The organism is Undibacterium pigrum (assembly GCF_003201815.1).
GTDB lineage: Bacteria > Pseudomonadota > Gammaproteobacteria > Burkholderiales > Burkholderiaceae_D > Undibacterium > Undibacterium pigrum.
The window spans coordinates 1-45,881 of sequence record NZ_QJKB01000016.1; the positions used below are offsets into that span (position 1 = coordinate 1).

The following is a 45,881-nucleotide window of genomic DNA, read 5'->3' on the forward strand; positions in this document are numbered from 1 at the left end:
GGGTTACAGAAAAATGCGCACCGCTTGTTCGTCACCTGTGCACTGGCAAATCTGTTCATGGTTCGCAGGCGCTTGATGCGCCTGCAAGGGGCATAATGTGCCCAAAGTGCGAGAAATCGCACGAGAACTGAAGCAACTGGGGAGGCAACTCCCCCAATTTTAATGAAAATCATGTTCTGTCAGCGCATTTTACGCTTTGGCTGGAACACGATTTTGAAAATGATCAAAATTAGAACTTAATCAGATATTCCTTAAATAATTTCTTAAAGAGAGGTTCACCTCTCAAGCAATTTTTACAAGGATGTACAGGAACTTGCTCCCCCCTTATCAACGCCTAATTTCCCGGAACGTCATGCTAATTCGTGGGCCTGCAGTGGTTTCTTTGGGAATGGCATGCAGCCAATCTTGTTGTATGGCTGCTGACATATAAAGGAGGCTGCCGGGTGGTAAAGGATATAGAAATTCCTGACTTTTATCTCGCTTGAGGCGATAAGCAATATGGCGCAAACTGCCCAGCGAGATGATGGCAACGCCACTACCCTCAGCCAGTTCATCAGTGGAATCTGAATGAAAACCCATGGACGAATTACCGTCGACGTAAAAATTCAACAGGCAGTTATTGGGAAGAAACCCCAGTTCATTTTCCAGAGCCCGGCAGATCATTTGTAAAAAATCTGGCATGGGCGTAGCTGCATACGATATTTGAGAATAATCATAGGCCACACCAAAGCTCGCTGTCTTGCGGGCGCGCATTCTTTCGTCCCAGATGACTTCATTTTCCAGTTTGGAAAATAAGTCTGCTGATGCTGGGAGAAAATCTGGTTTTAAATAAATTGCTGGTGCTTGCATTTTGATACCTGGAATAGTGCGTAAGGTCGTAAAAACGAACTTAAAGATTGATTCAATCTTACACTAGGATAATTGACTTCCTATCTTCAAACCATAATCTTCTGCCGTAGACGGCTCGATTAACTGGAATTTTTGGCCAGCACGCTCAAGAAAAATTACCTGGACATCACTTTTTCCCGCATGGAGTTGTATCATGAGGCTGGCGATTTCGTCCCGGACCAGGTATATCTTCCTTATAAACTCCAGAGTTATTTTGCCATCGCTGCGTCTGACTATTTCTGCTATCAATGCATCAGTTTCATCCATCATAAATTCATCTTGTTGATTGGTGAGCGGCCGCAAGCCAACTCTGGTCGAGGCCTTATTTACACCCGGCAGCACAGTACGTGTATAACCAGTCATGAATAATAAAGCGCACGAACCTATGCACAAGCCGCGGGCTGTGGTCGAGAGATGATACTGCTTAATTCTTTGATGAAAACCCATGATGGCTTCGATGTCGATTTCACGGCTATCCATCACGCCATCAAATTCAAGCTCTGAAATTGTTGGGTGGATTCTGATAGCTGCATCAAATTTTTCAAGCATGACTTTGTCGATTTTTCCTGCTATACGGAAATGCTGATCAGTTGATGCATCTGCACTAGTTGAAGTCTGTTGTGCCAAAGCCCCGCAGCTTGCCGTGAGCAAAGAAAATATCATGCACATGCTCGCGAAGCATTTCACCAGAGCTTTCATACTTAAGCAATCTCGGGTGTATTTATTCATCGATATTAATTCCTAAATCTGCGGGCGTAGCATCACTGATCTTGAGACGTTTGGCACCATATTGGGCTTGAAAGAAAATATGACCGCCAGTGCTACCTGGCTTTCGGTATATGTAGATACCGCCACTTCTGTCTGTGGTATCGTACATTTTATTCAAAAGATCCAAAGGCAGTCTGCCCTCGCTGCGTTGATGCACGATAGAAATCAAATCATCGTTATAGACACGCTGAAAGGTACCATCAATGCCAGAATGGATGGAATGCAGGAGTAGCAAGGTGTCTTGCCCTGTACTGGAAGGCAAAAGAGTGCGCTCATGCCCCATCAGAAAAATGTAGGCACATGTGGAGGCGCAAAAACTCCTGGCATATGTGCGTATCTGATTCCGGTTTATTCGCAACTGAAATTGATAAGCGACATCAGGCGCGATCTTGCGGGCACCAGGCACATCTACCAATTCTATTTCATTCAAGTCAGGATTCGCTTTCAAAGCCGCATCCAGGGCGGCGACATGCTCCATCGTCAGAGAACCCGTCACCAGATGTCGTTTTGCAGATGCCATATCAGCGGCATTCACTGTATTTGTGCTGCAATTCAAAATAAGGACGACTGCGGTAGTGCGAGAAAGGTAATGCCAATATTTATTCATTGTCGGACTTTTTATTTTAAGCAAATTCCCGAACTACGCTTGCCCATTAAATGCCTGGCAATTCTGAAAACAACAATAAACTCAGGCATTAACAACAATGCCTGAGCTTTTTTCATCACTGCTGATTATCTACCGAATTGGCTTCTGAATTCACGCTCATTTCAGGTTCAGGCTCACCAACATCCAGCACATGCGGTTTTTGTTTCCATAAACTGTCAGTAGCAAATGCTGCCCAGCCCCATTTCAACCAACTCAGTAATGACCATGCCAGCCATAATGCCCAGAGCAACATAAGGCCGCGGTAAGCCAGGATAGGCAAAGACAATATCCATACTGTTTGCAGGTCCGCTGTAGCCCTGTCCAGATACCAGATCAGATTATTTGCGCTGGAGCCATTGCCGCTGACCTGCATATCTGGCTGGCCCAGCAAACCGCTTTCCACCGCGGCCAGCAAAATACCCAGCAATATCATGGTCAGTACGGCCAGGCTCAGTTGACGCAGATTGAAGAGCCATCCTGGGGTCGCGCTGTCTGTCACTTTGGCGCGCCGGTCAAATGCAAAGAACCAGGCTACCACCAGTGCAGCACTCCACCAGGCAACCTGTGTCAAGCCCAGTGTCAGCAGCAACCATTGGCGGGTAGTCACAGGCAGGCCCGCAAAGCGCCCCAGGGCCACTGCAACCAGCAGCAAGACGATGAGTTTGCCCCAGAACAAAATGGCTGGCCCCATGCCAGGACCACTCGCCAGCAATAGCCAGCGATCATGTGGCAGCTTCAAGTGTGAAGTATTATTGACGCTGGCCTGCTGCAAATTGACAGTAGCACTTGTATAACTGCTGCCCATGCCCTTATCCAGCCGCCAATGCACCTCTATATCTTGCGAACCTGGCATTACCGGCAACACCAGTTGCCTGCCGTTGGCGCGCAATGGCCTGACCTGGCGATTGATGCTGACACGCTGCAGCACCGCGCCTTCTGGCAGTGTCAGTGTATAGTCGCCACCACGGCTGCTACGCAAATGCAAGCTCAGTTGATAGTCAGTCGCCCTGCTGCCCGGACTGATAAACAGCATGCTTTTATCTATCGTCAGGGTCTGGCCTGCAATGGCTTGCGGGCGCTCTATATTGAGCTGCAGCACTTCTCCTGGCCAGGGACGAAATACCAGTTCACCGCCGTTTTCAGCATTATTTCCATCACTGGCCAGCGGTGGCAAACCAGTAGCATTCAAGTGCCAGAGGCCAGATGCCGCGATTATCCAGGTCTCGGCCCAATTGCTTTGTTGGCCGATGCTGAGTTTGATTTGTGCAGATTGCGGCAAGTTTGAACGCCATTCCATGCTTGCTGTCTGCGGCCCGAGATTAACCGCGACCATACCATCCTTGATGCTTAAGCCAGCAGTAGTCACAGCCTCACCAGGCAACAAGGGGATTTGCGCCAGTGCGGGCTGCCCCATAGGGGTGTCACGCGATACCGTGGTTTCTACCTGCCATTCCTTATCCAGTATCAGGCGTCGGGTGACGTGCAGGAAACTGGGCAAAGCCGAGGCTTCTGACTTGTCGCTGGCCTTGATGCGACGATTGAACTGCAAGGTGTCAGCAACACCAGTGTCATCAGACAAACCAGCGACGTCCCAGGCGTCAGCCTGAATGTCAACGCGTCTTGGTTTTTGTGGCAACGGCAATTGCAAGGTATCACTTTGTATTAAATCACCTGCCAGCTCCAGCCTGTGTCGCCCTGCTTGCACCAGTAACCAGATAGTGCCACCATCGCCACGACGCACATAAGCAGGTTTGCCATCCAGGCGCACATCACCTGGTAACCAATGTCTGCTGCCACCAGGCAAAGGGATGCTGGTTTCTATTGCAGCATCAATATCCAGACCCAGCCTGACATAATTGCCATTGATTTGCACCAGCATGCGCGTAATTTCTGCACAGTCTGGCAGGCAATCTGCTGGCCGCGTGAGTTTCTCTTTAAGTTCTTCCAGTTGTTCCTTATTGGGTATCTGAGCCTGCGCAGGATCGCTGTACATGCCCGTCAGCGCAGTCATGCTACTCATGATGACAATGGATGCCAGCTTGCCCCAGGCAGGCCAGTGCCATCTGCCGCTTGCAGGTGCATTGCCATTACCATTACCTGGCCCCTGATCACGCCTTTTCCAGAATTCACTGACACAAACCAGCAATGCTGCCAGCAATATCAGGCGCAACAAGACCAGTATTTTATTTGCCCACGGCGGTAACAACCATAAATCCAGCTGCTGATCCTTTGTGACAGGCCCATCAAAAATCAGACGGTGTGAGCGCCAGTTCCAGGTCGGCAGACCTGGCCCGGTCTGCACTTTGGCATCCGGGTCCAGCATCTGGTAATTGGTGATCTGATAGTTAGTGGCGCGGGAACCAGCAATCGATTTGGATTTGCTCAAGCTATATGGATTAGCTATCTCCGCTTTAACAAGCCTGTCAGCAGCTATCTGGCTGGGCATGGGCTCTTCCCGCATTACCGGAGACGCCGGAGGTGGCGGAGGCGCGTCAGCGACATTACTGCCACCACTCATTTCTGCAGGTGCTGCTGCCGCTGCAACTGGTTCGTCAAACTGCGTGCGCTGGAACCCATAGTCAACGTTGCCATCTATTTCCAGCACTGGATATAAAGCTGAGCGCACCTGCTGAGTTGCAAATGACAAGCTCAGCAAAACCAGTACCAGCAAACTGACCAGTTGCAAGCGCTTGATCCAGACATGAAAGCGCCCGGCTGGCAAGACACGGACGATGGCTATCAGCGCCAGCAGGACTATCCAGGAATAGCGCGGCGCATCCATTTCCTGATAAGACAAGGCCAAAGCAAACAAGGCCAGCACACCCCATAGCCTGCCCCATAGTTTACCCGTGGCCAGCGCAATCACCAGTACCAGGAAAAAATCGAGCAGGTTCCAGCGCGACAACCATGCGCCTTCTGCCTTGTCGGCACCGCCCGCATGTAATAAACGCCAGCCAGCAGGCAAGATCAATTCTATGGCCAGTTTGTCGAAGTCCTGTTGCCAGGTGACTGCTGATAACTTGCGGGTGGCATCGCCGACCACGCTGTCGGCACTGACATCAATGCTGCCACGCTTGATTTCTATCCCTGCCAGCTTGTCATTACCACGGGTGATCAATTGATCCTGCCCTGACATGCTGACACGCCCCAATTGAGCGACATTGCCCATGACGAGACGGCTAGAACGATTAATATCACCCTTGATCTTGTCACTCATGGTCAGGGTAGAGCCATCAAAGCTCAGCCATACACGGCGCTGCATGGCTAGTTTGTCAGGTGAAGGATCGCTATCACCTCGCCTGATCTCCTTGAAAGTAAATACACTGCCAGCATGCATGAGATAGGCAGGCAAATTACGCCACTCTTGCGGCAAGGTAGTCTGCTGCGGATCTACCGTTGATGGCCCTTCTATTGCAGCAGTACGTATCATGGGCGTGGCTTGATAAGACCAGACCTCTTCTTCCGCCACTAATCCTTTGCCTTCAGGCAGAATCAGATTCTTGATAACTCCCGGGTGGCGAGCCAGCAGACGTATATCCCATTTGCCTGCCCTGACCTGTACTTTCATGCTGCCGTCAGGCTGCAATGCAGCAGGCAGAGTCGACTTGAGTTCCAGCGGTATCAAGTCTGGCAAAAGCGCACGCCCAAGGTTTACCTCCCTGCCCTTGCCAGAGACTTCGAGACGGATAAAAGTTTCAGCTGTGACAGGTACACCGTCAATGATCTTGCGAAAAGTCCTTAACTGTATCTGTTCACCAGCATCGGCTTCAGCCTTGCGCTGCAACCACAGTTGATTGCTTTCATCGCGTACGGGAAAGCTCACTGGCTTGCCATTCAATTCAAGTTTCAGCAAGGCTGCGCTGGCTGGCAGAGGCAAGAATTCTGGCACGGCAGACCAGAAAAAGCGGCCTGTCAATTTATGCGTGCCACGCGTCAGTTTAATGACAGGCACTTCTTCACGTGCAATGACTGGCTGGGCCTTGCCATCCACGCTGACCTCCTGGGGCCAGTGCAGGGCACTTCCCGGCAAATAAACCCAGGTATCACGCATGACTTGCCACTCTTGAGCAAAACTCGCCCCTTGTGCATGGACCTTGATTTCCAGGGCACTCGGCCATGCGCATTGCTTTTCACTTGCCTCTCCTAGCTGTGGGCAACCCAGATTTTCAACACCGTCCAGTGCCCATGGCACCCAGGTCTTCAAGGGGTCTGGCACTGCATTCACAGGAAATTCTGCCGCACTACTGGCAATACTGCTGCATGCGAAGAGCAAGAAGATCATCCATTTTGTCAGCATATTATTTCCTGTGAATTTACAAATAGTCATGCCAATTATAGTGGTATATTTTACAATCGCTACAAGCTATACAAATTATTACTCGCCACCATGAAGCAGGTAAAATCCAGACTACAGAATGCGGTGTCTTTGATGTCTGGCAGTATTTTCTGCATGGGGCTGATCGCTGGTGCATCTTTTACTGGCAAGGTGTTGGCAGCAGATTTGCAGATCACTGCCAAGTACACAAATCCAGCGTATGGATTCACTATTCATTTTCCGCAGCCACTCAAGTTATGCACCACGCCAGCACCCGGCCCCAATCATGGCTTTGTTGCCTTACTGCGTACAGACTCATGTCGCAACGGCGTTTTTGAGAAAACCCCACATCTGGAATTATTCGTCATGCATGACGTCATCAGCATGACAAACTCAGCCCTGGAATTGGCGGACGACTTATGTGAAAATAAAATCGCGTATGACAGTCAATTGCTTGTTGCAGGTATCCCGGTTTATCAATGTCCAGTTGTCACTATCGGAACTAGAACTGGATCCAAAAACCGCTGGCGCTATTTCTTCCTGCGCCCTCAAGTCAACTCTGTTGGACAAATCTATACGCTGGACCTCTACAGCAAGAAAAAATATGCCAGGCAAGACCAGTATTTGCAAAAACAAATTTTGCAAGGCTTGCACTTTTCTGCTCAAAACTGAGTCATCTCCCCCGCCTGCCAAACCATAACAGTTACATGCAATTTTGCAAATCATAGTTGCAAGTTCTATCACACGGTACTCATCGTTTTAAAAAACTATACCTTGCACCAAAGCATAGTCTATTGACAAATAAATGGTGATACTGCGCCCGCTGCATTACCTCAGATGCTCCATGTTTGAGGCCCGGTGATTAACCATGACGCCGCTGACATCATTTGTCTTTGATAAGACTGACGGCCGACCTTACAGGATAGAAGACAGGACTATGAATACACCTTTGAATTCCAGACTGCTTGCTCTCTGCATCTGCGGCATCCTTACCGCCTGCGGGGGCAGCTCTACCACTCCCGTACCAGCGACTACTGCATCTGTAGATGTGCAAAAGCCCGCGGCACTATTAAGCGGCGAAGCCTTGCGTGCCGAGGTAGAACGCTTCCGCAGCAGCAATAATTTTCCTGCTGTTACTGTGACCATCATCAATCAGGACAAAGTGGAAAACGTCGTGACAGGCAATAGAGAGGCCAATACCAACAAGAGCGTGCAAAGCACAGACTTGTTCCAGTTGGGCTCGCTGACAAAAGCCGCAACTGCCACCATGATAGGCCGCCTGGTGGAACAAAAGAAAATACGATGGGATAGTACGATAGCAGAGATATTTCCAGCCTGGCGCACGCAAATCCGCCCGGAATATATGAACGTCACTGTAGAGCAGCTATTGCGCCACCGCTCTGGCTTGCCGCGCGAAGCCGATGACAACACCATACTCAAAGCCCTGCCCTTACTGACGGGTGATCTGGTGTCAGACCGCCGTTCTCTTGCAGTCCTGTTACTCCAGGATGCTCCTGAGTACACGCCAAATAGCAAGATGGTGTATTCCAACATAGGATATGCCCTGGCGGGTCTGATGGCAGAAGTTGCAGGTGCTGACACCTATGAAAACCTGATGCAGAAAGAAGTGTTCGCTGCGCTCAATATCAAAGGACGCTTTGGTTTCCCTGAAGATCTTGGTGTCAATAATAATATCGGGCATACCCTGGTGACGGGCAACTGGAAAGCCACTTCATCTGTCGTTGATCCACGCTATGCATTTTTTATCAATGCAGCCGGTGGCATGAATTTGAACCTGAGTGACTATGGCGCCTTTTTGCGGGAGCATCTGCGCGGCTTGCAAGGTCAGAGCAATTACCTCAGTCCAGCCAGTTTTCAACTGATGCATACGTCTGTCGATGGTTACGGACTTGGCTGGGGTATCTCCAGCTTTCCTGGCCTGGGCAATATCAGTGCGCACAATGGCACTGAATTGACTTACTACGCCACTAACAGGGTAGTACCAAGCAAGAACGTTGCAGTAGCCGTCGCCTGCAACTGCTATGACGCCGCAGTTATCGGCAAGCTTGATGAGTTCGCCGATTCATTACTACGACCTCTTCTGCCTCAATAGTTGCAATCACCGAATGCTCAAGTAGTACATTCACATTTTTCGTGCGGAGTACTTTGATCCGCAAAAAATTTTAGACAAGGAACAAAACATGAAATTAACCGCACTTATAGCAAGCAGCTTGCTGATGATCTCTTTGACTGCTGCAGCAGCTGAAGACAAGGATGAGCAAGGTTTTTATGCAGGTATCGACCTGGGCAAATCATCGGTATCATCCAAAGTAGTCAAGGAAGGCAAAGATTTTATCGGTGGCTTGAATGCTGGATACCAGTTCAATCAAAATTTTGCGGCAGAAGTGTTTTATCGCAGCATGAGTTTTCGCTTGATCGATGGTCTGCTTGGCGATAAAAATTATTATCCCGAAGGCCATTTAGGCATCGCTGTCATAGGGCGCACACCTATCTATGACAAGTTTGGTGTATATGGCCGCATGGGCATAGGCCAGACAAACATGAAATCAGGCTCAAACTCACTCGGTGACAAACGTGAAACAGATGTCAGTTTTGGCCTGGGTGCTGATTACCAGTTAACATCCAGCTTCAGCCTGAAGCTGGAGGCTAATCGCTTCTCCAAGAGCGAAGTCACGACTGCGACACTGGGTGCGAAGTATCGCTTTTAATATTCATCTGGATACAGGCTGAAGCTTGCCTGGTTTACAAATCGGGAAGCAGGTTTTTTCCGCTGATGCGTTGATACAAACCTGTAGCAACATCATAACGAAACACCTGCTTGCCTTTGCTGGCCGTGGCGGTGAATTCATAGCTGGTATATGTCTCACCGTCCTGATCCGCATCATGGGCAACTTCTTTATTGGCAAATATCCTGGCTACCGATTCAAGCGTTAAATCACCTGTTGCAGTTTGGCCTTTTTCGATGGTCCATGTGCTTTTCTGGTCATAACACTGCGCGAATGGAGCTTCACGATCATTCAAACGCTTACGTATTTTTTTACCTGGCAATTGTTGCATCCGCTCTTCGCATCCTTGCGTGCCTGCCGTGCTGATGTCGAGTAGCAGACTGTCATCCTTGATCATGGTCGTCACGACCTGCTCATCGAGTTTGAATAGTGATAGATACCTTGATTCCTGGCCGCCACCGGCATCCTGCCAGTAAACAGCAAGTGCAAAATGTCCTGTTTGTAATTCATGAATATCGGTTTCACGAAAATGACCAAAGACACCCATTCGGGAACTGACGATTTGGGCGCATTGCTGCGCGTAGTGAGCCACCCCGCCCTCGCTAAGGCACCAGCCTTAGCAGCGGGTCGCGCCTTGCACTGCATCCCAAATCGCCTTGTTCGCACTCATCCTATTTATGAAATGAGTTCTTACATCCATCTATCGCCTGTGCGCTTGAACCAGTATGCACTAAGCACACCAGGCGTACCATGTCCTGCGATCACAGGCTCTGCTGCCAGCAATAAAACAGCCCTGTCATCACCCAACTGCTGCACTTGCAAAGGACGCAGCGTCATTTGCTCCTTGTCCTTGCTCTCCTGGTTCATCCTGATGACAGGATGCCAGACAGGCTTATCTTTTTCTGCTGGTTTCCAGTCCTTGAAAACCAGGGCTGTCAAAGCATCCTTGTCCAAACTTGTTACGGAATCAGGTTTGGAACAAGCAGTCAAAGCCAGGCAAATCATGCACAAGAACAAACGCAAAAAATCAGGCATGATTTGCTGCAAAAAAACGGAACAGGGCTAAAGACAAGGCGAAGGCGTAAGCACTGGCAAAGCGATAGAGAAAAACTCCTTTCTGACCACTTGCGCGCCATGCAGCAAACATACCTGCGAGTACTCCCATCAATAAGGGTGTCACAACCAGATTGGCAATACGGGCAATATTTCCATGCAAGAAAGCCTGAGGAAAAATCAACACACTGATAAAACCGGCAAGAGCACCAAACCCGGCGTACACGATGATGCTTAACCAAAGTGGCATTTGCACCCGTTTACTCTTTCCCACTCCTGATGAAAATACCAGTTCAAGGACTTCAAAAACCAGTTGCAATAAAACTTCAAAGACAAATTCAATCATGGAGTTCCTGTTTGGTTAGTCTGACAAAAAATTTTAGAAACTTTCTGTACAAGGCATGGGAGTAAAAAAATTCCTTTTCTTAACGCATCTGTTTCATTCGTGCTTATGCCAATTTGCTTAAGGTACCAGTTTTATCCAGACGGAAACGTGCAAAATCTTCTGCCAGAAATAAATTACCTTGATAATGCGCTTCTGCTTCAGTCTGTATCTCGCTAATGCATGGCGACTTCTCACTATCTGCCTGATAACGCGCACTGAAATGCGTCAGGACCAGATTGGGCAAGCCGGCGGATGCAGCAAAACCTGCGACAGCAGCAGCTGAACTGTGCTGAACATGGCCTCCGACTCGCGCAGCAACATCCATCGTATAAGTCGCTTCATGCACCAGCACTTGTGCTTTCTTGCTGGCTTCACGCAACAAATCCGGCTGGTCATTGTCACCACCAACGATAATGCCGCGCAAGGGGTAGGGATAATGCAGGTAGTCAGCACTGGCAAAGGTCTTGCCGGCATGGACGATGTCCTCGCCTTTTTTCAACTTCCCCCACAAGGGGCCTGGTGGCACGCCTTCCGCATGCAATCTGGCCGTATCTAGTGCAGCTTCTGTATGCTTCTCAAGGAAGCGGTAAGCAAAAGTAGGCACACGGTGCGACAACTTCGTTGCCTCAACGGTCACGGCATGATCTTGCCAGCCATCCATCTCTTCCACGGCGGTGAATTGCAATTCAAATGGCAAGAACGATTCAGACATGGCATGAGTTGCTTCCAGCCAGGCCTGTATGCCTTTGGGCGCGATAATCTGTAACGGCGTTTTACGGCCATTCATGGCAGCGCTGGCCAGCAAACCTGGCAAGCCATAACAATGGTCGCCATGCACATGGGTAATAAAAATCGCTTGCAAGCCATGCACAGACAATGGGGTATTGAGTAACTGATGCTGGGTGGCTTCGCCACAATCGATCAAATACCATGCACTGCCCTGATCTGGCAGCAGAGCCAGGCCAGTCACATTACGCTGACGGGTAGGCGCACCTGCTGAAGTGCCTAAAAATAATATGTCCACAAATTCTTTCAACTTGATTAAAGCTTTCGCCATGAATTGTATGAGAATTCAACACCGTTGCAAATTCTAACAATACTATCCTGGCTAAACTGTTCCACAGACTGTTTTGCGTTTATGATGCCAATTCACCATTCATAGCAAGACTGACACATGAAAATTCCTGCCGCGCTGCAATCCATTACCAGTGCTTTGAGAGAGCGACAAAAAGAACGCAAGCGTCTGCGTGGCCCGGCAGACTTGCATTATGCCATTGCCGACTCCATCGGCATGCTGGATGCCGGCTCATGGCAAGAACTGGCAGAACAGTCGGGTTTCTTCATGTCACTGGAATACCTGGCTGCCCTGGAGCAGGTCTTGCCACTGAATCTGTCCGCCCGCTATGCCCTGATTTTTGATGGCACTGGTGCAGACCGTCAAGCGGTCGCTGCCGTGTATATGCAAATTGCCGATATCAGCCTCGCGCAGGCCAGGTCAGAAAAATCGGCAGAGACAGATAAAAAATGGGGGCTGCCACTCGATCAACTGGCGCAACATGCCAGGCAACGCATACTCACTTGCGGCAACTTCCTGACTTTTGGTCAGCATGGAATCGCCTTTGCCAAAGATGTTGATCCCAAACTGGCCTGGCATGGTGTCGTCGAAGTTTTATATCGTGTACGGCAGGCAGAAAAACTTGCAGGCAAAACCCATTTCGTCATGATCAAGGATCTGCATGATCCTTACATAGAACAGGCTGCACATCTGGAAAACCTCAGTTATCGTTATATAGAAACTGAGCCTAACATGGTGCTTGAATTGTCAGCGTCATGGAAAAACTATGATGACTACCTCGCCAGCCTGGCATCCAAATACCGCAGCAGCATTCGCAATGCCATCTTCAAGCCTATGGAGGAAGCAGGCTGCACTCTGGAAAAATTGACTGACCTGACACCGGTCCTCGATGACATCTTTGCCTTGTATAAAGCAGTGCAAGTGAATGCCAGTTTCCGTCCTTTTGAATTACTGCCAGAATATTTTCCTGTCTTGCAGGCTGCCGCTGGCGACAAGTTCAGGTGCAGCGTCATCAAACGCGATGGCCGCTTGCTGGGCTTTTTGATTTCTGTCGCAGATGGAGAAACCGCAATTGCCTACCACATAGGTTTTGAACGTGCGGCGGCTGAAGAATTACCCATCTACCTGCGCCTGCTGCATGCAGGCATTGCCGATGCAATAGACCTGGGTTGCAAACGCATTTCTTATGGCCGCACTGCCCTCGAACCTAAAGCTGCCCTGGGTGCCAAGCCGCAAACTTTTGGCGTATTTGTGCGCCATCGCCAGCCAGTGCTGAACAAGCTCATGAAACGCCTGCTGCTGGGCATAGAACATGACGATGCTCCTGACCGCAATCCCTTCAAAAAAGAAAAAGCAGCCAAAAGCGAATCACCGTCCTGACAAACTCATCAAGACTGTCGCCATCTCAAAGTGACGACAGTCTTGCTGTAATCTCAGAATCAGGAAGCACCGCACACCAAGCGAGCACCGCCGCCGCCAAGCATCGCCGGATGGTCTGAATGGTTGTCACCGCCTACATGTATCATCAATGAACGGCCTTTAAGGTCAGCCATTTTCAAACGTGGTGCCAGTACAGGCTGATTGGCATTACCACTTGCATCGACATACAGAGGCGGCAAATCACCTGCATGGCCATCACCCCAAGGTGTGCCATGGCGATTGCTGTTTTCTGGATCATAGTGGCCACCTGCACCAAGAGCTGCAACCAGCTTGCCATCTTTTTCCTTGGCGCTGCAATCTGCATTCTGGTGTACATGGAAGCCATGCAAACCAGGTGTCAGTCCTGTCAAGGCAGGCGTAAACACAAGGCCATATTTGCTTTCAGAGACAAGGACCTGTCCCAGTTTGGTGCCAACACCAGCTTCACTGACCTGGTTCATGTTCACAGTGACATCCGCCGCTGCGATCAGTGGCAAGGCGCTTAACAAGGAAAAAATAATTTTGGTTTTCATGATGGTATTACCTCAAAGAAATTCAATCAACGCCAGCATAGTGGCGTAAGGACTGAAAATATACGCGACTGGCATGCAATTGGCAATTTCGAGAAGGCGCCAGAAGCCAGGCCTTACATGGTGTTACAAAAATAAGCGAATGCTATTGGCTGACAACAGCATGGTAGCGAAATACACTCAGCTCTCAATATGCAGATAGCAGGAATATTAAATCGACATATTCATTTTTTGAAACCAGAAGGATTGCACAAAATCGCCCTGGCATTAAACATCAAAGATTTTTCGAATAGCGTCCTGGCCTTTGGGTGTAAGACTCACAATTCGAGAACGTGGTGTACGCAGTATCCAGGCCTCCCTGACAAACATGTTTAACAACTCGGCACCCAGTACGCCCGCCAGATGCGGGCGGCGTTGCGTCAGGTCTATGCAGCAGCGGGCATATATGCGGCGACTCTTTGTGTGCTCAGTCCTTGCAATTCCCAGGGCGGCGAGCTTTTCACTACCCAGCGCGCTTGGCTTGAAATCCTTGCCATCTGCTTCCAGCCATTTCGCTGTGAGCATGGCATCCAGCAATTGCACAGCCAATTCACCTGCAAGGTGGTCATAACAAGTCCTTGCATGTAAAAACGGCTTTGGCATGCTGCGTACCAAGGCAGGCTGAGGTGGCTGGCGTGATGCTTTAGTGTGAGTTGCTGCACCAAGAACAGCCATGGATTCTATGAGACTGGCAGCCTCAGCACTGGCGATACGAAAATAGCGATGCCGTCCGTGTGCCTGCGACGTTAACAAACCACCTTCCACCAGCCTTGCCAGATGGGCGCTGGCTGACTGTGCTGATACATTGGCGGCAAAAGCCAGCTCACCGGCTGGACGTGTCGTGCCATCAATCAGTGACCAGAGCATGGCCGCACGTGCCGGGTCTGCCATCAGGGCCGCAATGCGCGGAATGATGTGAGGTATAGCGTCGGAAATATTTTGTGCGTCGTCCATATTTCATCCTGGGCTGAAATGTCGAAATAACATCCTGAGCATAATGTACCTCACTATCCACAACGAAAGATGAACATGCACATCCCACACAATATCGGCATCGCCAGCCAGATCGGTAAATATACAGATGCGATGGAAGTGTCTGGCTATACCAGATGGTTATTCACATCTGGCACACCGGGTCTGGATCAGGACGGCAATTTGCCTGGAGATATCTGCGCTCAGGCCGACCTTGCCTGGCGCAATATCCTCCGCATGCTGGAAAGCAGCAGCATGACCATCGCTGATATCGTCAAAGTGACACATTACCTGACCAGGGAATCCGACATTGCCGAGTACGTAAAAATACGCAGCAATTACCTTGGCGATGCGAGACCAGCGTCCATGCTGATGATCATCCCTGCCTTGGTCAAGCCAGATTTTCTGGTGGAAATAGAAGTCATCGCTGCTCAGCGCTATAGCCAGATATAAAATAAATAAGACAGCGCGACATGCAAGCTGAGGGGGCAATTCATGCCATAAATACTATTGAAATTGCAAAAGATGTTTATGCGAGATTAACATCCATGTTATTTCTGCCAGGAAATCGCTTGATTTGCCCTCTAATTCCGTTCATACACTCGCAATTTCACCCTATTTAGCTGACAATGCGTCTGATACTTTTTGCTGGCGGAGATTCGGGTGGAACTTGGGATGGACCTGTTGTGGGGTGTGGGCGCAACTGTTATTGCTGTCATTTTGTTGTTGCAAGTGCTGGCTTTGCTCATCAGCACAAACCGTCTGTTGAAATTGCAGCTATGGGTGCCACGCAAGACGCCTTGCGTGCGCGCAGCCAGCGGCGATCTCTTACCGCTGTTTGATGCAGCGCGCGCAGAAATGGAACAGGCTGGATTTCGTTATATGCATAGCTGGCGCGGCCGTTCCATGGTGGCGGCTGAGAACATACCGGTCAGTTACAGCGATGTTTATCATCACCTGGCTCAGGACGTCCATGCTGAAGTTGTTCTCGCTGAAGCTCCGGGTGATAAGCGCCTGTACAACATCCATCTCTGGAATACGTATATCGATGGCAAGGCCTTGCTGACTGTTAATGGCTTGCAGCAAGCACTGGTGCCCTTTCCAACACGTGTGAGTGTCATTGCGGACAAAAGCCCTGACTTGGCAGGACAACTGGCAACCCACTTGCATGTACGTGAACTGATTACGGTGCAGCGCACTGACCTGGAAGATGCACCCAAAATTGCCCAAAACCTGGTAGACCGCTGGTTAGTGCGCCTGGAAAGAGAAGGCAAGGTATATCAGCGCGCACAACGCGGCGACGAAATCATCTACGGCTTTCGCTTTTTACCTGCGCTTAAAATGGCCTGGAATATGCGCAAAGTCAGGCAAAACACGGCAGCAAACTCCGCCAGGCAAACAAGCGCAACTGCAACTGGCGCAAAGTCCACGGCCACTGCCGAAATCATACTGGCAGCTCGCCAGTTACGTGACCGCCATACTTTTGTCCGAACACTTTGTACCTTGCGATCCATGCTGGCGCCGCGCTGGTATCAGTATGCAAGTTTTGCCTTGTCTGCCCTTGCCTTCCTTACGCTTGGAGCGTGGTGGTGGGGCATCACGGGTGCCTTGCTCATCGGCGCTGTCATTGCCGTGCATGAAGGCGGTCACTGGCTGGCAATGAAGCTGGCAGGCTTTCGTGATGTGCAGGTATTTTTTGTTCCTGGCATGGGCGGTATCACCAGCGGTGAAAAACATGAGGCCAGGCCATTGACGCATATGCTGGTCTATCTGGCAGGCCCCATGCCTGGCCTGCTATTATCACTGGCCAGCTTCGCCCTGATTGCCTGGGAACCATGCATCATGAATACCACCTGGGGCCCTTATTTGACGATGGCGGCGCTGGCATCGCTGCTGGTCAATGGCTTTAATCTCTTGCCGGTATTACCGCTGGATGGTGGCCGCATCATAGAATTACTACTCATTGCCCGCCTGCCCTGGCTGCGTTTCATTTTTTCACTTGCCAGTGGCCTGATGATGCTGGGCTATGGTTTGTATAGCAATGACAAAGTACTGCTGGGTTTAGGCATCGTGGTATTAATCACGGCCAGGTTTCAATTCAAGCTCGCCAAGGCCGCTGCTTTACTACTGCGACAAAAAGCGCGCCCTGCCAGCAACCAGGACTTTGCCAGCGCCGCTGGTGAACTATTTGATTTTTTTGATCAAGCCAGTTTTTCGACGTGGAATTTTTCCACCAGACTTGAAGTAGGTCAGAGCTTGTTGTCACGCTATCTGGGTGGACTGCCCGGATGGCGCGACAGCAGTGCAGGTATGGCACTTTATCTGGCCTGCCTCGTCCTGCCAATTGCATCATTGCTGGCATTATTCTATACAGCACCAACTACAATGCTGAATCTGGCAGGACAAGGTTTGTCTGGACTGATGACATCAACAGATAACATGCAGCTTGTGAGCCTGGCCAGGAGCGATGTCAAAGCTGCTACCAAAGTGGATGCCAGCTCATGGGAAGAAGAACGCAAATTGCGCAGAACGGCCCGAGCTGAAAAAATAACGGCGGCGCAAGGCGAAGACCGGGTAAGGCTACTCAAGGATGCGCTGGAAGAAGCCAGTGAAAGCGATGCAGAAGATGCTTTGCGTATTGCCAGAATTTACTATGCTGAAAATAATAATTCGGTGCAGGCAACCTACTTCCATGCAGACGCTGCATTTGCCATGGCCAATGCCTTACGCAACTGGTCTGAGCAGGATGAAGTAGAAAATACTGCAAGGAATGAAGCGGACATCGCCAATTATTTGCAGGAAGCCGAGGCCATCTTGCGTGCCAGGCTGCATACTCAAGCTGATAAAAATGATGCCCACTTACTGGCAGAAGTGTTGCAGGCAAAAGATATGGATGCAGATAATCCGGCGCAATTACTGCTCAAACAAGAAATAGTCAGCCTGTTCAGCAAAGACAAAACCCAGGACGATACCCAGCTTTTGCAGGCACATCAAATGCTGGCGCGCAGCTACTATATCTCTGGAAAAGCAGATGAAGCAGCGCAAGAACTGCAACTGGCAGAAAACGATTATGACTGCGCCGCGAAAAGAAATGATGATTACTTATGCCAGTCACTGAAACAGGATCAAGCCTGGTTATTGGTCGGCAAGAAGAAGTTTGAAGAGGCAATAAAACTGCTCAACACTTACAATGTAACCACAAAAAATCACCGTCAAAACGATGCGATGAACAGGGAAAATCATCAGATCAGATGGATGATTACCATGCTAAAAAAAGACTACGCCCAGGCCAGTAAGGAGGCACAGTCTTTAACGAAGCTACAATTACCAGGCACAGGCAACTGGCTGGTGGATTTCTTCATACAAAGAGCGCAACCCGCCAGTAATTATCAGGCAGATCTGATGCTGGTGGAAAGCCTGCGTGCACGCGGTGAACAAGATGAGGCTAATAAAATTACTGAACGCCTGCTTGATAGTCAGAAAAAAATGCGCGGTGACGTTGCCAATACCAAACCTGGCAATACAGAATTCATATGCAGAATCAATAGTTATGGCAGCGCCTGGAAAACTCCGTTCCAGCAAACTTTGCAGAATGTTGAACAAAGGGAAACCAAGTGCATGCCACGCTTGAATGCGAGCCAAATGTCACGTTGATTTTGCGTGCTGCAGCGGAGTCAGGAAGTCTACTGTACTTCAAGTATTTGCTGTTGCCGCCCAATGGGCCAGCATGAAGAAGGCCTCAGATTTGTCTGGAAATAAGATCGGATATAGACCTACTGCCAATACTTTCCACCTCTTAATATCATTTGATGAAGACCTTATTTTCTGTCTTGGCTTGCCTGCTATTCTGCCTGACCTGTCAGGCTGCCGACCCTCGCTTTACTGTCATCAGTGTTGATACTGAACATGAAGAACTGCAGCTGTTTCTGCGTGATGAGAATGGCAAGGGCTTCAAGCGCTTTGATAACCTGAAGACCTGGCTGGCTGGTAAAAACAGGCAATTACACTTTGCCATGAATGCAGGCATGTACCATGCTGATTATTCGCCAGTAGGTTTGTTTGTACAAAATGCCGAGCAGGTATCCGCTTTGAACCTGGCAGATGCCTGGGGAAATTTTTTCCTGAAACCGAATGGGGTGTTCCTGCTGACACCAGCCGGGCCGCAAGTCATTGAATCTTCAGAATATCCTGCGGTAGCGAAAGATGTCTTGCTGGCCACGCAGTCTGGTCCATTGTTATTGAGAAATGGGCAGATACATCCGGCATTCAAGCCCGAATCAACTTCGCGGCTGAAACGCAATGGCGTTGGTGTCATCGGCAAGAAAGCCATCTTCGTAATTAGCGAGCAGCCCGTCAATTTTCATGAGATGGCAAGCTTCTTCAGGGACAGCTTGCATTGCCAGGATGCGCTCTACCTGGATGGCAGTATCTCAGGCATTTATTCTGTCGAGCTCAAGCGTAACGATAGCACTGTAGATCTGGGGCCAATTATTGGCGTGGTGCGGTAATACGCATGCTCTGCCAGCCAGAAAAAACTCAGCGGTTTTTTTGATATTTGTATAAATAGGAGTCGCAGATTTTCAGCAATTCATCAAATCCGACTTTGAGAGAATTAGCAGAAATGACGACAGGGCTGCCGCACATCTTGTAATTCATTTTATTGAGCATGCGCTTGAAAGCGCCACCAGCCATGATATAGCGCTGGGGATCGATCACATTGATGACCAGGGTTTTCTGGTTTTGCATTTCAAAAATGCTGAAACCTGTAATCTCTGACCAGGGGACAAAACCTGCTGCAACGGCGCTGCTATTATCATGAATGCCTGCCGCATTTAATGTCAGGCCAGGCTTTTTATCGAACAATTTCCTGACACCGACGACGCCGCAAAATCCAAAAAACAGGATAGCTACTACGCCTATGCCATGCATGATGACGGGGCTGTTGTAACGCTGCTGCGCCGCAATCTGAGCACTATCCAATTGCACCATCCACAGACCCATCGCCACAAATATCATAGAACCTATGACCAGCATGCGCAATTTGGTCTTGCTCAACTCGATAATTTTTTCATCTTCAGTATGCATAAATCCCCTGTCACGCTGACTGATTTATCTTAATAAGCCGCCTTGAGCGGCGGTATATTTTCAATGGCAATGTTCAGTGAAACTCCGAAACAAGGAAATATTAATGCAATTTATTTAACTTGACTACTTATGCACATTGTTGAACATGCAAATTTTCCAGGATTTTTAAGATTAGCTGAACCTGGAGTTAAACCAGGTCATGCAAGGTAATGCGCCTCAATTATTAGCAGAAACTCGCGCCGCCTTTGCCACTTCACCCACATGTTTGACTATATACAAATACAGCAAAACATAAGTCGCGTGGAACAACAATTCAAAAACCCGGCTCTCAAAGATATCGCCTGTCCCTTGCAGCATTATCGCTACTATGGTCAGCGGTATCATCAACAAGAGAATCAAGACCAGGTAACGGATGGAAGATATCAGGGAGATGCTGATATAACGGGACAGAAATTGCGTGCCGGATGCACCGCCGTTTGCCCGGAAAGCCATCATCGTACCAACCGCTGGTATCAGTATATTCAAGAGGGATGCAAAGTAAGTCCAGCCATCCAAAGATTCGTGGGGGATATAAGCCATCATCTCGATTGCGATTGCACCGAATATTGTGTACACCAGCATATAGGAGTAGCCCTGGGCCTCAGTCAAGCCATTGGCAATCAATTGCTTCTTCAATAAATCCAGTTTCCAGAAATACATTATGTCCTTAATGAGTTATTAGTTTAATCATCCCAATCACGCTTGAAATGAACGTTGAGGGTGTTGCGGCTTCTTGTGTCAGTGCAATGCAGTTTATCAAATTAATTGCGTCGCAACAAAATGTCAGCAATAACAATGAGGCAACGGATTCATTTGAAGAAATTTTAGCCAAAACCAGATAGCCCAATCCTCCTGATACGGTCTTTCAGTCACGACCATTGATTACCAGGTATTGAAGTCCTGCGTTATGGATATAATCACGCCTCTACCATGATTAAATTACAATACCCGAATCTTCAAAACTGATGAAAAACATGCATGCGGCGCTATTAAGCGCATCCTATTTCTTTCTCAACCGGACCTTTATGCAAAGCATAGGTGCTGCGTTACTCAAGGCATCTCAATCCCTCGTTCATCGTAAACACGTGGGTGTCAAGCGTGTTGCGCTTTTTATAGTAGGCCCTGGTCCAGTGAATGAACTAGGTGATGCGTACCTGCCAGGCGTACAAAGAGACCTTGACGCTTATCGTACGTTCTTCGAATCTCCTCTAGGTGGCGCATGGGAAAGCTATGAAATATTGACTCTTAAGAGTCCTTCAAAATACTCGGTCAAAGCCCATCTAAAGCTGGCGAGCAAAGCAGACTATGCATTCATCGCCTTTATAGGAAACGAAGTACGGCCATCAAAGCAAGATACGAAACTGATCACGATCAATAATAAAGAAACGATGCTTGATCGAGAATTTATGGAGGATGGAGGCAGAAGAACGATCATATTTGATTGCAATCGAAAGACCGCTCCAGCCCAAGCTATGGAAAAAGCTGTTTTTGCGGATTCACCACTACCTGATTTTGATCGTACCAACTGTCGGAAATATTTTGACAGATCGCTGATGAAATGTAGTCCGGTAGTCGTCGTAGCTCATGCTTGTCGGGACGGTGAATATGCTAACGACGACCATTCATACATTTCTCAGCAAATCCGGCAGGCAAATAACTATGCGCTTAATTTGAAATACGAAACTTGTGACAGTTATTACACCCTTAGAATTGCACAAGTACATGCCCGCGCATCCGCTGCAGTGCGGGCACATTCCAAGGGCTTGCAAAATCCAGCTTTGGAACGCGCCAGGCCTGAAGACTCATTCCCATTTTGCATTTTAGCCTGGAGTTTTGTTAAAGACTGAGGATTGAAGTGAGCCGGCCAACATCAAGTTACCCAGACAAGCAGGCAATTCTGAACAGCTGGCAATGTGATGATCGGCCAACGCATGGCACGTAAAAAAAATTAAACCGCTTCATGATTGCTGATAAATTCATGCCTGATCAAATACAAGCTCACTTAGTCGAGCAATTGTTGACACGTCTCACTTCGCTACCCGACCATCCCCGCTTCGTCGGCAAGCCTGCCGATCTGTCCATGCTGGATGGGATGCAGCTTGGAACTCTATGGCCAGCCATACGTCAGGCTCAAACTCTTGAATTCCATGACCCACGTTCAGAATTTGCACACTTGCTGTGCAGGCAAGCAGAAGAGCTGGGACTAAGTCCTGTGCTTGACGAAACCAGTGCTCTAGCGGTTTTTCGTCACATCGAACCCGGCCAATGGAAGGTGGCGCTAAGAGAACTGGCTTATCTTGCTGAAAAACCTGCACTGCCCCTCCAGCAAGAGTTAATCAGGATTATGGAAAAAAAGCCCGCTGGTTATCTTGGTGGCGGGGAATATGAGGCCTATGCTATTGGCAGCTTTGCAGGTGGTCATGGCTTGGCCGAATTAAGAAATGAAGTTGCCGCTCGCTACGAAGACTCGCCATACCGGTTACAGGAATTCGAAGTCCTGGCGGAGTTAGGTCCTGCTGCGCTGCTAGCCCTGGCAGGCACAATGAATGGCTATTTCGGACCTGCGGGCTCCCAGCTTGCTCATGATGATCCAGCTATTGTGCTGACTGATGAACCAGCCTACATTGAATTTGCGTACGAGGTATTGAGCAGTGCCGCCGCATATGTCGCTAAAATTCAAAGTGGTAAGATTCCCTTCAAAGCCGATGGCGCTTTCACTACCGATGATGCACAAATAATCAGCCGCGCGGCCCGCATAGCTGCTTATAGAGATGAAACATGGCTACGCCCATTGATAGGACCTCTGTTGCTGGGTGTTTGCGTCGCGCCTACATCGGCAAAGACTGTGCCTTCACAGTCAGTCGCAATCACCCTGGGACATTCCATCGAAGCGATTCCTACGCCAGAAAGTGTACTTGCATTGCGCAATGCGCTTGCCGTCGTGCGCCACGCAGGCATAGAGAAAAAACTTGCACGTAATCTGAAGCCTGCGGAACGCGCCCTCGCTGAAAGGCCAAATGTCGCGCTAAGGATGACGTCCGGAGCAAAGCCCGATAAGAAGCAACAAGCCATGCTTGCCACTTGCATGGAATCCGGTTTTTGGCTAAGCATGACACTGAGTGCCATGGAATGGCGGGAACGATTGTTGGATACATCTGCCGGTATATCATTTGCCGCCAGCGTTGTATGGCTGGAACGACGACAGGATGGCAGGAATTGGCCCTTCACAATTGACCTTATCAAAGGCAATCCCAAGTTGGTCGCCATCGATGGTAGCGTGCATATCATCGATGATGACAGCACCATCTGTCTATGGCATCCACTGCTTGCTGATGCTGCGGAACGACATGCATGGCAAGACATTTTTTTCAAACGCAAGACCAAACAGCCAATACGGCAAGTGTTCCGTGAACACTATGCACCAGGCGCAAGCGACTGCAATGCAAACGTGTCTTCAATGTTTGAGGGGCATGTCGTTTCCCTGCAGCCCTTGATCGGACTGGCACGAAGAGAAGGATGGGCCATCAGCAAATATGATGGCCTAAGCAGACAATTTGGTGATATCCGGGTGAGCTTTGACTTCTCGGCAAACCTGTATCCTGGTGTGACTGGTTATGGCACCTCAGGCAAACTCCATTTCGCACACAGAATAGGAAAGCACTGGAGCCCCATAATGATTACCGAACTGGATGCAGTCGTTTTCTCAGAAATCGCACGTGCCGCCGATCTGCTTGTCAGCGTTGCCAGCTTTGCGATTCACGACAAAGTAAGCGATGAAGCAGTTACGGCAGGTGATCTCCGCTTGCACCCCTTTGAACAAACGACGGCCTCAAGATCGAAGCATCTGGCGCATCTGTCAACCTTGCCGCTCGGCGTCATGGCGATCAACCGCAAGAATACCCTGGCAATGGTATTTGCCACGCAAATTGAGGAACGCACAATAATACTAGATGAGCGCCATATCCGCGTCGGGGAATACGCAGTCCATATCGCGACGGCTCGCATGACGAAAAACGGGGAAGCCGTTGAGATTGATACAAATAAGAAAAAAGCTCAACTGGCAGCAATGCCGTGCTTGCCTTATGACGAAATTTTGCTACAGCGCATCGTCTATAACCTGGCCTGGGCTATGGAATAACAAGCAATTTTGTTGATGAAGTGAGTGTCAAGAGAATTATCATTGCAAATTTAGCATGAAGTTCAACTTGTCCTATTATTGTGTACAGTGCCTAAGAAGTCTCAAGCTTTGCAATATCATTTGCAGCTTTGATTATGATTGGAATTTACCACTTACTCTCACGCTTTATGGCTCGTCATACACTGCTATTAGAAATGCAGGTGTAACTACGGTGTAATGAATTAAATAAGTATTCGGATTTTATCGGCGCTTTGCGGGTTGTGGATGCAGCATTAAAAGTGCATAACCCTTTGATTTAACTACATTTTCTGACGTTTTTGATGATTTTCTGTTTGTGCATCTGGTCCCGCCGACAGGAATCGAACCTGTATCTTACGCTTAGGAGGCATACGTTCTATCCATTGAACTACGGCGAGACACGGTGAAAAATGCCCAAATTTGCTTGTGCATTTCTCAATCAGCCCGCCATCTTACCTGAGCTTGGGCCAACAATCAATTCAGCAGATGAGTTTAGGTGCCCCCTAGCGTACAATACTGCTTTTCTCCAATTTATGTCCGCGCATCTCCCTGATGCCGGTTCCACAGGGTTTTATGGCAGTTATCTCATTAAGCGATGCCCAATTGGCATTCGGTCACGTTGCTCTGCTCGATCATGCAGAGTTTTCCATAGAAGCAGGCGAACGCGTAGGCCTGATCGGGCGTAATGGTACGGGCAAGTCTTCCTTGCTGAAGATCATTGCACGCACGTCCAAGATTGATGATGGCTTGCTGGTCATGCAGCAAGGCATACAGATCGCCTATGTTGAGCAAGAGCCGCAATTTGACATGGAACTCAGCGTGTTTGACGCTGTGGCATCCGGCCTGGGTGAGCTGCCTGCCCTGTTGCAGGAATATGAAGCACTGACCGGCCAGTTTGGCGGTGACAATGATGATGCCCTGATGGAGCGCATGCATGACATACAGGTGAAACTGGATGCGGCTGATGCATGGAGTCTAGGTAACAAGGTAGAAACCACGCTGGACAAGCTGAACCTGTCAAAAGACGCCATCATGGGCACGCTGTCGGGCGGTATGAAAAAGCGCGTGGCCCTGGCATGTGCGCTGGTCAGTGCACCTGATGTCCTGCTGCTGGACGAACCAACCAATCACCTGGATTTTTCATCGATACAATGGCTGGAAGCTCTGCTGAAAGACTTTAAAGGCAGCGTGCTGTTTATCACCCATGACCGTAGTTTTCTAGATAATGTAGCTACCCGCATCATAGAGCTGGATCGCGGCAAGCTGACTTCTTTCCCTGGCAACTTCACGACTTACCAGACCCGCAAAGCAGATCTGCTGGAAAATGAAGAAGTAGAAAACGCCAAGTTTGACAAGTTTTTGGCGCAGGAAGAAATCTGGATACGCAAAGGCGTCAAAGCCCGCCGCGTGCGCGATGAGGGCCGCGTCAAGCGTCTGGAACAATTGCGTCTGCAACGCAGCGCCCGCCGTGAACAGCAAGGCCAGGTCAAACTGGACGTAGGCTCTGGTGAGCGTTCAGGCAAGATCGTGGCAGAACTGGAAAACGTCAGCAAACGCTTTGGCGAGAAAGTCATCATCGACGATTTTTCCAGCATTATTTTGCGTGGCGACAAGGTTGGTCTCATCGGTCAAAATGGTGCCGGTAAAACCACCCTGCTGAAATTGATTTTGGGTCAGGATGAACCAGACAGCGGCACCATAAAACAAGGCAGCAAATTGCAGATCGCTTACTTTGACCAGATGCGTGCGCAACTGAATGAAGAAGCCAGCCTGGCAGACACGATAGCGCCGGGTAGTGACTGGGTAGAAGTCAATGGCCAGCGCAAGCATGTGATGTCTTATCTGGGTGACTTTTTGTTTGCACCAGAACGCGCCCGTTCACCGGTTAAATCGCTCTCAGGTGGTGAACGCAACCGCCTATTGCTGGCTCGCCTGTTCGCTAAGCCAGCCAACGCACTGGTGCTGGATGAACCGACCAATGACCTGGATATCGATACTCTGGAATTGCTGGAAGAATTGCTGGAAGAATACACTGGCACTGTCTTCCTGGTCAGCCATGACCGTACCTTCCTCGACAATGTAGTGACTCAGGTTATCGTTGCTGAAGGCGAAGGCCAATGGCGTGAATTTATTGGTGGTTATAGTGACTGGGAACGCTATCGCAGCACAGTGCCAGTCACCAAAACAGCGAAGACCGAGCAAAAACCAGCAGTGGCTGCGGTATCGACCATGAGTGCGCCAGCAGCAGCAAAGCCGAAAAAGCTCAGCTACAAAGAGCAGCGTGAACTGGAAGAGTTGCCCAAGCAGATCGCGGCGCTGGAAGCTGAGCAGGCATCCATCACAGCAAAACTGGCCGATGCCAATCTGTATAAAAACGGGCCGGAGCAAGCCAATCTCCTGAATGCACGCCATGCCAAAATTGATGAGCAATTGCTGGAAGCGCTGGAAAAATGGGAAGTGATAGAAGCCCGTAGCAAAGGCTAAATTCATATTAGAATGCATATCTTGTCATTAAAACAGGATATGCATTCACCATGAAAATGATCCACATTTTCCTGACGCTGCTGAGCATTTCCATCTTTGGAACTGCGCAGGCAAAAGCAGCAGACTGTCAGGCTGAAAAAAGCTTAACTGAAGTAGCTCTCCAGAACCGGCTCATCATCGTTGATGACTCTCACGGTATTGTAGAAATTCCAGACTATCTGTTGCAAGTAGCATGTCGCTTGCTCAACAATGGCAAGCCATTGTTGATAGGCCTGGAGATACCTGCCAGCGAGCAGGAAGCCATCAATAATTACCTGCAATCTGACGGCGACGCATATGACCGCATGGATTTGTTGAACGGGATTTTTTGGCATAAAGCCAGAAAATATGGCATGGCCAGTGAGGCAATTTTTTCTGTCATTGAAACCAGTCGCAAATGGAATAAAGCTGGCTTGCCCGTGATGGTATTTGCGTTTGACCAGGCAGAAAACAGCTGGCCAGTTCGCCTGCAAAAGCAGGAATCATTTTGGGGTGGCTATAGAGAAACCATCATGGCACTCAACATCAATGTACGTGCCAGACTTTACCCACAACACACTCTATTGATACTGGTAGGCGGCATACACGCACGTAAATATGCCGAGCCCAAAGACAAGTATCCGAGTATGGCTCATACTCTGGCGCAGACTTATCCCAGCTATACGATCACTTTTTCTCACCCTGAAGGTGAGGCTTGGTATTGCGGTGGGCAAACCAGGGAAACCATGCAATGTGGCAAGCAAAAATATCCCAAGAGCAGATTGCAGACCAACCCTGCTTTCGATGTGACGATAGCACTTGAAAAAATAAGCGCCTCCCCGCCTGCCGTCGACAAATAAATTTCATTCATCGTCACAGCATCAGTATCTATACTTGTACATTGGCATCGCAGCTTGAGAAGCTTGCACGGAGAAGGATAAATGACAAAAGTCGCAAAAATAGCATTGATCACAGGTGGCAGTCGCGGCATAGGTGCCGCCACGGCACTTCAACTGGCGGCTGCCGGTTATGCAGTCTGTATCAACTATCTGCACAAGCACGAAGCTGCGCAGCAAGTCGTGCAAGACATACAGTCACAAGGCGGCACAGCGATTGCCATACAGGCTGACGTTGCCAATGAAGTCGACGTCGTGCGCCTGTTTGCAGAGATTGATACGCGACTCGGTAAACTGGATGCTTTGGTCAATAATGCGGGCATCCTGATGCAGCAATGCCGCCTGGAAGACTTGACGGCTGAACGTATCAATCGCTTGTTGAGCACCAATGTCACCAGTTATTTTTTATGCTGCCGCGAAGCGGTGAAACGCATGTCGACCAGGCATGGTGGCAAAGGTGGTGCTATCGTGAATGTCTCGTCAGCCGCAGCACGGCTGGGTTCAGCCAATGAATATATCGATTATGCGGCAACCAAGGGGGCCATTGATACCCTGACCAAAGGTTTGTCGGTGGAAGTGGCAAATGAGGGCATACGCGTCAACAGCGTGCGGCCAGGGTTGATCTACACCACTATGCATGCTGACGGCGGTGAAGCCAATCGGGTAGAAAGACTCAAGACGAATGTCCCTATGCAACGCGGTGGTGCACCGGAGGAAGTGGCAGCAGCCATCAGTTTTTTATTAAGCGATGCGGCTTCTTATATCACTGGCAGCTTTGTTGATGTATCGGGCGGGCGTTAATTCATTCAGGCGCACGTCCTGCGGGCGCCATCGCTTGCAAGGTCTGATTCCAGGCAATCAACTGAGCGGGCAGTTCGTCAAATCGCATTTGCAATAATGAAAATGGCTCTACTGTTAAACGTTTCCTTTTAAACTTCATCTTGACCAGCAGTTCTGCGTGAAGCGACTCTCGTATATAGAACTGATGCGAGAAATACGTGTATTTTTCATCGGCATAAATGATGTGCGTAAGCACCTGCACTCGCTGGAAAAGATACACTGGCTTCATGAAACTGACTAGCTGCGAGACATTCACAAAGGCCGTACCACTCGCCAGCATGGGACCCAGTAAACCGGCTCTGATCACAAAATCGATTTGCGCTGATTCTGCAAGCTGGAAGTATTTATCACTCTTCAAAGTTTTAATGCCGGTATCCCAGGGGCCGATCCAAAAGTGGGAACAAACCCCGTCTGCAACACTGGTGCGTTTGCGGCCAAATCCATAGATAAACAAGGCATGCAGTATCGTGAAGACATTACGGATCAATCCAGACACGGCGACACCTTTCAAGCAGAGATGGCGGACAGAGTAGTCAGGGCGATGTTTCCATCGCCTTGACAGCTTGACCAAGTTCAAGCGGAATCTATTGATGGTGCAGCTTACAAAACAGCAAGCTGGCAAGTGTTTTGACCATTTTAGCATTGGGATGGTAAAGTCCTGCATTCTGGATTAAAACAGGCTGACTCAGTATGTTGACACTACGCGCACTTACCACATCACTAGGCATATCAGCATCTTTATTGCTGTGCTTAAGCACTGGCTTTACCACTACAGCCCAGGCACAAAATTTGTATCGCTGTGGCAGCACCTATCAGGATAAGCCTTGCGACAATGGCCAGGCCGGTCAGTTAATCAAGAAGGCCCAGAGTCAGCCCGTCTCAGATAAACCGCCACTGGATGCACATTGCATGCGCCGCGGGGAAGAAGCAAAAAAAATAATATGGCTAAAAGAAGGCGGTGCCTTCCAGGATAAAGTAGCGGCTGATGCAAAGACCTCAGAACAACGCAAACTGATTGCTGATGTGTATGCCCTGCGCGGTAATTCCAGTGATATACGCACGAAGATCGAAAACGACTGCATGGCAGACAAGGATACTGAACGCAAATTTGGTACGCGCTCGTATGAGGATGAAGTCAACCGCCATCTGGCTGCTGAACGTAAAGCGGTGAATGGACCAAACACTAAAGACAGCAACAAAGCTGATACAAATGAAGCCGCACGCAAGCAGGAAGCATGTGAGGATATACGCAGGCAAATCAGTACTGCACGCAGCAATCAAAAAGCGGGCGGCAGTGTGCAGGAAATGGAAGCCATGGCAGATAACAAGCGAAGAATTGAAACCAGCCTGAAAGAAATGGGCTGCTCCAAATAAGCATGGCAGACTGGGGCAATTGATGGACCTGCCATCAAACCCCTCCGTCTTACCAGCCCTGGCTTCAAATACGAATACCAAACACCTCTTCTGAGGTGCGCACCATGATACGGCTATTGATGGGCGTAGCAATATTCGACCACACCCAGTTATGATGTTCGACGATTTTTTCAGCCCGCATATGTGGTCTGTCGCCGGTGGTATGCGCATCTGACAAGGCGGTAACATCAAAGCCATGCGATGCTGCTGACCGTACCGTGCTATCCATGCAAAACTCGGTCGCAAGGCCACATAAGATCAGGTTGCGTGCACCTGTAATTTTCAAGTGGGCAAGCAAACCTGTTTGCGCAAAAGAATCGCAGGCAGTCTTATCAACAAAGACATCGCCGGGGGTAAAGGGTAGTTCAGGTATGACTTCCCAACCGGCTGAGCCAGCCAGTGCATCATCGTTGGCATGACGTATGAAAATCACCTGACCACCATGCTGACGAATATACTCAGCTGCACGCCTGATGCGGGCAATGACATTTGCCTTATCGTAGCGAGGTGTTCCTGCATGTAGCCATGCATTTTGCATATCAATAATGAGCAGGGTATCCATTTTGCAGCACCTAATAATCCAAAAAACATATGATACTGGGTTCTGCATTAAAGCGTGCACTGCGGCAAGCAGGCAAAAACACGGACTTTGTTAACATCTGAAAAAAAATATCAGTTCAACAAGCTTTGTATTATTTCTTTCGCAAACAATTCTATCAACTGATCAGCCACTGCCCTGACTCTGGGAGAGCGCCTGACATCATCATGCATGACTAGCCAGAGCTTTCTCTGGACAGGGCAAGCTTCCTGCTCAATGCGGCACAAGTCCCGGTGACTCTGGCGCAGATAATGGGGTAAAACAGTAACTCCCATACCAGCGGCAGCACATTGCGCCATGACCATCTGATCATTGCTACGCAAGCTGACGCTACGTTGCCCAAGGTACTGCTCCAGCCACTGATGATGTGGTGTGGAGGAGTTTTTTTCATAGGCAATAAACGCCCAGTCTGCGGCAGCATGCTTCTTCAAATAGGTTTTAGTGGAATACAAGCCATAGCCTATGCTGGCCAAGGGCTTTATGACCAGCCCTGCTGTTTGTGGGCGCGTCATGCGCAGAGCGATATCTGCCTCGCGCTTACCGAGACTGACTTGCTGGCGCTCTGCCTGCAATTCAAGTTCAATGCCTGTCAGATTTTGACACAGGGTTTTCAAATGCGGGGCAAGCATGAATGTTGATAAAGTGGGTGGTGCAGAAATGCGCACCACTCCTTCCATTTTTCCAGCTTGCAGCGCTTTTCTTTCAAAACTGAACCAGCGCTCTTCTACCTCCCTGGCATGAGCAACCAGATCTTGCCCTTCCGTCGTCAATTGCCAGCCACGTACCAGTCTGTCAAATAATCGCAAGCCTAGTGCCGTCTCAAGCGCATCGATACGCCGGGCGACAGTGGTATGTTCAACTTGCAGACGACGTGCTGCCCCCGTCAAGGTACCGCAATCGACGAGTGCCAGGAAATAACGTAAATCATCCCAATTCATCATGGTGCAATTATGCACAGTCCAGGCGAATATTTCAGCAATTTTCTTTCTTAACTACTTTGAGTAAGCTGACAGTCAGTCATTCAAAGAAAGAAAATTATGCAAGCCATACAATTGTTTTCACAAGGCAGCCCCGAAGTACTGGAGTTAAAAGAAATTGCCATGCCTGTACTTAAACATGGCGAGGTACTGGTGCAGGTCGATTATGCAGGTATCAATTACGCCGACGTATATCAGCGCAATGGACAAAATCCAGCCAGTCTTCCCTGCATACCAGGTGCAGAAGGTGCGGGTACGGTAGTAGAAGGCAATGGTGTATTACCATCTGGCACACGGGTAGCATGGTTATCTCAACCAGGCTCGTATGCTGAATACCTGGCAATACCCGCCTGGAAGCTGATTGCATTGCCAGAATACCTGAGTACATGCAATGCCGCAGCCGCCATGCTGCAAGCGGTGACTGCGCAGTATTTGTGCGAAACCAGTTATCGTGCACAAGCTGGAGATACGGCGCTGGTGCATGCCGGTGCTGGCGGTGTTGGCCTGCTGCTAACCCAGATACTGAAGCACAAAGCTGCCAGGGTCATCAGCACGGTTTCGACAGCAGAAAAAGCCAGGCTATCTCAAGCGGCAGGTGCTGATCATGTGGTGCTGTACACAGAGACCGATTTCGTCAGCGCCGTCAAGGATATGACGCAACAGCAGGGTGTACACGTGGTCTATGACTCCGTTGGCCTGCACACTTACTTAGCTAGCATGGCATCGCTGCGGCCACTCGGCAGTCTGGTCCTGTTTGGTCAATCCAGTGGCAATGTGCCTCCCATCGACCCCATGCAGTTGTGCCGCCAGGGCTCTTTATTTCTGACGCGCCCTACCCTTGCTCACCATGTTGCCGATGCAGGTAGCCTGCAATACCGCGGCCTGCGTATCTTCACCTGGTTGCGCGAAGGCATACTGGACTTACGCATCAATCAAATCTACCCATTGGAACAGGCAGCACAGGCCCATGCGGACCTCGAATCACGCCAGACCACAGGAAAACTATTGTTAGCTGTCAGCGCGACTGCCCGCAACTCTTTGACAAGGGAGAAAACATGAACAAGGCATGCAATAATGTGGCATATAAGATGACATGCATGACGCTGAGCTGCATGGCCTTCTTATGCCTTCCTGTCCATGCTTTTACGGAACAGGAAGTGGACAAGCATGCCCTGGCACAAAAGCGGCTGACTGGCACCTGGACATTGACTGCTGCACCTGAAATTCGCGCTGATGGCAGCCGGGCTGAAACCTTTGGGAACGATCCCCATGGCCTGTTGATCATCGATGAAAGCGGACGTTATTCACTGCAAATATATAAATCCACTCGAAGCAGATTTGCAGGCGGCGACAAGCGCAAAGGCACGGAAGCAGAATACCGGGCTGCCGCCCTGGACACCAGTTCACATTATGGCCGCTGTTTCATTGACACCGACCGCAACGTACTGGTGTTCAGAATAGAACATGCTTCTTTTCCAAACTGGGATGGCACAGAACAAGCCCGGCAATTTGAATTGAAGGGCGATGAACTGAGCTATCGTGTACCGGCCAGTGCCAGTGGCAACGGTACAACGGCAATTTCATCATGGAAGAAGTCGCGCTGAACAAAAACGCGAGCACTCTATTTTACTGGTTGGGGCGCGCCTGCAATAGAAGACAAGCGTTGCTCCAATAATTTCAAGCGTTCGCGAATATTGGCACCTACAGCTATTTGCGGATTGGAATATCCATCTGACTTGCCTGCTTCCTCTTCCCGTTGTTTGATAATGGGTCTGGCGGCAGCATGGGCAGTTTCAAAAGACAGAGTCTTATCGCGCAATTGCTCATCGTACATGGCACGGCCGAAAAAAGTCAGCTCGGATTTGCTGCCACAACCATACGACGTATGGTCGGCATCCGATGCCGTCATCACCAGCGTGTTGTCATCTGACAAAGGCGCAACCCAGTTCCCTGCATAACAGGCCGAAATGGAGATCACTCTGTGCTTGATACCCGCCTCATCCAGCCACTGCTTCAAGTCTTCCGGCGTGACGGATTTAACACTGAGTGGCCACATCCCGGCAGACAATTCACCATCGCTGGCACCGTGGGAAGACATGTGCAGGAAGAGGATATCTTCATTGAGATCCATACGTTTTGCCACCTGCTGTATGGCTCGCTGTAAATTCAGTGGAGTAGCCCAGGGCAAACTGGTTATCGTGCCAGGATTATTCACCAGTAGCAGACTACGCCCTGCGGCATCAAAGCGTTTCTCCATGACTTGTGACACCATGCTGGTTTCATTCAGGAAGACGTTTTCTTCACCATAGGGGGCGAAGTTAAGACTATACAAATCAATGACACCAGGTCTTTGTGGCTGCAGTGCCCCCATTTTTTCTTGCAGCAGCGCAGCTTGTGCCTCAAAAATCTCCTGAGAAATATCCAGCGACTTATCACTACTATCTGCGTCACTGCTTTCCACCCTTTTCGGATACCAGAAATGTGGTGGATTGGTGGTGACTTGCATGGCGACGCCACTGATCGTCACAAAAAATATAAGCGCGATGGACGAAGCACGGCGATCACATGCTCGCCACAAAAAGACTGACTGAATTGCTATCGTTAACAAAACCGGTGTAAGGTAGATCAGCCAGCCGATGATCTGGCTAAAATGGTCATACCTGATCCACCCCATGTTCATCGCCAGGCAGAAAGGCAGGTTCAAGATCAAGGACAGGAACAGGCCTTGCGCCAAGGACAGCACAAATAAATGACTGGCGCTGGGTGCAATACCAGTATTTTTTTTATCCGGATTAACAGGATAACGACGCAAGCTGAAGCAAAGCCAGGCCCAGGATGCAAAGGCGAACCAGTTTGCACCGATAGCGCGAAAATGGAAATCAGCAGGACCAGCGATTGCCAGACGCTGCAAGCACATCATCGTCAGTATGTACCCTGCTACCAGGAGCAACATAATGGAAGGCGAAACTGGTATTCCTTCCCAGTGTGGGCTCTTCAGGAAACTGATTCTTAAAGCCTCACTGATTAAGCGGGTCCATCCTGCTTTTTCTTCTGCACTTTGGCTTGAAGATAAGACGGAAGGAGCTTGTGATTCAACTTGGCCTCCTGCTTCTTCAAACTTTTTTTCTACATTAGTGATGTTGGACTCTGACATAAAAATTCTATATGGTATTTTCTGGAATGAGTTTTAAATTGGATAGCATGCTGAAGATTGTCTGACAAATTCACTTCGCATAAGCAAGCGCCATCGACAAAATTAAGGAGGCAAATTTACACAGTCAAAAAAAGACTGGCTCTATCTCTAACTTGACAGCAAATTTCGCATACACATCGGCCTGAACCGCCTGTGCCAGCGCCCTTACCTCAGCCCCGGTCGCTCCACCATGATTCACCAGCACCAGGGCCTGTTTCTCATACACGCCTGCGCGCCCTGATTGCCTGCCCTTCCAGCCGCACTGATCTATCAACCAGCCTGCGGCAAGTTTGTAATCGCCCTTGTCCTGCGGGTAGCTAACCAGCATGGGATGCGCTGCCAGCAAATTGTCACGCTGTGCGGCAGGCACTATAGGGTTTTTGAAAAAACTGCCAGCATTACCTATTTTGGCAGGATCGGGTAATTTGGCCTGGCGTATGGCAATGATGGCATTACTGACATCTTTTGCCGCAGGGAGTTCAATCTGATGCTGGCTTAAATATTGCGCCACATCGGCGTAGCCTAATCTGGCTTGCCATCGCTTGGGTAAGGCAAAGCGCACGCTGAGAATGACCATGCGGTCTTTATAATCTTGCTTGAAAATACTGTCACGATAAGCAAAATTACATGTCGCCTTGTCGATTTCCACTATTTCACCAGTAACAAAATCAAAGGCGCTCAGGCTGGCAAACACATCCTGGATTTCTATTCCATACGCACCGATATTTTGTATGGGCGCGGCTCCTACCGTGCCAGGTATCAGTGACAGGTTTTCCAAACCGCCCAGGCCTTGCTCCAGCGTCCACAGCACAAATTCATGCCAGTTTTCACCGGCAGCTGCCTGCACATAGACATAATCCTCATCTTCACCAAGGATTTGCCTTCCTTTCAATGCCATGTGCAAGACCAGGGCGTTCACTTGATCGGACAAGACCAGATTGCTACCACCACCAAGTATCAGTCGCGGCATGGCTTTGAGCTGGGCATCAGCAAAGATGGCTTGCAGTTGCGCCAGTTGCTCTACACGCAAAAACTGGCTCGCGCGGGCGGCGATACCAAAGGTATTCAGGTTTTGCAGAGAATAATCTGCTGAAAATGTGAGTAAATTCGTCATAAGACCCAAATTATAGCCTTTGCTCTCTCATGCCTGCCTGCATTTGCTAAAATGGCGGCTAATTCATCATTTTATGCAAGGAAGCAAGATGCCCTCTTTTGATACCGTCTCTGAAGCCAATATGGTTGATGTCAAGAATGCCATTGATCAAACCAACAAAGTGGTCACTAACCGCTTCGACCTGAAAGGCAGCAGCGCCAAAGTAGAACAAAAGGACCGCGAGTTGACTATTTATGGTGACTCCGAATTCCATCTCGATCAGGTTCGCCTGGAATTGACCATGACACTGGCCAAGCGCAATGTCGATGTGCGTTTTCTCGACATGGGTAAAGTCGAAAAAATTGGCGGAGACAAAGTCAAGCAAGGCATCAAGGTTAAAAACGGTATAGAAACCGAAGATGCAAAGAAAATTGTCAAAGCCATCAAGGACAGCAAGCTGAAAGTACAGGGCAGCATACAAGGTGATGCCGTGCGTGTGACTGGAGCCAAACGCGATGATCTGCAAGCTGCAATGGCGATGTTGCGTAAGGAAATCAAGGACCTGCCTCTGGAATTCAATAACTTCCGCGATTAAGCCAATAATGTCCTTAGCTGTGAAAAATTTGAAAAGGCTCAGTGTAATGAGCCTGCTGCTTTGCTCAGCATTGAGCCATGCTACCGATATCGGTGTGGTTGGCCTGTTTCCCGGGAAAGCCATTCTTGTTGTAGATGGCGCACCACCTAAAACTTATGCCGTGGGTAGTACTATCAGCAGCGATACCAAGCTCATCGATGCTGATCGCGAATCAGCCACTATCACAGTGAATGGCAAGCGCAAAGTCCTGACCCTGGGGCAAACCGTACACCGATCGGCGGCCAGCAGTGGCAATAGTGTCGTCTTGAAAGCAGGCGACCGTGGCCACTTCATGGCGCAAGCCACCATCAATGGCGGCAGCGTGAACATGATGGTCGATACCGGGGCCAGCTTGATTGCCCTGCCTGCTGCTGACGCCATCCGGCTGGGTATCAACTACAAAAAGGGCCAGTTAAGCTCCAGTCGCACGGCTGGTGGCATAGTCCCCACCTATATCATCAAACTCGATACAGTCAGGATAGGCGATGTAGAACTCAATCAGGTCGATGCTTCAGTCATAGAAGGAGGCCTGGATGTACCCTTGCTGGGCATGTCATTCTTAAACCGCATGGAAATGCGGCGTGAGGGGGATCAGATGACGTTAACAAAGCGGTATTGATTCGTCAATTGAATCCCACTAATAATAGCTTGCAAGTAAATTATCACTGCATGGCGCAGTTTAGGAAATGAGTGTATCGATAGAAATGCCAGCTACCGACTTCGCTCCTGAATTGCGTATCCGTTTCAGCATGATTCTTGTCATTTCTGTTGGATGACGGCGAAAAAATCTAACGAGCTCTTCTTCGTAGTCATCACGCGCCTCCATTCCATGGACTGCTGACCAAAAAACACCTGCACCATCATCCTCAGCAAAACGCTCAAATAAATTGAAAATAGCGACGTAATAAAATTTTGCTTCCGTTGAAGAAAATACGTCTTCAAACATGGATTCGAGTTCTAACCAACTTCCATCTGTTGGTTCGAATTCTGCAATTTTCTTTGCCAGAGTAATATTCAAAATTCACCTTAGAATAAAAGTTACGGAATTTTCACAAAGATGAAATTGCGCATTCTACGCTTCAGAAAAAGTGCCGCTATCTGGATCATGTAGAAAATTGCGCGAAGTAAATTCAAACATGAACAATAAAAATCAAAGAGAAACGAACTCATGGCCACAAGATGATTGTGGCCATGCATAAGTAAACTGCGACCAAGCCTTTTTAACTATCATCGTTTAAAAAAGTTTGGTGTAAGAATATGGCAATCAGTACATGCAGGTATTGTTCTCAATAAGACTGCTTCAAGCGCCTTTGCTTTACTGCCTCAGCCAGGCCTTCCAGCACCTTGATGCTCGACTCCCAGTCTATGCAACCATCTGTCACAGATTGGCCATAGACCAGCTCCTTGCCGGGCACCAGGTCCTGGCGACCGGCGACCAGATGGGACTCGATCATGACACCCACTATGCGGGTATCGCCATCAGCTATTTGCTTGCCTATGTCAGCGCAGACTGGAATCTGGTTGGCGGGATTTTTTGAGCTATTGGCATGCGAGGCATCAATCATCAGGCGTGAAGCCAGGCCACTATTGGCGATGTCCTTGCAGGCTGCATCAACACTGACGGCATCATAATTGGGCGTCTTGCCGCCGCGCAGGATGATATGGCAGTCTTCATTGCCATTGGTGGAGACGATGGCTGAATGACCGCCTTTGGTGACAGATAAAAAATGATGCGGCTGGGATGACGCCTTTATGGCATCAACAGCGATTTTGACATTGCCGTCAGTGCCGTTCTTGAAGCCTACCGGGCAAGACAAGCCGGATGCCAGCTCCCTGTGGACTTGAGACTCTGTGGTGCGGGCACCGATAGCGCCCCAGCTGATCAGGTCAGCGATGTATTGTGGGCTGATGACGTCAAGGTATTCTGTGCCTGCTGGGAGGCCCAGTTCATTGATATTAAGCAGCAGTTCACGGGCAATGCGCAAACCATCATTGATGCGGAAACTGTTATCGAGGTAAGGGTCATTGATGAGCCCTTTCCAGCCTACCGTGGTGCGCGGTTTTTCGAAATACACGCGCATGATGATTTCCAGCTCACCGGCAAAGCGCGGACGCTCTTCTGCGAGGCGATGTGCATATTCCATCGCGGCCTTGGTGTCATGAATGGAGCATGGGCCGATGACGACCATGAGTCTGTCGTCCTGACCATGCAGGATGCGATGCAGGGCGGTGCGGGCATTGGCTGCGGTTTCCGACGCTTTTTCAGAGCAGGCAAACTCACGTATCAAATGTGAGGGTGGAACCAGTTCCTTCATTTCGCGTATGCGTAAATCATCGGTGCGTTGCATGTCTTCTCCTGAGAATTTCTTAAAAAATAATAGATGTAAATGTAGTAAAAATTCTGATCGGTAAAGATAATTACTATTCAATTTCTTTTCTGGCCTCATTGCGATTTACTGGTAATAAATGCAAGGGCAAAAAAAAACCGCCTGATCGGGCGGTTTTTTAGAATTTTGGCTTAGCTCTTTTTCTTCGAGTGCTTACCGTCTTTCCACCGCCCTTGGCTTGGAATAGCTAAAATAAAAGAAGAAAAAGAAAGCAGTGTGTTTCATATCAATATTTGTAAATATTTGCGTGTATATTCAACTCAATTATTGCTTATTTTTTGTTTAGGCATGATTTCACTCGCCAAAACGAGTATTTCAAAACTATAGTGCCTCAGAATTCAGCAATTTGCAAGAATGTTCCGGAAATAAGCTTATGCTTTCTTTGGAGCACCTCTGCCTGCGCCCCTATTCCCTCTCTATTCACTCATTTTTTCCACAATGGTGGTGGTTCTGGTGGAATGTCACCCTGATTGGGGTAGGCACCCGGGACGGGGGATTTTCTCTGCACTGCCGCTACTTGCGGTGAATTACGGTTCATCCAGTTGCGCAATTCATTCAGGTTGGCCGTGATATCGGCACGATTTGGGGCGAGACGGTTTGCTCTTTCCAGCAGATTCAGGGCTTTTTCATTGTCGCCTTGCGCGGCCAGGGCCACAGCCTGGTTGTTCAGCGCAGAAGCATCAAAGGGATTGATCTTGGCAGCTTCGGCAAATTTTTTACTGGCGGCACTATTATTTCCTTCAGCCAGGAAATTACGCCCTTCTACATTGGGGTCTTGTGCATATGCACCGGTGCTGGCACTCAGCACCAGCAAACTGGCACTGACAAACTGGATAATGGATCTCATGACTTTCATCTTGTTTTCAGAATGAGTTAGCTAAATTAGGAATTCAATTCCCCTGATAGTAAGCTTTGGGAGCAACAGGCGGGAAGCCGACAGGACTTCTGCGTGGCTCAAAGCTATAGCGCAAGTAGACCGCGGCGGAGGTGTCGTTGAAGTCGCCCGAGTTGTCTGCACTGATCTTGCCTCCCAGGAATAAATGTGGGGTCAGCTGGTATTCTGCTGCGCCACCTATCTTGAATGCAAACGCTGTCCTGGTTTGTCCAGCATAGTTGGTCTGGATGTTGATGGTGGGATTGGCTGCCGCAAATTGTTCCAGCTCTGCCTGGTCTGCCGGTGAATTTGGATAGTACGGGGCAGACAGTTCGCGGAAGTGCTGGACACCAAGTGAGCTGGCGATCTGGTAGGAGAGTTTGCCTTTGCGTCCTGCGATTTCTAGCGGGATGCCTACTGCAACATAGGATTTGGGACTGAAGTAGCCGCCATGTCCGTAGGTGAAGTAGCGCAGGTTTTTGTTGTAGAAGAAGGAGGTTAAACCCAACCCTGTGGTGAAGCTGAAGTCGTTGGTTTTGTAGGCGCGCCAGTAGGCGCCTACGCCAATTTCTGCTTCGGTGTTTTTGGCGACGTTTTTACCGGTGAGGCCATAGTAGCCTGCGCTGGCGTAGACGCCTCCTTCTTCTCCGTCATAGGAGGTGTCAAGTTTGACGCCTGTACGGGTGACGCCACCCCAGGTGAGTCCGTAGAGGCTGTCTTTAGACCCGGCATAGGAGAGGTAGCTGTCGGTGACTGAGCGGCGGGCGACTTCTATGCCCAGGCTGAGTCCGTCATCGCTGCCACTCCAGCGCAGGCCACCAACTACGTTTTGTACGGGGAAGCCTATGGGGCTGGAGCCGAGGTCTGCTCTGACGCCAGCGAGTTCGTAGCTGAGGTTGAGGGCGACGCCTTTGGCTTCCTGGTCCAGCGTGGCGACATTGGAGAGGCCTTGCTGGCGGGCGATGGTGGTGAACGGGACTTTGGCGTATCTGGCGCGTTCTACGACGATGGCATTGCGGCCAAACTGGCCTGAGACTGCGGGGTCGTTGAGAAACAGGGTACCTGCATCAACCACCACGGGGATGATCTTGAGACCAAACTGACCAAGACCCAAGGTATTGATGCGGGCTTCTATGGGGGTTTCTATATCTGTCAGGGCGGACAGGCCTTTTTCTCCGCTACGCGCACGGCCTGCGACTTCAACTGACACTTCTGTTCTCTTGAGGTCGTTGATGGCGTCGATTTCTTTGAGCAGGGCTGCTTCTTCTGGACTGACGTTCGCCGCTTTTACTGGCTTACCTCTTGTCGTGGCTGCTGTGTTGGCTGCTACCGTTGCATAGCTGCTGTTCGCTGCGGCGTACTGTTGTGGAACAGCGACTGGCGCAGCAGTGTAACTGACCTTGGCCGGGACATATGGCGTCAACACAGATGGCGCATTTCCATTACCAGTACCGCCACTGGCATCATAATTATTTCTTGGCGCAGGCTGGTTTTGCAGTGGATTATTTTGTACCGGCTGTGTCTGCGTCAGCGGCGTGCGCGATATATTCGCTGGTGGAATTTGATAGACAGTAGCCGCGCCCGTAGCACTGCTGACATTTCCACTTGAACCGCCCTGTACGGACGCAGCAGACGCTGCACTAGCTGAATAAGCTTGCTGAGGCAGTGCTGGCACAGGTGCTGCTGATCTGTTCAAGGCACTGGCTGGCAATTGCGGAATACTTGCCACTGGTGCTGCAGCTACGGTAGCTGGGCTGGCTGAATTAGCTGCCCGGCTTTGTTGCGCCGCCGCCAGGGTAGCAGCAGGCAATTGCGGTATCACATATTGCGGAGCAGGCTGAGGTGCTTGCGCATATTGTGGTTGTACATACTGTGGCTGAGGCTGCACATACTGCGGCTGTGCGTACTGCGGCTGCGGTTGAACATATTGTGGTTGAGCTTGCGCGTATTGCGGTTGCACGTACTGAGGCTGTGCGTACTGCGGTTGAGCATACTGTGGTTGTGCCTGCGCATACTGTGGTTGTGCATACTGAGGCACTTGCTGCAGAGGCACACCTACAGGCGCAAACAGGGCGCTGCGGGAATTGGCTGCCACAGCTTGCTGCACTGGCGCATTATTCATGGCAACGGCAGTTTGCCCCCTTCCACTACGGTCATTGCGGTCTGTAAAAGGGTTAACACTGAACTCATTAACATTGGCAGCCGGGGCCTGGGCAACCAGACGCATGCCATTTGCACCCAGACCATTCGCTGGTCTTTGAGCCTGTTCCAGCGCCAGGGCCTGACGGAAATATTCCAGAGCCTTGCCACTCTGGCCTTGCGCACGGGCGAGATTGCCTGCCAGGGAAATAAAGCGTGGGTTACCAGGCTGTAATTGCATCAGTGTGGCCAGGTGCTGCTCTGCCGTACCAAAGTCTTTGACCTGTATGGCGGCATATACCAGCGCCTGCAAGACTTCAGGGTTTTCTGGCTCTGACTCCAGTACCCGCTGATACAAGTCTTTGGCAGCATCAGTATCACCCGACGTAGAATAAATGCGTGCCAGAGCCAGCAGCAACAAACTGTCTTCGGGGTTGTCCATCAGCATGGGCTGGATGAAATTAAAGGCACTGGCATAGTCACCCGCCTCCCTGGCCCGCTCTGAATAGCGCATGGAAACTATGCGTTGCAAGTCTTTGTAATCAGTGACCTCTTCAGCCGTCAGCCTGGGCATGTCAGTGACCTTGCGCATGACAGCCAGCACTTCTGCTTCCTGGTTGGCACGCAATAAGGCCATGGCATATTGCAGCAATAAACCAGCCTGGGGATTAGGCGTAGACTCCACTGCCCGCTTGACCAGTGCCAGGCCATGAGCAGGGTCACCGACCTTCATATGGAAGGCCGCGATAATGCCAACAAACTCTGGACTATTACCTGCCGTGTTTTCTATGAGACCCAGCAACTCACGCGCTCTGGTGGTATCGCCACGATTGACAAAGACATTAAGGCGATCAACCTGCACCCTCGTCCACAGGCGTTTTTGCAATTCAAACATTTCTGGTTTTCTGGCGGCGGCAGGCAGACGCTCCAGTGTCACCAAACCTTCCCACCACAATTGCTGCATGGCGCTAAGCAGAGCACTGGCATACAGGGCTTCGGCCTGCGGGTTTTCTACATTGGCGATGGCATCCATGAGCGCGCGGGCGGCTCCTGGTGCGTTCTGACCGAGATAAATTTTTGCCAGAGCCATGCGCAACCAGGGATTATCTGGCGTCATGAGCACTGCATCTTCCAGACTGGCCTGGGCAGTTGCTATATCACCGGCTACCTCGGCAGCTTTGGCTTTGTCCCATAACTGGGTAGCTTTCAACTCAGACAAGACTGTCATCTGGCGCGGCGACATATAGGCGCTCAGTTCTTCCAGATCCTTGATACGTTTTTGCAGAGCCAGTACACCTATCAGGCTATCAAGCGCCCCCTGGTTCTTTTTGTCGTCACGCAAGACCAGGCGGAAATTTGCCTCGGCACCAACCAGATCATTTTCAGCCAGCAAGGCATCACCCAGTTGCAGTATGCCGACTGGCTCTTTCGGGTCCATGGCGACTGCCTTGCGCAACAAGCCTATACCTTTTGCACTATCGCTGTCTTCAAATGCAGTGCGGGCATCGGCTATCATGCCCCAGTAATTGGCTCGGTCGAAAGCGGGCTTCCATTGGTCCTTGCGACTGGCTGGCGACAGCTCTACTGCTTTTTGCAGCAGCGTACGTGATTCAGTGAATTCATCCTGGCGCATTTTCACCAGACCCATGCCACCATATCCTGCCGAGTCTCTGGGGTGAGATTTGATGAGCCCCTGAAAAGCTGCCGCTGCGACCTTGAGATCATTATCATCCAGGGCCTTAAAGGCTGCGATGCGGGTTTTCTCCAGTGCGTCGCCAGTTGTTTTTGCCTGTGCCTCTGCCCTGGCTGCTGCTTTGGATTCGGACTTGCTTGCAGTTTTGGCTTCAGGTTTAACTTCGGCTTTCTCGACGACTTCCGTCCTGGCTGCCGACTCCATGCTTTTTTTGGTTTCAGCCACGGCCTTCACTGCCGTGCTCTGTTTTGCTGCGGCGAGCACTTTTGCAGGATTACTTTTTTCTTCAGGTACGGCTGGTGCAGCAGGATGACTTAAACTGGCCAGGCGCTCACTGATTACCTGATCTTCAGGGAATTTATCCAGATAACGGCGGAAGTGCCTGGCATTTTCATTCTTGACGCCCATCCAGCTCAGGGCCTGACGCCATGAGTCACCAGCCTGCTTGCCAACATCGCCCTTGACGGTCAGTTGTTCCAGCGCAGCCATGCCCTCCACGCGTGTTGGCTCGCGATACGTCAATACCTGGGCATAAGCCAGGGCATAACGGGTATTGCCCGGGTTTTCCTTGAGTAATTTTTCCAGACCTCGTTTGGCATCGGGGTAGCCAGCCTTGGTGCCTGCCAGTACCTGGAAATATTCAAATGCGGCATCGCCCTTCAGCTTGGAGGGATCACCCATTTGCTTATAGGCTTCCACGGCGCTGTCAGCATCACCCTGCTTGGCCAGCTTGCGCGCTTCTTCCAGCTGCCCGCCGCTGGTGCCACCGTGCAGCACGGCATTTTCAGCCATGCGCAGTTGTGAAATACTGGCTTGCGCGCCACGGAGTTTGGAATAATAGGCTTTGGCCTGGGCGGTATTGCCTGCCTTGGCTTCAAATAAAACCAGCGCCAGCAAGGCGTCCACATTGGATGGTTCTATTTTTAAAACCTTGCGCCAGGCATCGGCGGCATTTTCGTCTTTGCCACGCTGGGCCCAGAATTGCGCCTGTTCTTTCAATTGTTGCGTCAAAGGGGAATTCGCGAGAGCTGTCCCGCTTTCCAGATATGCCGTCAAAAGCGCCAATACCAGCGCTTTCTTCTTAAAAGTCATTCATGTCCCCTTTTCCACTTCCTGGCTAGTGAGCATACTGTACTGGCGATGCTGATAAATAAACACTCACTTCACCTGCATTTTGAAGTAAGCCAGCATAAATAGGAAGTAGATGTGTGGCAGGAATTGTAAATCTATTGCAAATCTAATAAAAAACCGCCAAATCATGTGGAATTTGGCGGTTTTTTATCCTTAGAGCTTTACATCTTAATTGCCCTGATAGTAAGCCTTTGGAGCAACAGGCGGGAAGCCGACAGGACTTCTGCGTGGCTCAAAGCTATAGCGCAAGTAGACCGCGGCGGAGGTGTCGTTGAAGTCGCCCGAGTTGTCTGCACTGATCTTGCCTCCCAGGAATAAATGTGGGGTCAGCTGGTATTCTGCTGCGCCACCTATCTTGAATGCAAACGCTGTCCTGGTTTGTCCAGCATAGTTGGTCTGGATGTTGATGGTGGGATTGGCTGCCGCAAATTGTTCCAGCTCTGCCTGGTCTGCCGGTGAATTTGGATAGTACGGGGCAGACAGTTCGCGGAAGTGCTGGACACCAAGTGAGCTGGCGATCTGGTAGGAGAGTTTGCCTTTGCGTCCTGCGATTTCTAGCGGGATGCCTACTGCAACATAGGATTTGGGACTGAAGTAGCCGCCATGTCCGTAGGTGAAGTAGCGCAGGTTTTTGTTGTAGAAGAAGGAGGTTAAACCCAACCCTGTGGTGAAGCTGAAGTCGTTGGTTTTGTAGGCGCGCCAGTAGGCGCCTACGCCAATTTCTGCTTCGGTGTTTTTGGCGACGTTTTTACCGGTGAGGCCATAGTAGCCTGCGCTGGCGTAGACGCCTCCTTCTTCTCCGTCATAGGAGGTGTCAAGTTTGACGCCTGTACGGGTGACGCCACCCCAGGTGAGTCCGTAGAGGCTGTCTTTAGACCCGGCATAGGAGAGGTAGCTGTCGGTGACTGAGCGGCGGGCGACTTCTATGCCCAGGCTGAGTCCGTCATCGCTGCCACTCCAGCGCAGGCCACCAACTACGTTTTGTACGGGGAAGCCTATGGGGCTGGAGCCGAGGTCTGCTCTGACGCCAGCGAGTTCGTAGCTGAGGTTGAGGGCGACGCCTTTGGCTTCCTGGTCCAGCGTGGCGACATTGGAGAGGCCTTGCTGGCGGGCGATGGTGGTGAACTGGACTTTGGCGTATCTGGCGCGTTCTACGACGATGGCATTGCGGCCAAACTGGCCTGAGACTGCGGGGTCGTTGAGAAACAGGGTACCTGCATCAACCACCACGGGGATGATCTTGAGACCAAACTGACCAAGACCCAAGGTATTGATGCGGGCTTCTATGGGGGTTTCTATATCTGTCAGGGCGGACAGGCCTTTTTCTCCGCTACGCGCACGGCCTGCGACTTCAACTGACACTTCTGTTCTCTTGAGGTCGTTGATGGCGTCAA

Annotated in this window: 40 protein-coding genes and 1 tRNA gene; 18 read left to right on the top strand and 23 right to left on the bottom strand. The window is 49.9% G+C overall.

Translation table 11 applies throughout. From position 1 onward, the window contains the following. Positions 1–327: 327 nt before the first annotated feature. The 4 genes from DFR42_RS25865 to DFR42_RS25880 form a co-directional block, all read right to left on the bottom strand. Positions 328–849: an alpha-ketoglutarate-dependent dioxygenase AlkB gene (locus tag DFR42_RS25865; RefSeq protein WP_110257963.1), complete on the bottom strand. Its 522-nt coding sequence runs from the start codon at positions 847–849 to the stop codon at positions 328–330. A gap of 63 nt (positions 850–912) precedes the next feature. Further along, positions 913–1,617, bottom strand: a complete 705-nt coding sequence (locus tag DFR42_RS25870; protein ID WP_146218975.1) for a hypothetical protein — start codon at positions 1,615–1,617, stop codon at positions 913–915. Beyond that, on the bottom strand, positions 1,610–2,287 hold the full coding sequence (locus DFR42_RS25875; RefSeq protein WP_146218976.1) for a hypothetical protein: 678 nt from the start codon (positions 2,285–2,287) through the stop codon (positions 1,610–1,612). Before DFR42_RS25875 ends, DFR42_RS25870 begins: the two co-directional genes overlap by 8 nt. 91 nt (positions 2,288–2,378) lie before the next feature. Beyond that, positions 2,379–6,599, bottom strand: coding sequence for a hypothetical protein (locus DFR42_RS25880; RefSeq protein ID WP_110257966.1), 4,221 nt, complete (start codon positions 6,597–6,599; stop codon positions 2,379–2,381). 90 nt (positions 6,600–6,689) lie between these two features. Here DFR42_RS25880 and DFR42_RS25885 point away from each other — a divergent pair, with 90 nt between their 5' ends. From DFR42_RS25885 to DFR42_RS25895, 3 genes are all read left to right on the top strand, one after another. Continuing rightward, entirely contained in the window at positions 6,690–7,289 is a 600-nt protein-coding gene (locus tag DFR42_RS25885; RefSeq protein ID WP_170133689.1) for a hypothetical protein, read from the top strand. 265 nt (positions 7,290–7,554) lie between these two features. Next, positions 7,555–8,730, top strand: coding sequence for a serine hydrolase domain-containing protein (locus DFR42_RS25890; RefSeq protein WP_170133690.1), 1,176 nt, complete (start codon positions 7,555–7,557; stop codon positions 8,728–8,730). Between the two features lie 88 nt (positions 8,731–8,818). After that, a complete protein-coding gene (locus DFR42_RS25895) occupies positions 8,819–9,346 on the top strand; it encodes a porin family protein (protein WP_110257969.1) in 528 nt (175 codons plus the stop codon). Positions 9,347–9,380: 34 nt separating this feature from the next. On the opposite strand, the gene DFR42_RS25900 is transcribed toward DFR42_RS25895, so the two are convergent. The 4 genes from DFR42_RS25900 to DFR42_RS25915 all read right to left on the bottom strand — a co-directional run bounded on the left by DFR42_RS25900 (position 9,381) and on the right by DFR42_RS25915 (position 11,859). Next, the gene (locus DFR42_RS25900) at positions 9,381–9,911 is read right to left on the bottom strand and encodes a hypothetical protein (RefSeq protein ID WP_110257970.1); all 531 of its coding nucleotides are present in this window, start codon (positions 9,909–9,911) and stop codon (positions 9,381–9,383) included. 143 nt (positions 9,912–10,054) lie between these two features. After that, the gene (locus DFR42_RS25905) at positions 10,055–10,399 is read right to left on the bottom strand and encodes a hypothetical protein (protein WP_110257971.1); all 345 of its coding nucleotides are present in this window, start codon (positions 10,397–10,399) and stop codon (positions 10,055–10,057) included. After that, positions 10,392–10,763 (bottom strand): hypothetical protein, encoded by a 372-nt coding sequence (locus DFR42_RS25910; RefSeq protein WP_110257972.1) that lies wholly within the window; start codon positions 10,761–10,763, stop codon positions 10,392–10,394. The genes DFR42_RS25905 and DFR42_RS25910 overlap by 8 nt, the downstream gene beginning before the upstream one ends. A gap of 103 nt (positions 10,764–10,866) precedes the next feature. Continuing rightward, the gene (locus tag DFR42_RS25915; protein WP_211324426.1) at positions 10,867–11,859 is read right to left on the bottom strand and encodes a ribonuclease Z; all 993 of its coding nucleotides are present in this window, start codon (positions 11,857–11,859) and stop codon (positions 10,867–10,869) included. Positions 11,860–11,976: 117 nt separating this feature from the next. On the opposite strand from DFR42_RS25915, the gene DFR42_RS25920 reads away from it, so the two are divergent. Beyond that, positions 11,977–13,257, top strand: coding sequence for a GNAT family N-acetyltransferase (locus DFR42_RS25920; protein WP_110257973.1), 1,281 nt, complete (start codon positions 11,977–11,979; stop codon positions 13,255–13,257). 59 nt (positions 13,258–13,316) lie between these two features. Here DFR42_RS25920 and sodC read toward each other — a convergent pair whose 3' ends face one another. Both sodC and DFR42_RS25930 read right to left on the bottom strand, forming a co-directional pair. Next, entirely contained in the window at positions 13,317–13,829 is a 513-nt protein-coding gene (sodC, locus tag DFR42_RS25925; RefSeq protein WP_110257974.1) for a superoxide dismutase family protein, read from the bottom strand. A 264-nt stretch (positions 13,830–14,093) separates the two neighbouring features. Next, positions 14,094–14,819, bottom strand: a complete 726-nt coding sequence (locus tag DFR42_RS25930; RefSeq protein WP_110257975.1) for an ArsR/SmtB family transcription factor — start codon at positions 14,817–14,819, stop codon at positions 14,094–14,096. 75 nt (positions 14,820–14,894) lie between these two features. Between DFR42_RS25930 and DFR42_RS25935 the strand changes: the two genes are divergently transcribed. The 3 genes from DFR42_RS25935 (at position 14,895) to DFR42_RS25945 (ending at position 19,345) form a co-directional block, all read left to right on the top strand. Beyond that, positions 14,895–15,290 carry a RidA family protein gene (locus DFR42_RS25935; protein WP_110258013.1) on the top strand — a complete coding sequence of 132 codons (396 nt, stop codon included), beginning with the start codon at positions 14,895–14,897 and terminating at the stop codon, positions 15,288–15,290. Positions 15,291–15,512: 222 nt separating this feature from the next. Further along, positions 15,513–18,491: a site-2 protease family protein gene (locus tag DFR42_RS25940; protein ID WP_110257976.1), complete on the top strand. Its 2,979-nt coding sequence runs from the start codon at positions 15,513–15,515 to the stop codon at positions 18,489–18,491. 155 nt (positions 18,492–18,646) lie between these two features. Continuing rightward, positions 18,647–19,345 carry a phosphodiester glycosidase family protein gene (locus DFR42_RS25945; RefSeq protein ID WP_110257977.1) on the top strand — a complete coding sequence of 233 codons (699 nt, stop codon included), beginning with the start codon at positions 18,647–18,649 and terminating at the stop codon, positions 19,343–19,345. Between the two features lie 28 nt (positions 19,346–19,373). Here the strand turns inward: DFR42_RS25945 and DFR42_RS25950 are convergent, their stop codons facing one another. Both DFR42_RS25950 and DFR42_RS25955 read right to left on the bottom strand, forming a co-directional pair. Further along, entirely contained in the window at positions 19,374–19,922 is a 549-nt protein-coding gene (locus DFR42_RS25950; RefSeq protein ID WP_110257978.1) for an STM3941 family protein, read from the bottom strand. Between the two features lie 216 nt (positions 19,923–20,138). Beyond that, a complete protein-coding gene (locus DFR42_RS25955) occupies positions 20,139–20,621 on the bottom strand; it encodes a hypothetical protein (RefSeq protein ID WP_110257979.1) in 483 nt (160 codons plus the stop codon). Between the two features lie 305 nt (positions 20,622–20,926). On the opposite strand from DFR42_RS25955, the gene DFR42_RS25960 reads away from it, so the two are divergent. Together DFR42_RS25960 and DFR42_RS25965 are read left to right on the top strand one after the other, a co-directional pair. Next, positions 20,927–21,808 carry a caspase family protein gene (locus DFR42_RS25960; RefSeq protein WP_110257980.1) on the top strand — a complete coding sequence of 294 codons (882 nt, stop codon included), beginning with the start codon at positions 20,927–20,929 and terminating at the stop codon, positions 21,806–21,808. 113 nt (positions 21,809–21,921) lie between these two features. Then, on the top strand, positions 21,922–24,099 hold the full coding sequence (locus tag DFR42_RS25965) for a DUF4132 domain-containing protein (RefSeq protein WP_245937093.1): 2,178 nt from the start codon (positions 21,922–21,924) through the stop codon (positions 24,097–24,099). Between the two features lie 341 nt (positions 24,100–24,440). Here DFR42_RS25965 and DFR42_RS25970 read toward each other — a convergent pair. After that, positions 24,441–24,515, bottom strand: a tRNA-Arg gene (locus DFR42_RS25970). Between the two features lie 175 nt (positions 24,516–24,690). Between DFR42_RS25970 and DFR42_RS25975 the strand changes: the two genes are divergently transcribed. From DFR42_RS25975 to DFR42_RS25985, 3 genes are all read left to right on the top strand, one after another. Further along, positions 24,691–26,601 carry an ATP-binding cassette domain-containing protein gene (locus DFR42_RS25975; protein ID WP_110257981.1) on the top strand — a complete coding sequence of 637 codons (1,911 nt, stop codon included), beginning with the start codon at positions 24,691–24,693 and terminating at the stop codon, positions 26,599–26,601. 50 nt (positions 26,602–26,651) lie between these two features. After that, a complete protein-coding gene (locus DFR42_RS25980; RefSeq protein WP_110257982.1) occupies positions 26,652–27,479 on the top strand; it encodes a hypothetical protein in 828 nt (275 codons plus the stop codon). A gap of 81 nt (positions 27,480–27,560) precedes the next feature. Then, positions 27,561–28,316 (top strand): SDR family oxidoreductase, encoded by a 756-nt coding sequence (locus DFR42_RS25985; RefSeq protein WP_110257983.1) that lies wholly within the window; start codon positions 27,561–27,563, stop codon positions 28,314–28,316. A gap of 1 nt (position 28,317) precedes the next feature. Here DFR42_RS25985 and DFR42_RS25990 read toward each other — a convergent pair whose 3' ends face one another. After that, the gene (locus DFR42_RS25990) at positions 28,318–28,866 is read right to left on the bottom strand and encodes a thioesterase family protein (protein WP_110257984.1); all 549 of its coding nucleotides are present in this window, start codon (positions 28,864–28,866) and stop codon (positions 28,318–28,320) included. 179 nt (positions 28,867–29,045) lie between these two features. Here DFR42_RS25990 and DFR42_RS25995 point away from each other — a divergent pair, with 179 nt between their 5' ends. Then, positions 29,046–29,729 carry a DUF4124 domain-containing protein gene (locus tag DFR42_RS25995; RefSeq protein WP_110257985.1) on the top strand — a complete coding sequence of 228 codons (684 nt, stop codon included), beginning with the start codon at positions 29,046–29,048 and terminating at the stop codon, positions 29,727–29,729. Between the two features lie 64 nt (positions 29,730–29,793). Here the strand turns inward: DFR42_RS25995 and DFR42_RS26000 are convergent, their stop codons facing one another. Then, on the bottom strand, positions 29,794–30,330 hold the full coding sequence (locus DFR42_RS26000) for an isochorismatase family protein (RefSeq protein WP_170133692.1): 537 nt from the start codon (positions 30,328–30,330) through the stop codon (positions 29,794–29,796). A 110-nt stretch (positions 30,331–30,440) separates the two neighbouring features. Then, positions 30,441–31,307: a LysR family transcriptional regulator gene (locus DFR42_RS26005; protein ID WP_245937094.1), complete on the bottom strand. Its 867-nt coding sequence runs from the start codon at positions 31,305–31,307 to the stop codon at positions 30,441–30,443. Between the two features lie 96 nt (positions 31,308–31,403). Here DFR42_RS26005 and DFR42_RS26010 point away from each other — a divergent pair, with 96 nt between their 5' ends. Further along, positions 31,404–32,402, top strand: coding sequence for a quinone oxidoreductase family protein (locus tag DFR42_RS26010; RefSeq protein ID WP_110257987.1), 999 nt, complete (start codon positions 31,404–31,406; stop codon positions 32,400–32,402). Then, positions 32,399–32,947, top strand: coding sequence for a lipocalin-like domain-containing protein (locus tag DFR42_RS26015; RefSeq protein WP_211324427.1), 549 nt, complete (start codon positions 32,399–32,401; stop codon positions 32,945–32,947). Before DFR42_RS26010 ends, DFR42_RS26015 begins: the two co-directional genes overlap by 4 nt. A 17-nt stretch (positions 32,948–32,964) precedes the next feature. On the opposite strand, the gene DFR42_RS26020 is transcribed toward DFR42_RS26015, so the two are convergent. After that, positions 32,965–34,296, bottom strand: a complete 1,332-nt coding sequence (locus DFR42_RS26020) for a C13 family peptidase (protein WP_170133693.1) — start codon at positions 34,294–34,296, stop codon at positions 32,965–32,967. A 1-nt stretch (position 34,297) separates the two neighbouring features. Between DFR42_RS26020 and DFR42_RS29370 the strand changes: the two genes are divergently transcribed. Beyond that, on the top strand, positions 34,298–34,534 hold the full coding sequence (locus DFR42_RS29370; protein WP_170133694.1) for a hypothetical protein: 237 nt from the start codon (positions 34,298–34,300) through the stop codon (positions 34,532–34,534). An 87-nt stretch (positions 34,535–34,621) separates the two neighbouring features. Here the strand turns inward: DFR42_RS29370 and murB are convergent, their stop codons facing one another. Continuing rightward, on the bottom strand, positions 34,622–35,650 hold the full coding sequence (murB, locus tag DFR42_RS26025; protein ID WP_110257989.1) for a UDP-N-acetylmuramate dehydrogenase: 1,029 nt from the start codon (positions 35,648–35,650) through the stop codon (positions 34,622–34,624). An 88-nt stretch (positions 35,651–35,738) separates the two neighbouring features. Here murB and DFR42_RS26030 point away from each other — a divergent pair, with 88 nt between their 5' ends. Beyond that, positions 35,739–36,224, top strand: a complete 486-nt coding sequence (locus tag DFR42_RS26030; protein ID WP_110257990.1) for a YajQ family cyclic di-GMP-binding protein — start codon at positions 35,739–35,741, stop codon at positions 36,222–36,224. Positions 36,225–36,270: 46 nt separating this feature from the next. After that, positions 36,271–36,882 (top strand): retropepsin-like aspartic protease family protein, encoded by a 612-nt coding sequence (locus DFR42_RS26035; RefSeq protein WP_245937095.1) that lies wholly within the window; start codon positions 36,271–36,273, stop codon positions 36,880–36,882. Positions 36,883–36,942: 60 nt separating this feature from the next. Here DFR42_RS26035 and DFR42_RS26040 read toward each other — a convergent pair whose 3' ends face one another. From DFR42_RS26040 to DFR42_RS29375, 5 genes are all read right to left on the bottom strand, one after another. Next, positions 36,943–37,281, bottom strand: a complete 339-nt coding sequence (locus DFR42_RS26040) for a hypothetical protein (RefSeq protein ID WP_146218978.1) — start codon at positions 37,279–37,281, stop codon at positions 36,943–36,945. Positions 37,282–37,549: 268 nt separating this feature from the next. Further along, entirely contained in the window at positions 37,550–38,611 is a 1,062-nt protein-coding gene (gene aroG / locus DFR42_RS26045) for a 3-deoxy-7-phosphoheptulonate synthase AroG (RefSeq protein ID WP_110257993.1), read from the bottom strand. Positions 38,612–39,074: 463 nt separating this feature from the next. Continuing rightward, positions 39,075–39,497 carry a tetratricopeptide repeat protein gene (locus DFR42_RS26050; RefSeq protein ID WP_170133695.1) on the bottom strand — a complete coding sequence of 141 codons (423 nt, stop codon included), beginning with the start codon at positions 39,495–39,497 and terminating at the stop codon, positions 39,075–39,077. A gap of 43 nt (positions 39,498–39,540) precedes the next feature. Continuing rightward, complete coding sequence (locus DFR42_RS26055; RefSeq protein WP_110257995.1) at positions 39,541–44,448, bottom strand: cellulose synthase subunit BcsC-related outer membrane protein; 4,908 nt, start codon at positions 44,446–44,448, stop codon at positions 39,541–39,543. 207 nt (positions 44,449–44,655) lie between these two features. Next, positions 44,656–45,881, bottom strand: a 1,226-nt coding sequence (locus tag DFR42_RS29375; protein WP_211324428.1) for a cellulose synthase subunit BcsC-related outer membrane protein, incomplete at its 5' end; no start/stop codon positions are given.

Bases quoted from the DNA above. Each gene is read 5' to 3' on its own strand.
- DFR42_RS25865 (WP_110257963.1), bottom strand. From the start codon at position 849: ATGCAAGCACCAGCAATTTATTTAAAACCAGATTTTCTCCCAGCATCA.
- DFR42_RS25870 (WP_146218975.1), bottom strand. From the start codon at position 1,617: ATGAATAAATACACCCGAGATTGCTTAAGTATGAAAGCTCTGGTGAAA.
- DFR42_RS25880 (WP_110257966.1), bottom strand. From the start codon at position 6,599: ATGCTGACAAAATGGATGATCTTCTTGCTCTTCGCATGCAGCAGTATT.
- DFR42_RS25885 (WP_170133689.1), top strand. From the start codon at position 6,690: ATGAAGCAGGTAAAATCCAGACTACAGAATGCGGTGTCTTTGATGTCT.
- DFR42_RS25890 (WP_170133690.1), top strand. From the start codon at position 7,555: ATGAATACACCTTTGAATTCCAGACTGCTTGCTCTCTGCATCTGCGGC.
- DFR42_RS25895 (WP_110257969.1), top strand. From the start codon at position 8,819: ATGAAATTAACCGCACTTATAGCAAGCAGCTTGCTGATGATCTCTTTG.
- DFR42_RS25900 (WP_110257970.1), bottom strand. From the start codon at position 9,911: ATGGGTGTCTTTGGTCATTTTCGTGAAACCGATATTCATGAATTACAA.
- DFR42_RS25905 (WP_110257971.1), bottom strand. From the start codon at position 10,399: ATGCCTGATTTTTTGCGTTTGTTCTTGTGCATGATTTGCCTGGCTTTG.
- DFR42_RS25910 (WP_110257972.1), bottom strand. From the start codon at position 10,763: ATGATTGAATTTGTCTTTGAAGTTTTATTGCAACTGGTTTTTGAAGTC.
- DFR42_RS25915 (WP_211324426.1), bottom strand. From the start codon at position 11,859: ATGGCGAAAGCTTTAATCAAGTTGAAAGAATTTGTGGACATATTATTT.
- DFR42_RS25920 (WP_110257973.1), top strand. From the start codon at position 11,977: ATGAAAATTCCTGCCGCGCTGCAATCCATTACCAGTGCTTTGAGAGAG.
- sodC (WP_110257974.1), bottom strand. From the start codon at position 13,829: ATGAAAACCAAAATTATTTTTTCCTTGTTAAGCGCCTTGCCACTGATC.
- DFR42_RS25930 (WP_110257975.1), bottom strand. From the start codon at position 14,819: ATGGACGACGCACAAAATATTTCCGACGCTATACCTCACATCATTCCG.
- DFR42_RS25935 (WP_110258013.1), top strand. From the start codon at position 14,895: ATGCACATCCCACACAATATCGGCATCGCCAGCCAGATCGGTAAATAT.
- DFR42_RS25940 (WP_110257976.1), top strand. From the start codon at position 15,513: ATGGACCTGTTGTGGGGTGTGGGCGCAACTGTTATTGCTGTCATTTTG.
- DFR42_RS25945 (WP_110257977.1), top strand. From the start codon at position 18,647: ATGAAGACCTTATTTTCTGTCTTGGCTTGCCTGCTATTCTGCCTGACC.
- DFR42_RS25950 (WP_110257978.1), bottom strand. From the start codon at position 19,922: ATGCATACTGAAGATGAAAAAATTATCGAGTTGAGCAAGACCAAATTG.
- DFR42_RS25955 (WP_110257979.1), bottom strand. From the start codon at position 20,621: ATGTATTTCTGGAAACTGGATTTATTGAAGAAGCAATTGATTGCCAAT.
- DFR42_RS25960 (WP_110257980.1), top strand. From the start codon at position 20,927: ATGAAAAACATGCATGCGGCGCTATTAAGCGCATCCTATTTCTTTCTC.
- DFR42_RS25965 (WP_245937093.1), top strand. From the start codon at position 21,922: ATGATTGCTGATAAATTCATGCCTGATCAAATACAAGCTCACTTAGTC.
- DFR42_RS25975 (WP_110257981.1), top strand. From the start codon at position 24,691: ATGGCAGTTATCTCATTAAGCGATGCCCAATTGGCATTCGGTCACGTT.
- DFR42_RS25980 (WP_110257982.1), top strand. From the start codon at position 26,652: ATGAAAATGATCCACATTTTCCTGACGCTGCTGAGCATTTCCATCTTT.
- DFR42_RS25985 (WP_110257983.1), top strand. From the start codon at position 27,561: ATGACAAAAGTCGCAAAAATAGCATTGATCACAGGTGGCAGTCGCGGC.
- DFR42_RS25995 (WP_110257985.1), top strand. From the start codon at position 29,046: ATGTTGACACTACGCGCACTTACCACATCACTAGGCATATCAGCATCT.
- DFR42_RS26000 (WP_170133692.1), bottom strand. From the start codon at position 30,330: ATGGATACCCTGCTCATTATTGATATGCAAAATGCATGGCTACATGCA.
- DFR42_RS26005 (WP_245937094.1), bottom strand. From the start codon at position 31,307: ATGATGAATTGGGATGATTTACGTTATTTCCTGGCACTCGTCGATTGC.
- DFR42_RS26010 (WP_110257987.1), top strand. From the start codon at position 31,404: ATGCAAGCCATACAATTGTTTTCACAAGGCAGCCCCGAAGTACTGGAG.
- DFR42_RS26015 (WP_211324427.1), top strand. From the start codon at position 32,399: ATGAACAAGGCATGCAATAATGTGGCATATAAGATGACATGCATGACG.
- DFR42_RS26020 (WP_170133693.1), bottom strand. From the start codon at position 34,296: ATGTTGCTCCTGGTAGCAGGGTACATACTGACGATGATGTGCTTGCAG.
- DFR42_RS29370 (WP_170133694.1), top strand. From the start codon at position 34,298: ATGGAAGGCGAAACTGGTATTCCTTCCCAGTGTGGGCTCTTCAGGAAA.
- murB (WP_110257989.1), bottom strand. From the start codon at position 35,650: ATGACGAATTTACTCACATTTTCAGCAGATTATTCTCTGCAAAACCTG.
- DFR42_RS26030 (WP_110257990.1), top strand. From the start codon at position 35,739: ATGCCCTCTTTTGATACCGTCTCTGAAGCCAATATGGTTGATGTCAAG.
- DFR42_RS26035 (WP_245937095.1), top strand. From the start codon at position 36,271: ATGAGCCTGCTGCTTTGCTCAGCATTGAGCCATGCTACCGATATCGGT.
- aroG (WP_110257993.1), bottom strand. From the start codon at position 38,611: ATGCAACGCACCGATGATTTACGCATACGCGAAATGAAGGAACTGGTT.
- DFR42_RS26050 (WP_170133695.1), bottom strand. From the start codon at position 39,497: ATGAGATCCATTATCCAGTTTGTCAGTGCCAGTTTGCTGGTGCTGAGT.
- DFR42_RS26055 (WP_110257995.1), bottom strand. From the start codon at position 44,448: ATGACTTTTAAGAAGAAAGCGCTGGTATTGGCGCTTTTGACGGCATAT.